This is a genomic window from Streptomyces zaehneri, from assembly GCF_032248645.1.
GTDB lineage: Bacteria > Actinomycetota > Actinomycetes > Streptomycetales > Streptomycetaceae > Streptomyces > Streptomyces coriariae.
In genome coordinates this window covers 1-56483 of record NZ_JASTTJ010000002.1, presented here as the reverse complement: position 1 = coordinate 56483, position 56483 = coordinate 1, and the positions used below count along the sequence as shown (strand labels likewise).

The 56483-nt window shown below is 72.7% G+C and carries 51 protein-coding genes and 4 pseudogenes (1 of these 55 running past the window's edge); 34 read left to right on the top strand and 21 right to left on the bottom strand.

What is annotated here, in order from left to right; all coding sequences use genetic code 11:
- Together QQM72_RS03090 and QQM72_RS03085 are read right to left on the bottom strand one after the other, a co-directional pair.
- Positions 1–387: the 5' portion of a carbohydrate ABC transporter permease gene (locus QQM72_RS03090; RefSeq protein WP_314219212.1), read on the bottom strand. It extends 600 nt beyond the left edge of the window; only the first 387 of its 987 coding nucleotides appear in the window; it begins with the start codon at positions 385–387; its stop codon lies beyond the left edge, outside the window.
- Complete coding sequence (locus tag QQM72_RS03085; RefSeq protein ID WP_314219211.1) at positions 384–1712, bottom strand: ABC transporter substrate-binding protein; 1329 nt, start codon at positions 1710–1712, stop codon at positions 384–386. The genes QQM72_RS03090 and QQM72_RS03085 overlap by 4 nt, the downstream gene beginning before the upstream one ends.
- A gap of 228 nt (positions 1713–1940) precedes the next feature.
- Between QQM72_RS03085 and QQM72_RS03080 the strand changes: the two genes are divergently transcribed.
- The 15 genes and pseudogenes from QQM72_RS03080 (at position 1941) to QQM72_RS03010 (ending at position 18707) form a co-directional block, all read left to right on the top strand.
- Positions 1941–3962 (top strand): beta-galactosidase, encoded by a 2022-nt coding sequence (locus QQM72_RS03080; RefSeq protein ID WP_314219210.1) that lies wholly within the window; start codon positions 1941–1943, stop codon positions 3960–3962.
- A gap of 104 nt (positions 3963–4066) precedes the next feature.
- A complete protein-coding gene (locus QQM72_RS03075; protein ID WP_314219209.1) occupies positions 4067–5635 on the top strand; it encodes a glycoside hydrolase family 53 protein in 1569 nt (522 codons plus the stop codon).
- Between the two features lie 212 nt (positions 5636–5847).
- Positions 5848–6135, top strand: coding sequence for an ArsR family transcriptional regulator (locus QQM72_RS03070; RefSeq protein WP_314219208.1), 288 nt, complete (start codon positions 5848–5850; stop codon positions 6133–6135).
- A gap of 133 nt (positions 6136–6268) precedes the next feature.
- A complete protein-coding gene (locus QQM72_RS03065) occupies positions 6269–7237 on the top strand; it encodes an SMP-30/gluconolactonase/LRE family protein (RefSeq protein WP_314219207.1) in 969 nt (322 codons plus the stop codon).
- Positions 7238–7315: 78 nt separating this feature from the next.
- Positions 7316–7786 carry a fluoride efflux transporter CrcB gene (gene crcB, locus QQM72_RS03060; protein WP_314219206.1) on the top strand — a complete coding sequence of 157 codons (471 nt, stop codon included), beginning with the start codon at positions 7316–7318 and terminating at the stop codon, positions 7784–7786.
- The gene (locus QQM72_RS03055; RefSeq protein WP_314219205.1) at positions 7783–8175 is read left to right on the top strand and encodes a DUF190 domain-containing protein; all 393 of its coding nucleotides are present in this window, start codon (positions 7783–7785) and stop codon (positions 8173–8175) included. Before crcB (QQM72_RS03060) ends, QQM72_RS03055 begins: the two co-directional genes overlap by 4 nt.
- A complete protein-coding gene (gene crcB / locus QQM72_RS03050) occupies positions 8172–8537 on the top strand; it encodes a fluoride efflux transporter CrcB (RefSeq protein WP_314219204.1) in 366 nt (121 codons plus the stop codon). Before QQM72_RS03055 ends, crcB (QQM72_RS03050) begins: the two co-directional genes overlap by 4 nt.
- A 94-nt stretch (positions 8538–8631) precedes the next feature.
- Positions 8632–9468 (top strand): undecaprenyl-diphosphate phosphatase, encoded by an 837-nt coding sequence (locus QQM72_RS03045; RefSeq protein WP_314219203.1) that lies wholly within the window; start codon positions 8632–8634, stop codon positions 9466–9468.
- 197 nt (positions 9469–9665) lie between these two features.
- The gene (locus QQM72_RS03040; protein ID WP_020126059.1) at positions 9666–10343 is read left to right on the top strand and encodes a FadR/GntR family transcriptional regulator; all 678 of its coding nucleotides are present in this window, start codon (positions 9666–9668) and stop codon (positions 10341–10343) included.
- The gene (locus tag QQM72_RS03035) at positions 10340–11779 is read left to right on the top strand and encodes an amino acid permease (protein ID WP_314219202.1); all 1440 of its coding nucleotides are present in this window, start codon (positions 10340–10342) and stop codon (positions 11777–11779) included. Before QQM72_RS03040 ends, QQM72_RS03035 begins: the two co-directional genes overlap by 4 nt.
- 44 nt (positions 11780–11823) lie before the next feature.
- Positions 11824–12840, top strand: coding sequence for an asparaginase (locus tag QQM72_RS03030; RefSeq protein ID WP_314219639.1), 1017 nt, complete (start codon positions 11824–11826; stop codon positions 12838–12840).
- Positions 12841–13195: 355 nt separating this feature from the next.
- On the top strand, positions 13196–14608 hold the full coding sequence (aspA, locus tag QQM72_RS03025; protein WP_314219201.1) for an aspartate ammonia-lyase: 1413 nt from the start codon (positions 13196–13198) through the stop codon (positions 14606–14608).
- Between the two features lie 68 nt (positions 14609–14676).
- Entirely contained in the window at positions 14677–15606 is a 930-nt protein-coding gene (locus QQM72_RS03020) for a glutaminase (protein WP_314219200.1), read from the top strand.
- Positions 15607–15741: 135 nt separating this feature from the next.
- Positions 15742–17268 (top strand): annotated as a pseudogene (gene mptB / locus QQM72_RS03015) (polyprenol phosphomannose-dependent alpha 1,6 mannosyltransferase MptB); the annotation flags it as partial.
- Between the two features lie 20 nt (positions 17269–17288).
- Positions 17289–18707: a glycosyltransferase 87 family protein gene (locus tag QQM72_RS03010; RefSeq protein WP_314219199.1), complete on the top strand. Its 1419-nt coding sequence runs from the start codon at positions 17289–17291 to the stop codon at positions 18705–18707.
- Positions 18708–18742: 35 nt separating this feature from the next.
- On the opposite strand, the pseudogene QQM72_RS03005 reads toward QQM72_RS03010, so the two are convergent.
- Together QQM72_RS03005 and rho are read right to left on the bottom strand one after the other, a co-directional pair.
- Positions 18743–19645: pseudogene (locus QQM72_RS03005) on the bottom strand (D-alanyl-D-alanine carboxypeptidase family protein); the annotation flags it as partial.
- 88 nt (positions 19646–19733) lie between these two features.
- Positions 19734–20876, bottom strand: a complete 1143-nt coding sequence (gene rho, locus QQM72_RS03000) for a transcription termination factor Rho (protein ID WP_314219198.1) — start codon at positions 20874–20876, stop codon at positions 19734–19736.
- Positions 20877–21447: 571 nt separating this feature from the next.
- Between rho and QQM72_RS02995 the strand changes: the two genes are divergently transcribed.
- Complete coding sequence (locus QQM72_RS02995) at positions 21448–22347, top strand: hypothetical protein (protein ID WP_314219197.1); 900 nt, start codon at positions 21448–21450, stop codon at positions 22345–22347.
- A 227-nt stretch (positions 22348–22574) separates the two neighbouring features.
- On the opposite strand, the gene QQM72_RS02990 is transcribed toward QQM72_RS02995, so the two are convergent.
- Complete coding sequence (locus QQM72_RS02990; protein ID WP_314219196.1) at positions 22575–22982, bottom strand: nuclear transport factor 2 family protein; 408 nt, start codon at positions 22980–22982, stop codon at positions 22575–22577.
- Positions 22983–23061: 79 nt separating this feature from the next.
- Between QQM72_RS02990 and QQM72_RS02985 the strand changes: the two genes are divergently transcribed.
- On the top strand, positions 23062–23625 hold the full coding sequence (locus QQM72_RS02985) for a PadR family transcriptional regulator (RefSeq protein WP_314219195.1): 564 nt from the start codon (positions 23062–23064) through the stop codon (positions 23623–23625).
- Between the two features lie 5 nt (positions 23626–23630).
- Positions 23631–24359 (top strand): class I SAM-dependent methyltransferase, encoded by a 729-nt coding sequence (locus tag QQM72_RS02980; RefSeq protein ID WP_314219194.1) that lies wholly within the window; start codon positions 23631–23633, stop codon positions 24357–24359.
- 29 nt (positions 24360–24388) lie between these two features.
- Here QQM72_RS02980 and QQM72_RS02975 read toward each other — a convergent pair whose 3' ends face one another.
- The 7 genes from QQM72_RS02975 to QQM72_RS02945 all read right to left on the bottom strand — a co-directional run bounded on the left by QQM72_RS02975 (position 24389) and on the right by QQM72_RS02945 (position 30159).
- On the bottom strand, positions 24389–25147 hold the full coding sequence (locus QQM72_RS02975; RefSeq protein ID WP_314219193.1) for a GntR family transcriptional regulator: 759 nt from the start codon (positions 25145–25147) through the stop codon (positions 24389–24391).
- 155 nt (positions 25148–25302) lie between these two features.
- On the bottom strand, positions 25303–26469 hold the full coding sequence (locus QQM72_RS02970; protein ID WP_314219192.1) for a serine hydrolase domain-containing protein: 1167 nt from the start codon (positions 26467–26469) through the stop codon (positions 25303–25305).
- Between the two features lie 121 nt (positions 26470–26590).
- Complete coding sequence (locus tag QQM72_RS02965) at positions 26591–26995, bottom strand: nuclear transport factor 2 family protein (RefSeq protein WP_314219191.1); 405 nt, start codon at positions 26993–26995, stop codon at positions 26591–26593.
- Between the two features lie 10 nt (positions 26996–27005).
- Complete coding sequence (locus QQM72_RS02960) at positions 27006–27974, bottom strand: acetylxylan esterase (protein WP_314219190.1); 969 nt, start codon at positions 27972–27974, stop codon at positions 27006–27008.
- 87 nt (positions 27975–28061) lie between these two features.
- On the bottom strand, positions 28062–28649 hold the full coding sequence (locus QQM72_RS02955; RefSeq protein WP_314219638.1) for an Rv1733c family protein: 588 nt from the start codon (positions 28647–28649) through the stop codon (positions 28062–28064).
- A 156-nt stretch (positions 28650–28805) separates the two neighbouring features.
- Positions 28806–29561: a ferredoxin reductase gene (locus tag QQM72_RS02950; protein WP_314219189.1), complete on the bottom strand. Its 756-nt coding sequence runs from the start codon at positions 29559–29561 to the stop codon at positions 28806–28808.
- Positions 29554–30159: a sulfite oxidase-like oxidoreductase gene (locus tag QQM72_RS02945; protein ID WP_054240756.1), complete on the bottom strand. Its 606-nt coding sequence runs from the start codon at positions 30157–30159 to the stop codon at positions 29554–29556. Before QQM72_RS02945 ends, QQM72_RS02950 begins: the two co-directional genes overlap by 8 nt.
- Before the next feature lie 208 nt (positions 30160–30367).
- Between QQM72_RS02945 and QQM72_RS02940 the strand changes: the two genes are divergently transcribed.
- Both QQM72_RS02940 and QQM72_RS02935 read left to right on the top strand, forming a co-directional pair.
- Positions 30368–31300, top strand: coding sequence for an NADP-dependent oxidoreductase (locus tag QQM72_RS02940; RefSeq protein WP_314219188.1), 933 nt, complete (start codon positions 30368–30370; stop codon positions 31298–31300).
- Positions 31297–32025, top strand: a complete 729-nt coding sequence (locus QQM72_RS02935) for a GNAT family N-acetyltransferase (RefSeq protein WP_314219187.1) — start codon at positions 31297–31299, stop codon at positions 32023–32025. The genes QQM72_RS02940 and QQM72_RS02935 overlap by 4 nt, the downstream gene beginning before the upstream one ends.
- Positions 32026–32040: 15 nt before the next feature.
- On the opposite strand, the gene QQM72_RS02930 is transcribed toward QQM72_RS02935, so the two are convergent.
- Positions 32041–32502 carry a MarR family winged helix-turn-helix transcriptional regulator gene (locus tag QQM72_RS02930; protein ID WP_314219186.1) on the bottom strand — a complete coding sequence of 154 codons (462 nt, stop codon included), beginning with the start codon at positions 32500–32502 and terminating at the stop codon, positions 32041–32043.
- Between the two features lie 209 nt (positions 32503–32711).
- Between QQM72_RS02930 and QQM72_RS02925 the strand changes: the two genes are divergently transcribed.
- On the top strand, positions 32712–32885 hold the full coding sequence (locus QQM72_RS02925) for a hypothetical protein (protein WP_314219661.1): 174 nt from the start codon (positions 32712–32714) through the stop codon (positions 32883–32885).
- Between the two features lie 4 nt (positions 32886–32889).
- A complete protein-coding gene (locus tag QQM72_RS02920) occupies positions 32890–33645 on the top strand; it encodes a putative protein N(5)-glutamine methyltransferase (protein ID WP_314219637.1) in 756 nt (251 codons plus the stop codon).
- Here QQM72_RS02920 and QQM72_RS02915 read toward each other — a convergent pair.
- A complete protein-coding gene (locus QQM72_RS02915) occupies positions 33638–34342 on the bottom strand; it encodes a hypothetical protein (protein WP_314219185.1) in 705 nt (234 codons plus the stop codon). The two genes, QQM72_RS02920 and QQM72_RS02915, sit on opposite strands and share 8 nt — an antisense overlap.
- Positions 34343–34518: 176 nt before the next feature.
- Entirely contained in the window at positions 34519–36585 is a 2067-nt protein-coding gene (locus QQM72_RS02910) for a SpoIIE family protein phosphatase (protein ID WP_314219184.1), read from the bottom strand.
- A gap of 243 nt (positions 36586–36828) precedes the next feature.
- On the opposite strand from QQM72_RS02910, the gene QQM72_RS02905 reads away from it, so the two are divergent.
- From QQM72_RS02905 to QQM72_RS02890, 4 genes are all read left to right on the top strand, one after another.
- Positions 36829–37734 (top strand): hypothetical protein, encoded by a 906-nt coding sequence (locus tag QQM72_RS02905; protein ID WP_314219183.1) that lies wholly within the window; start codon positions 36829–36831, stop codon positions 37732–37734.
- 134 nt (positions 37735–37868) lie between these two features.
- Positions 37869–38237: a hypothetical protein gene (locus QQM72_RS02900; protein WP_314219182.1), complete on the top strand. Its 369-nt coding sequence runs from the start codon at positions 37869–37871 to the stop codon at positions 38235–38237.
- 116 nt (positions 38238–38353) lie between these two features.
- On the top strand, positions 38354–40369 hold the full coding sequence (locus QQM72_RS02895; RefSeq protein WP_314219181.1) for an NADPH-dependent 2,4-dienoyl-CoA reductase: 2016 nt from the start codon (positions 38354–38356) through the stop codon (positions 40367–40369).
- A gap of 31 nt (positions 40370–40400) precedes the next feature.
- Entirely contained in the window at positions 40401–40946 is a 546-nt protein-coding gene (locus QQM72_RS02890; RefSeq protein WP_314219180.1) for a PadR family transcriptional regulator, read from the top strand.
- On the opposite strand, the gene QQM72_RS02885 is transcribed toward QQM72_RS02890, so the two are convergent.
- Both QQM72_RS02885 and QQM72_RS02880 read right to left on the bottom strand, forming a co-directional pair.
- Positions 40943–41488, bottom strand: a complete 546-nt coding sequence (locus tag QQM72_RS02885; protein WP_314219179.1) for a hypothetical protein — start codon at positions 41486–41488, stop codon at positions 40943–40945. The genes QQM72_RS02890 and QQM72_RS02885 overlap by 4 nt on opposite strands.
- 291 nt (positions 41489–41779) lie before the next feature.
- On the bottom strand, positions 41780–42760 hold the full coding sequence (locus QQM72_RS02880) for a fibronectin type III domain-containing protein (protein WP_399075744.1): 981 nt from the start codon (positions 42758–42760) through the stop codon (positions 41780–41782).
- 393 nt (positions 42761–43153) lie between these two features.
- On the opposite strand from QQM72_RS02880, the pseudogene QQM72_RS02875 reads away from it, so the two are divergent.
- Positions 43154–43849 (top strand): annotated as a pseudogene (locus QQM72_RS02875) (glycoside hydrolase family 75 protein); the annotation flags it as partial.
- Between the two features lie 719 nt (positions 43850–44568).
- Here the strand turns inward: QQM72_RS02875 and QQM72_RS02870 are convergent.
- The 3 genes from QQM72_RS02870 to dhaK are packed head-to-tail and all read right to left on the bottom strand — an operon-like array spanning position 44569 to position 46643.
- Positions 44569–44979: a PTS sugar transporter subunit IIA domain-containing protein gene (locus tag QQM72_RS02870; protein WP_314219178.1), complete on the bottom strand. Its 411-nt coding sequence runs from the start codon at positions 44977–44979 to the stop codon at positions 44569–44571.
- Positions 44980–44986: 7 nt separating this feature from the next.
- A complete protein-coding gene (dhaL, locus tag QQM72_RS02865) occupies positions 44987–45598 on the bottom strand; it encodes a dihydroxyacetone kinase subunit DhaL (protein WP_314219177.1) in 612 nt (203 codons plus the stop codon).
- Positions 45599–45650: 52 nt separating this feature from the next.
- Positions 45651–46643, bottom strand: coding sequence for a dihydroxyacetone kinase subunit DhaK (dhaK, locus tag QQM72_RS02860; RefSeq protein WP_314219176.1), 993 nt, complete (start codon positions 46641–46643; stop codon positions 45651–45653).
- 269 nt (positions 46644–46912) lie between these two features.
- On the opposite strand from dhaK, the gene QQM72_RS02855 reads away from it, so the two are divergent.
- The 6 genes and pseudogenes from QQM72_RS02855 to QQM72_RS02835 all read left to right on the top strand — a co-directional run bounded on the left by QQM72_RS02855 (position 46913) and on the right by QQM72_RS02835 (position 51837).
- Positions 46913–47332, top strand: coding sequence for a YciI family protein (locus QQM72_RS02855; protein WP_314219175.1), 420 nt, complete (start codon positions 46913–46915; stop codon positions 47330–47332).
- The gene (locus QQM72_RS02850; RefSeq protein WP_314219635.1) at positions 47329–48474 is read left to right on the top strand and encodes an RNA polymerase sigma factor; all 1146 of its coding nucleotides are present in this window, start codon (positions 47329–47331) and stop codon (positions 48472–48474) included. Before QQM72_RS02855 ends, QQM72_RS02850 begins: the two co-directional genes overlap by 4 nt.
- A gap of 215 nt (positions 48475–48689) precedes the next feature.
- The gene (locus tag QQM72_RS02845; protein WP_314219174.1) at positions 48690–49478 is read left to right on the top strand and encodes a YqjF family protein; all 789 of its coding nucleotides are present in this window, start codon (positions 48690–48692) and stop codon (positions 49476–49478) included.
- A 373-nt stretch (positions 49479–49851) separates the two neighbouring features.
- Positions 49852–50304 (top strand): RpiB/LacA/LacB family sugar-phosphate isomerase, encoded by a 453-nt coding sequence (locus QQM72_RS02840; protein ID WP_314219173.1) that lies wholly within the window; start codon positions 49852–49854, stop codon positions 50302–50304.
- A gap of 2 nt (positions 50305–50306) precedes the next feature.
- Positions 50307–50449, top strand: a pseudogene (locus QQM72_RS40830) (phosphoketolase family protein); the annotation flags it as partial.
- A gap of 410 nt (positions 50450–50859) precedes the next feature.
- Positions 50860–51837: an ATP-grasp domain-containing protein gene (locus QQM72_RS02835; RefSeq protein ID WP_314219172.1), complete on the top strand. Its 978-nt coding sequence runs from the start codon at positions 50860–50862 to the stop codon at positions 51835–51837.
- On the opposite strand, the gene QQM72_RS02830 is transcribed toward QQM72_RS02835, so the two are convergent.
- Positions 51821–53836 (bottom strand): PAS domain S-box protein, encoded by a 2016-nt coding sequence (locus QQM72_RS02830; protein ID WP_399075737.1) that lies wholly within the window; start codon positions 53834–53836, stop codon positions 51821–51823. The genes QQM72_RS02835 and QQM72_RS02830 overlap by 17 nt on opposite strands.
- A 216-nt stretch (positions 53837–54052) precedes the next feature.
- On the opposite strand from QQM72_RS02830, the gene QQM72_RS02825 reads away from it, so the two are divergent.
- Entirely contained in the window at positions 54053–56437 is a 2385-nt protein-coding gene (locus tag QQM72_RS02825; protein WP_314219171.1) for an excinuclease ABC subunit UvrA, read from the top strand.
- Positions 56438–56483 lie beyond the last annotated feature (46 nt).

Genomic DNA, 56483 nt, shown 5'->3' with positions numbered 1-56483 from the left:
GAGCCGCACCTTGTCGGAGTCGAGCATCAGCGCGAACAGCAGCGCCAGGCCCAGCATCACCGGGACGACGATGCAGCCGTAACCGAGGACCCGCAGCGCGCCGTCGAGCAGTTCGCTGTCGGTGAAGGCGTCGGTGTAGTTCTCGAGGCCGGCCCACACCTCCTTGCGCGCACCCGAGCCCAGGCCGAGGCCGGAGACGTGCACCTTGCGGAAGCTGAGCCACACCGCGTACCCGATGGGCAGCGCGAAGAACAGGGCGAAGAGGATCGTCGCCGGGACGAGGAAGAAGTAGGGGGCGCTTCGCGCTCGTTTGAGGGTGGTGGTGGGAGACGGGTGGGCGTACGGGGCCCCCTTGGCCCCGTACGACCTCCGGCGTGCCATGGTCACTCGGAGACCTCGAAGCCCTGCTTCTCGAGGTCGGCGACCGTGTCCGCCTGCATCTTGGCCAGGGCGGCGGAGAAGTCCGACTTGTCCTTCGCGGCGGCGCCGAACGCGTCCTTGAAGGTCGTGTAGGCGACGTTCACGTTCGGGCCCCAGGCCGACGGCGCCGTGGTCTTCGCGATCTTGGCGGCCGTGGTGTAGAAGTCCGCCTGGTTCGAGAAGTAGTCCGGCGGGGTGGTGAAGGCGCCGCTGAGCTGGGCGGAGGTGGAGGCCGGGTAGATGCCGCTCTCCTTGGCCAGCGCGTTGAGGGCGTCGCCGTCGGTGTTCAGCCAGGCGGCGAACTTCGCGGCGGCCTCCTTGTGCTTCGAGTCCGTCGTCACGGCGGTGGAGGATCCGCCCCAGCTGCCGGTGACGTTCTCGCTGTTCGACCACTGGGGGAGCGGGGCCATGGCCCACTTGCCCTTGGTGTCGGGCGCGGCGGTGGTCAGGGTGCCCGGGGCCCACACGGCGGAGACCCAGGCGATCTGCTTGCCGGTGTTGAGCGCCTTGTTCCAGGCCGGCGTGTACATCGGCTGGTTGTCGATGGCGCCCTCCTTGACGAGGCCGCCCCAGAAGTCGGCGACCTTCTTGGTGGCCGCGTCGTCGATGCCGACCTTCCACTTGTCGCCGGAGGTGGTCCACCACTTGGCGCCGGCCTGCTGGGCGAGGCCCGCGAAGAGGCCGGAGTCGTTGGCGGAGAAGGTGGTGAGGTCCGTGTCCGGAGCCTTCTCCTTCAGTGTCCGGGCGGTCGCGGCGAACTGCTCCCAGGTCGTCGGGACCGTCAGGCCGTACTTCTTGAACAGGTCCGCGCGGTAGTAGAACATCATCGGGCCGATGTCCTGCGGCACCGCGTAGACGGCGTCCGTGCCCAGCGTCGTCTGCTGCCAGACACCGTCGGCGAACTTGGCCTTCGCGTCGCCGACGTTCTTCGCTATGTCCGCCAGCGCGTCATTGCTGACCAGCGTCGGCAGTGCCTGGTACTCGGCCTGGACCAGGTCGGGGGCCTTGCCGGCCTTGTGCGCGGTGAGGATCTTGGTGACCAGCGTGTCGCCGGACGCCTGCTTCTTCACCGTGACGCTGATCTGGTCCTTCTTGCCCTGGCCCTTGTTCCACAGGTCCACGACCTTGTCCATGCCGGGCGTCCACGTCCAGTACGTGAGCGAGACCGGACCGGACTCGGCGCTGTCCTCGTCGGACGAGCCGCAGGCGGTGAGTGCGGTGGCGCCGAGGGTGACGGCGATGGCGGCAGCCGCACCTCTGACAAAGAGCCGCCGGCGCTTCGTGTTGGGCATGGATCTCTCCCCTGACCTGGGTTCTCGCCCGGTGCGAAAACCTGCCATGCGATCGCATGAGCGGGCTCCCCGCCCGTCGCGAGAAGCTGCTCTGCTGTCTGTGAGCGTTCACAGTAGAGAAACATCCCGGACACTTGTCAATGGTTGTTGCTGTGCGGTTATGTTGGGATCCGAACGCCGCAACCATGTGTGCACGTTCCCAAATGATCGATTAAACGGGAGAGATCCATGCCGGAGACCAGCCCCAAGGGCCTCACCAGGCTCGCCTTCGGTGGGGACTACAACCCCGAGCAGTGGCCGGAAAGCGTCTGGCAGGACGACGTCCGGCTGATGCGCGAGGCCGGTGTCACCATGGTGAGCGTCGGGATCTTCTCCTGGGCCCTGCTGGAGCCGTCACCCGGGGAGTACGACTTCGGCTGGCTGGACCGCGTCCTCGGCCTGCTGCACGACAACGGCATCCGCGTCGACCTGGGCACCCCCACCGTGGCGCCGCCGGTCTGGTTCTACCGCGACCATCCCGACGCCCTCCCCGTGACCCCCGAGGGCGTGCGCTACGAGTTCGGCTCGCGGGCCGCGATATGTCACAGCAACGCGGACTACCGCGCCGCCGCGGCGAACATCACCACCCGCCTCGCCGAGCGTTACGCGGACCACCCGGCGCTGGCCATGTGGCACGTGCACAACGAGTACGGCGTGCCCGTCTCCGCCTGCTACTGCGACTCCTGCGCCGCCCACTTCCGCCGCTGGCTGGAGACGACGTACGGCACGGTCGAGGCGGTCAACAAGGCCTGGGGCACCGCCTTCTGGGGCCAGCGCTACGCGAGCCTCGAGGACGTCAACCCGCCGCGCGCCACCCCGACCGTCGGCAACCCGGGGCAGGCCCTCGACTACAAGCGGTTCGCCGACGCCACCATGCGTGAGAACTTCGTCATGGAGCGGGACATCCTGCACCGCCTCGCGCCCGGTCTCCCGGTGACGACCAACTTCATGACCGCCCTCAGCCAGTGCGACTCGGTCGACTACTGGGCCTGGGGCCGTGAGGTCGACATCGTCACCAACGACCACTACCTGATCACCGACGGCCGCCGCACCCACGTCAACCTCGCGATGGCCGCCGACCTCACCCGCTCCGTCGCCGCCGGCGCCCCCTGGATCCTCCTGGAGCACTCCACCTCGGGCGTCAACTGGCAGCCGCGCAACCCCGCCAAGGCACCCGGCCAGATGGCCCGCAACTCCCTCGGCCACGTGGCCCGCGGTTCCGAGGGCGCCATGTTCTTCCAGTGGCGGCAGTCCCGGCGCGGCGCCGAGAAGTTCCACTCGGCGATGGTCCCGCACGGCGGCACCGACACCCGCGTGTGGCGCGAGGTCGTCGAACTCGGCGCCTCCCTCGACTCGCTGGGCACGATCCGCGGCACCCGCACCGAGGCCGACGTGGCGGTCCTGTGGGACTGGCACTCCTGGTGGGCGCAGAACCTCGGCTGGCGGCCCAGCGAGGACGCCGACCCCCGCGAGCGCGCCGACGCCTTCTACGAGGCCCTCTACGACCGCCACCTCACCGTCGACTTCGCCCACCCCGAGGCCGACCTCTCCCGGTACCCGCTGGTCGTGGTGCCCGCCCTGTACCTGATGACGGAGGCGGCCGGGAACAACCTCAAGGAGTACGTCGCGAACGGCGGAACCCTGGTCGTGTCGTACTTCTCCGGCATCGTCGACGAGCACGACGCCGTCCACGAGGGCGCCTACCCCGGCGCGCTCCGCGACGTACTGGGCCTGACGGTCGAGGAGTTCTCGCCGCTGCTCCAGGGCGGGAGCGTGCGCCTGGCCGGCCCCGAGGGCAGAGAGCTCGCCGGCGACGTGTGGACGGAGTTCGTGGTACCGCGCGGCGCCGAGACCGTCTGGACCTACGCCGACGGCCTCACCGCCGGCCACCCCGCCGTCACCCGCCACCGGCTCGGCGAGGGCACCGCCTGGTACGTCTCCACCCGCCTCGGCCACGAGGGACTGGACACGCTGCTCGGCCGGGCCGCCGAGGACGCGGCGATCGCCCCGCGCGCCGACCTGCCGCACGACGTGGAGGTCGTGCGCCGCTCCGGCGGGACGGGCAGCTACCTCTTCGCGATCAACCACACCGCCACCGACGCCAAGGTGCCGCTGGACACCCCCGGCACCGAACTGCTGACGGGCGAACGAGCCGCCGGCCGCCTCGCGGTCCCGGCGGGAGCCGTACGGGTCGTGCGACTCGACGGCTGAGCCGACTCCCCCTTCGCCCGTGGAGCCGCGAGCCGCGGGCGGAGGGGGTCCCTCACCGCACGAGGGAATCCCCATCCATCACGTCGAAGGGACGACGGACGACGATGTTCCATCCCAGACGCACGCTCAGAACCCTGCTGCTGCCGCTCGCCGCAGGACTCGCTCTCACCGTCCTGCCCGCGCAGACCGCGCAGGCGGCCACCACGCTCACCAACGGCGGCTTCGAGACCGACGGCGCCGGCACCGCGACCCCGTCCGGCTGGTCGACGTACTCGGCGGCCGGCCAGAACTCCGCCTCCTTCACCGAGTCCGGGGGCCACGCGGGCAGTTACCGCCTCTCGCACTACTCGGCCTCCGCCTACAAGGTCGAGACGTACCAGTACCTGTCCGGGCTGACCAACGGGAACTACAAGCTCACCGCCTGGGTGCGCTCCGGCGGCGGCCAGAACTCCGCGTACATCGCGCTGAAGAACTGCGGCAGCGCGGAGCAGCGCACCGCCATCCCGGTCTCCTCCAGCGGCTGGATCCGCATCGTCACCTCCATCGCGGTGACGAACAACCAGTGCACCATCAGCGTCAACTCCGACGCCAACGCCGGGAACTGGATCAACGTCGACGACCTGACCTTCGCGTCGGGCTCCACCGGCCTGTCCATCAAGGGCTCGGACGTGTCGTCGCTCATCAAGAGCGAAGCACTCGGCGGCGTCTACAAGAACAGCTCCGGCACCACCCAGGACGCGCTCGCCGTCCTGAAGAACGCCGGACAGAACTACGCGCGCCTGAAGGTCTGGGTGAACCCCGCCGACGGCTACAACAACAAGGCGCGGGTCCTGGCGGCGGCCAAACGTATCAAGGCGCAGGGCACGAAGCTCCTGGTGGACTTCCACTACTCGGACACCTGGGCCGACCCGGGGGCGCAGACCGTGCCCGCCGCGTGGGCCGGGCACTCCTACAGCCAGCTGAAGACGGACGTCTACAACCACACCTACGACGTCCTCAACGCCCTCAAGGCCCAGGGCACCACCGCGGACATGGTGCAGGTCGGCAACGAGATCAACGGCGGCATGCTGTGGTCCACGGGCTCCACCGACAACTGGTCGCAGCTCGCCGGACTGCTCAACTCCGGCTACGACGCGGTCAAGGCGGTCAACTCCGGGACGACGGTGGCGCTGCACCTCGCCAAGGGCGGTGACCTGGCCGGCACCCGCTGGTGGTTCGACAGCGCCGTCTCCAATGGCGTGAAGTTCGACGTCATCGGCCTGTCGTACTACGGGTACTGGCACGGCACGCTCGCCGACTTCCAGACCACCCTCGACGACGCGGCCTCCCGCTACGCCAAGCCGGTCTACGTCGCCGAGACGGCGTACCCCTTCCGGCTGGACAGCGAGGACTCGACCGAGAACATCATCGACCTCGCCGGCGAGCTGGTGTCCGGCTACCCGGCGACCGTCGCCGGCCAGACCCGGTGGATGAACGACGTGGCGAGCATCGTGGAGGCCGTCCCGAACGGCCGCGGACTCGGCGTCTTCTACTGGGAGTCCACCTGGACCGCCGTCACCGGCAACGGCTGGGACCCGACCGACGCCGCCTCCGGCAACGGCTGGGAGAACCAGGCCCTGTTCGGCTACGACGACAAGGCCCTGTCCTCCATGTCGTGGTTCAGCCACCGCTGATCCGCCCTTCCCTCCCGGAGCGGGGGCCCGGCCGCACCGCGCGGCCGGGCCCCCGTCCGTCTTCCGGCAGTTCATCCGAACACCCTTGTGCGGCAAGGGTGTTCGATCCCGGCCAACGCTCGCGGAGTGCGGGACACGACGGCCCCGGCTGCGGAACAGTGGGACGACGCGGTACCGGGGGAGCCCCGACCGCAGGGACGGAGGGGACGACGATGCTGAGGACTCCCGTGAGTGAGAGGCGACTGGAGATCCTGGAGTGGCTGAAGGAGCCGGCCCGGCACTTCCCGCCGCAGCGCCACGGCGACCTCGTAGAGGACGGTGTCACGGCGGACCTCGTCGCGGCGAAGCTGGGCGTGCGCCGGCAGGTGGCCGGCACCCACCTCGGCCTGCTCGCCGGCATCGGCCTGCTGCGCGCCAAGCGGATCAGGCGCCGCACCTACTACCGGCGCGACGAGATGCGCATCGCCGAAGTGGCGCGGATGTTCGAGAAGGGCTGGTGAAGGACGTCGGGAAGGGGCGGTGGAGGAGGGAGGGTCCACCCTCCGGAAAGGCCCGGCAAAGACCACGGCCACGACCCGTCGACGCCTTGCCCGGCTGCGAGGATGGCCGCCTCCTCAAGGAAGGGCGGCCCCTATGGACCGTCGGACGCCTCTCGTCCCCCTCAGGTACCTCACTCTCCCCGGCCACGGACCCGAAGACGTCGTCGCCGACCCCAGAGGGCGGGTACTGACCGGGGTGGCGGACGGGCGGATCCTGCGTATCGACGGTCTGGACGACCCGCCCGCGGCCCGTGTCGAGCACATCGCCGAGATCGGCGGCCGGCCGCTCGGCCTCGAACTCCTCCCGGACGGCGACCTGTTGGTCTGCTGCGCCGAGGGCGCGCTGCTGCGCGTCGACCCCGACGGCGGCACCGGAAACGTCCGGGTCCTGACCGAGTCGGCGGCGGGGGAGCGGCTGCGCTTCTGCAGCAACGTCGTCGCGCTGCCCGACGGCACCGTCTACTTCACCGTGTCCAGCCAGGTCCACCCCCTGCGCGACTGGATGGGCGACCTCGTCGAACACACCGGCACCGGACGCCTGCTGCGCCTGGAACCCGGCGCCCGGGAGGCCGAAGTCGTCCTGGAGGGGCTCCAGTTCGCAGGCGGCCTGGCGCGCGGCGCCGACGACTCCTTCCTGATCGTCGCCGAGACCGGAGCCCGCCGCCTCACCCGCTACCAGCTCACCGGCCCCCGGGCCGGCCGGGCCGAGCCGCTCGTCGAGCGGCTGCCGGGGTTCCCGGACAACCTGTGGCGCGGCGCGCCCGACGGCCCGGTCTGGGTTGCGCTGGCCGGCCCGCGCGTCCCCCCGCTCGACCTCCTGCACCGCGCCGGCCCCGCCGTACGCCGCCGAGCCGCCCGCCTCGCCGTGAACGCGCCGTACCGTCCGTCGGGCACGACGGGGGTGCTGGCGGTCGACGACGACGGCCGGATCGTCCACCACCTCACCCACCGCCGCTCCGGGTTCCGCATGGTCACCAGCGTCTGCGAGACCGGCGGCCGGCTGGTCCTGGGCAGCCTCTGGGAGCGCGGCATCGCGGTCTGCGAGGCGCCCGTGACCAAGTGAGACGGCGTTACGCTGGTGCCCGGTCGTGATCACTCCGATGAGGCGGGACGGTCCCGGTCCGGGCAGGAGACGTACGACATGACAGCTCCGGAGGCCGAGAGCCTCCGTACCGGCGCGGCGCGCGGGACCACCGGGACGGGTCAGCTCCCGGTGGTCGCCGTCGTGGCCGTGGGCGGCGGGATCGGTGCCGCCGCCCGCTACACGGCCTCCCTGTGGTGGCCCACGCAGACCGGCGGGTTCCCGTGGACGACCTTCTGGGTGAACGTCGTCGGCTGCGCGGTGATCGGTGTCTTCCTGGTGGTGATCACCGAGGCGGTCACCGCCCACCGGCTCGTGCGGCCGTTCTTCGGCACCGGTGTGCTGGGCGGATTCACCACCTTCTCGACGTACGCCGTTGACATCCGCAAGCTCTTCGACGAGGACCGTCCCGGCACGGCCCTGGCCTACCTCGCCGCGACCCTGTTCGCGGCGCTTGTCGCGGTCCGGCTGGCAGCCACGGCCACCCGCCGCGTTCTCCTGTGGAGGCAGCGATCGTGGAGGCGGCGATGACGAGACCGAACGGCACTGCCCTGCGGCTGACCGTCTTCGTCGGCGAGAGCGACACCTGGCACCGCAAGCCCCTCTACACGGAGATCGTGCACCGCGCCCGCGCGGCCGGTCTCGCGGGAGCCAGCGTCTTCCGCGGGATCGAGGGCTTCGGCGCCTCCTCGCTGATCCACACCTCCCGGCTGCTGTCGCTCAGCGAGGACCTGCCGGTCGCGGTCGTCGTCGTGGACACCGAGGAGCGGGTGCGGGCCTTCCTGCCCGAGCTCGACGAGCTGGTCAAGGAGGGCCTGGTGACCCTCGACCCCTGCGAGGTCATCCGGTACGTCGGCCGGGGCGGGGACCGGGCAGAGAACCAGGGCGATCCGGACATGAAGGGTAAGAAGTCGTTGTGAACTGGCTGGTGGTCGTCGTCGGCGGCATGATCGGCGCCCCGCTCCGCTACCTGACCGACCGCGCGGTACAGGCCCGGCACGACTCGCTCTTCCCCTGGGGCACCTTCGTCGTCAACATCGGCGGCTGTCTGATCCTGGGCGTGCTCACCGGCGCCGCCACCGTCGGTCCCGACCTGCGACTGTTCCTGGGGACGGGTTTCTGCGGAGCGCTGACGACGTACTCGACGTTCTCGTACGAGACGCTGCGGCTGACCGAGACCGGCGCGGGCCTCTACGCCACCGTCAACGCCGTCGCGAGCGTGGCGGTGGGTCTCGGGGCCGCGTTCGCCGGGGTCGCGATAGGCCGGTGGGCTTGGTCGTAGGCGGTCCGGCCGGCTCCACGCCTGGTAGGACTGTGTACGACACCGGAGCGTCCACAACGCCGTCGACCGATTCGTCTCCTCAGAACTGGATTCCATGAGCGCCATCTCCGTCGGCCAAGCCGTCGTCCTCGGAGCCGTCGAGGGAGTGACCGAGTTCCTCCCCGTCTCCTCAACCGGCCATCTGAAGATCACCGAGGGCCTGATGGGCATCAAGGTCGACGACGACGCCGTCGTCGGGTTCTCGGCCGTCATCCAGGTCGGGGCGATCGCCGCCGTGCTCGTGTACTTCCGCAAGGACATCGTGCGGATCGTCACCGCCTGGTTCCGCGGGCTGCGCAGCCGCGAGGAGCGGTACCACCACGACTACAAGTTCGCCTGGTGGGTGATCTACGCGACGATCCCGATCGTCGTCGTGGGCCTCGCCGCCAAGCCGCTCATCGAGGGCCCGCTGGCCTCGCTCCGGGTGGTCGCGGGTTCGCTGATCGTCGGCAGCGGCGTGATGTGGGCGGCCGACCAGATGGGCCGCCACAAGCGCGGCGAGGACGACACCTCGTTCAAGGACGCGATGCTGGTCGGCAGCTCCCAGATCCTCGCGCTGCTCTTCCCCGGCTTCTCCCGCTCCGGCGCCACCATGTCCACCGCGCTCATGCTCGACCTGGACCGGGTGGCCGCCACCCGGCTGTCGTTCTTCCTCGGCATCCCCGCCCTGACCGGCGCCGGCATCTACGAGCTGAAGGACGCCCTGGGCACGGGGGCCGGCGCGGCGCCCCTGGCCGTCGGCACGGCGGTGTCGTTCGTGGTCGCCTACGCCTCCATCGCGTGGCTGCTGAAGTTCGTCGCCAAGCACTCCTTCAACGCGTTCGTCATCTACCGGCTCGTCGTCGGCGTGGCGCTGTTCGGGCTGCTGGCCGCCGGGGTCCTCGACAGCTGACCGGGCCCGGCGGCCGGTCGGGGAATCCCCTCGTCATCCCCCTCAGGGGGCGGGAAGGTGCCTTTCAGGCTCCCCGCCCCCTGAATTTTCTGTTTCAGGGCACGTCTTGACAGCGGCGGCAGCGCACCCGGAGTATCACTCCCGTGAACCTGTCAGACAGCCAGACAGGTGGAGCGGGGCCGCGGCGCGTCAGCGCGATGGAAGCGGTCCTCACCCACCTCCGCGGCGCCATCGAACGCGGCCGCTACGCCATCGGTGACAAGCTCCCTTCCGAGGCGGAGCTCTGCCGCACCCTCGAGGTGTCCCGGCCCGTCCTGCGGGAAGCCCTGCGCGCCCTGCAGACGATGGGCCTGACCGTCGCCAAGACGGGCAAAGGCACCTTTGTGATCGCGAACACCGTGGAGGACCCCACCTTCGGCGACTACGCGGCCAGCGACCTGCTCGAGGTGCGCCGGCACGTCGAGGTCCCGGTCGCCGGGTACGCGGCGCTGCGCCGCACCCCGGAGAACCTGGACCACCTGGCGCATCTGCTCGACCGCATGGAGCGGGAGACGGACACCACCGCGTGGGTCGCGATGGACACCCTCTTCCACCTGGCCGTCGCCGAGGCCGCCCAGAACCCGGTGTTCCGCCGGGTCATCGAGGAGATCCGGGACGCACTGGCGCGTCAGTCGGCCTTCCTCAACGAGCTGGGCGGACGGCGCGAGCAGTCCAACCGCGAGCACCGGGCGATCGTCGAGGCGCTGATCGACGGTTCCGAGCCCGACGCGGTGGAGGCCATGAGCCACCACCTCGACCGCGTCGAGACGACCCTCACCGACATCGTGCGCGCCCCGCGCACGGACACCCCTCTGGAAGGCGGACCCGCGGCGTGAGCGACCAGCACCTCAAAGACGAGACGCGCCCCTCGACCCGTCACGTCGACGCCGGAGACGAGGGCTACAGCAAGTCGCTGAAGTCCCGCCACGTCAACATGATCGCCATCGGCGGCGCCATCGGCACCGGCCTCTTCCTCGGCGCCGGCGGGCGGCTCGCCGACGCCGGCCCGTCCCTCTTCATCGCCTACGCGGTCTGCGGAATCTTCGCCTTCCTCGTGGTGCGCGCCCTCGGCGAACTCGTGCTGTACCGGCCCTCCTCCGGCGCCTTCGTGTCCTACGCCCGCGAGTTCATGGGCGAGAAGGGCGCGTACACGGCCGGCTGGATGTACTTCCTGAACTGGGCCACCACCGGCATCGCCGACATCACGGCGGTGGCCACCTACACCCACTACTGGGGCATGTTCTCCGACATACCCCAGTGGGTGATCGCGCTCATCGCCCTGGCCGTGGTCCTCACCGTGAACCTGATCTCGGTGAAGATCTTCGGCGAACTGGAGTTCTGGTTCGCCATCGTCAAGGTCAGCGCACTGGTGATCTTCATGTGTATCGGCATCTTCCTGCTGGTCACGCAGCACCCGGTGGACGGCGCGACCCCCGGCCCTTCCCTCATCACCGACAACGGCGGCATCTTCCCCAGCGGTCTGCTGCCCATGCTGCTGATCATCCAGGGCGTCGTCTTCGCCTACGCCTCCGTCGAGCTGGTCGGCGTCGCCGCCGGTGAGACCGAGAACCCCGAGAAGATCATGCCGAAGGCGATCAACTCGATCATGTGGCGCGTGGGTCTGTTCTACGTCGGCTCGGTGGTCCTGCTGTCGATGCTGCTGCCGTGGAACAAGTACACGTCCGGCGAGAGCCCCTTCGTGACGGTCCTCTCCAACATCGGCATCCCCGCGGCGGGCGGGGTGATGAACCTCGTCGTCCTCACCGCGGCCATGTCCTCGCTCAACTCCGGCCTGTACTCCACCGGCCGCATCCTGCGCTCCATGGCGATGTCCGGCTCCGCGCCGAAGTTCACCGGCGTGATGAGCCGCAGCCATGTCCCGTACGGCGGCATCCTGCTCACCAGCGGTATCTGTGTGCTGGGCGTCGGCCTCAACTTCGTGGTCCCGGCGGACGCCTTCGAGATCGTGCTCAACTTCGCGGCGATCGGCATCCTCTCCACCTGGGGCATGATCATGATCTGTCACCTGCTCTTCTGGCAGAAGACCCAGAAGGGCGAACTGACCCGGCCCCACTACCGGCTGCCGGGCTCCCCCTGGACCGAACTCGTGACGCTGTTCTTCCTCGCCTCGGTCCTGGTCCTCATGTACGCCGACGGCGGCGCCGGACGCACCACCGTGCTGTGCCTGCCGCTGATCGTCGCCGCGCTGGTCGCCGGGTGGTACGCCATCCGCCGCAACCTCGCGCGCACCTCAGCCAAGGCCGACGCGTGACCCCGTCGCCGGCCGCCGACCACCCACCAGTGATGCAGGCAGTGATGTACAGCAGTTCCCTCGCCGACGCCCCCGCGATCCGCGAACCCCTCCACGCCCCCGTCGCCCACCTCGTCCGCGGCGGGGTGACCGAGGGCATCCACTACGGCTCCGTCGTCGTCCTCGGCGCGGGCGGCGAGATCGAGCTCCAGCTCGGCGACGTCGAGGCCGCCTTCTATCCGCGTTCGGCGCTCAAGCCCGTCCAGGCCGTCGCCATGGTCCGGGCCGGGCTGCCGCTCGACGGCGAACTGCTCTCGCTCGCCGCCGCCAGTCACTCCGGCGAGGAACGCCACCTCGCCGGGACCCGGCGGATCCTCGAGCTGGCGGGCGTCTCGGAGGACGACCTGCGCAACGTCACGGACCTGCCGTACGACCCGGCGGTCCGCGACGGGTGGATACGGGAGGGCCGCGCGCCCTCCCGACTGGCCCAGAACTGCTCCGGCAAGCACGCGGCCATGCTGTACACCTGCAGGCTCAACGGCTGGCCCCTGGACGACTACCTCGACCCGAAGCACCCGCTCCAGCAGGCGATCGCCGAGATCGTCGAGGACCTCACCGGACAGCGGATCGCACGGGTCACCGTCGACGGCTGCGGCGCCCCCCTGTTCTCGGTCTCCCTGCACGGTCTCGCCCGGGCCGCCGCCCGCGTCACCGCCTCCGCGCCCGGCACTCCCGAGGCGCGGGTGGCCGACGCGATGCGCGAGCACGCCGAGATGGCGTCCGGCTCCGGCCGGGACGTGGCCGCGCTGATGCGGGCCGTCCCCGGCCTGCTGGCGAAGGACGGTTTCGAGGGCGTCGAGGTCGCCGCGCTCCCGGACGGCCGAGCCGTCGCCGTCAAGATCTCCGACGGCGCGAACCGTGCCCGCGTCCCGGTCACCGCGGCCGCCCTCGTCCGCGCCGGTGTGGACCCCGCCCTGCTCACCGGGTTCGCGGGCGAACCCCTCCTCGGCGGCGGCGAACCGGTCGGCTGCGTCCGCCCGGTCCGCGCGCTGGACCCGGTCACCGTGCGCGCCTGCGCCTGACGGACACGGACGACCGAGGCGGCCGCGCCCGGCCCCTGCGGGCACCCGACCGGCCCCCGGGCCGCGTTCGGCTCCGCCGCGCCCGGCGCGTCCGTCACGTGCCGGGCCACCGGTACGCCGTTCGCCGGGCGTCGTTCGTCGGCACGCCGTGCGTCTTCGTGCGCTGTGGTCGGGCGACGCGTCGGAACCCGGTCGCCTCGCGCGGCCGGCCCTGAACCACCGGTCCGGTCACCGCCGGGCGGGTGCATCGACCGGCTCGGGCGGGCGTCACCCCGTACCGCCCGAGCCGGCCGCCTTCCCACCGGACGACCCCCGCTCCACTCGACCCTCACCCTCGGAAAGAGGCAGCACCCTCATGACCGCCGCCGTCACCCGCAGCGAACACGACCTGCTCGGAGACCGGGACGTCCCGGCCGACGCGTACTGGGGCGTCCACACCCTGCGCGCCACGGAGAACTTCCCCATCACCGGGACGCGGATCTCCGCCTACCCGCACCTCGTCGACGCCCTCGCCGCCGTCAAGGAGGCCGCCGCCCTCGCCAACGAGGAGCTCGGCCTGCTCGCGCCGGACAAGGCGGCCGCCATCGTCGCCGCCTGCCGTGAGATCCGCGCGGGGAAGCTGCACGAGCAGTTCGTCGTCGACGTCATACAGGGCGGCGCGGGCACCTCGACCAACATGAACGCCAACGAGGTCGTCGCCAACCGCGCGCTGGAACTGCTCGGCCGTGCGAAGGGCGAATACCGGTACCTGCACCCCAACGAGGACGTCAACCTCGGCCAGTCGACGAACGACGTCTACCCCACCGCGGTCAAGGTCGCGACCGTCTTCGCCGTGCGCGGTCTGCTCAAGGCCATGGCCGTCCTCCAGGACGCCTTCGCCCGCAAGGCCGTCGAGTTCCGCGACGTGCTCAAGATGGGCCGTACGCAGTTGCAGGACGCGGTCCCGATGACGCTCGGTCAGGAGTTCTCGGCCTATGCCGTCATGATCGACGAGGACCGCAACCGTCTTGACGAGGCCGTCCAGTTGATCCATGAGATCAACCTGGGTGCCACGGCCATCGGCACCGGCCTCAACGCCCCCGCCGGATACGCCGAGGCCGCCCGCCGCCACCTCGCCGAGATCACCGGGCTGCCGCTGGTCACCGCGGCCAACCTGGTCGAAGCCACCCAGGACTGCGGCGCGTTCGTCCAGATGTCCGGCGTGCTCAAGCGGGTCGCGGTCAAGCTCTCCAAGAGCTGCAACGATCTGCGGCTGCTGTCCTCCGGGCCGCGGGCCGGCCTCGGCGAGATCAACCTGCCGCCCGTGCAGGCCGGTTCGTCCATCATGCCGGGCAAGGTCAACCCGGTGATCCCCGAGGTCGTCAACCAGGTCGCCTTCGAGGTGATCGGCAACGACGTCACCATCACCATGGCCGCCGAGGCCGGACAGCTCCAGCTCAACGCCTTCGAGCCGATCATCCTGCACTCCCTGTCGGAGTCCATCACCCACCTGCGCGCCGCCTGCCTCACCCTCGCCGAGCGCTGCGTGGACGGCATCACCGCCAACACCGAGGCGCTGCGCGCGAGCGTCGAGAACTCCATCGGCCTGGTCACCGCCCTCAACCCGCACATCGGGTACACGGCGGCCACCGACATCGCCAAGGAGGCCCTCGCCACCGGCCGCGGGGTCGCCGAACTCGTCCTGGAGAAGGGCCTGCTGCCCGCCGAGCGACTCGCCGACCTGCTGCGCCCCGAAATCCTGGCGGGCAGCGGCGCCCCCCTCGTCTGACCCCCCTCGCTGGACACCCGTCACCCGCGACGACGCGCCAGGACCGGCACGGAGGCACAATAGTGATCATGACAACGACGCCGTCCCGTGCCTTCCAGCCGGTCCTGGACCGCATCGCCGAGGAGATGGAACGCACCCCCGGGCGGGGCCGTCCGGCCGACTACATCCCGGCCCTCGCGGCCTGCGACCCGCGCCGCTTCGGCATGGCCGTCGCGGAGCCGGACGGCACGGTGTACGGCGTGGGGGACTGGCGGGAGCCGTTCTCCACGCAGTCCCTCACCAAGGTCTTCACCCTCGCCCTGGACCTGGCCCGCGAGGGCGACGAACTCTGGGAGCACGTGGGCCGCGAGCCCTCGGGCAACCCCTTCAACTCCCTGATCCAGCTGGAATACGAGAACGGCATCCCGCGCAATCCCTTCATCAACGCGGGCGCGCTGGTCGTCACCGACCGGCTCCAGACCCGCACGGGGGACGCCGCGGGCGAACTCCTCGGCTTCCTGCGTACGGAGAGCGGCAACCCCACGCTCGGTTTCGACGAGGAGGTGGCCGCCTCCGAGGCCGCGCACGGCGACCGCAACGCCGCCCTCGCCCACTTCATGGCGTCCTACGGCAACATCGACAACCCGGTACCGGTCCTCCTCGACCAGTACTTCCGGCAGTGTTCCCTCACCGCCTCCTGCGCCGACCTCGCCCTGGCCACCGGCTTCCTCGCCCGGCACGGCGTCCGCGCCGACGGCACCCGGCTGCTCACCGGCAGCCAGGCCAAGCAGGTCAACGCGGTGATGCTGACCTGCGGCACCTACGACGCGGCCGGCGACTTCGCCTACCGGGTCGGCCTGCCCGGCAAGAGCGGCGTGGGCGGCGGCATCATCGCCGTCGTACCGGGCCGCTGCACGCTGTGCGTGTGGAGCCCGGGTCTGGACGAACGGGGCAACTCGGTGGCGGGAGTCGCCGCCCTGGACCGGTTCACGACCCTGACCGGGGTGTCGGTGTTCTGAGCCCGCGGTTCGCACAGCGGGACCGTCCGGGCCCCGCGGCGCTCATCGCCACGGCGCCCGGCTCCCACGGCGCCCGGCTCCCGCGGCGCCCGGCTCCCGCGGCGTCCGACTCACACGGCGTCCGGCTCCCGCGGCGTCCGGCTCCCGCGGCGTCCGGCTCCCGCGGCGTCCGACTCACACGGCGGTCACGCGCAGGCCGCCGCCAGGCAGGCGCGATGTCGCTCCGCGGTCACCCGGGGCGGACACCATGACAGCATGCTGACCAAGGCCTTTCCCATCGATCTTTGGCGTTGCCAGGTTCTGGGCCTGGCCGGGACCGCCTGTCTCGCGCTCGGCGGCGAGACGGCCGGCGCGCTGCCCGCCCGGGAGCTCCTGGCCCCGTCCTCGGTGCACGCCGTGCTCGGCCTGGTCGGCGTGTACTTCGGGCTGGTGCTGCTGACCGCGGCCTGGATCCTGCTGGGCACGCTGGTGCGTGGCGCGGATCCGCCGACCCCCCGCGCCCTCGTCCTGGTCCTCGCCGTCTGGGCGGCGCCACTGCTGATCGCGCCGCCGCTGTTCAGCCGGGACGTGTACAGCTATCTGGCGCAGGGCGCCATGGTGGACGCGCACCTCGACGTGTACGCGCACGGTCCGGCGCGGCTCGGCGGTCCGCTCGCCGACGAGGTCGCCCCGCTGTGGCGGAACACCGCAGCCCCGTACGGCCCGGTCTTCCTCGCCGTCGCCGCCGCCCTGTCCGGACTGACCCGGGGTGCGCTGTCCGCCGGACTCCTCGGCATGCGGTGCGTCGCGCTGGCGGGCGTGGCGCTGATGACGGCCGCCCTGCCCCGCCTCGCCCGGCACAGCGGAGCCGACCCGGCCGCCGCGCTCTGGCTCGGCGTACTGAATCCGCTGGTGCTGCTGCATCTGGTGGCCGGCGCCCACAACGACGCGATCATGCTGGGCCTGCTCGGTGTCGGGCTGGTGGCCGCGCTCGGCCGGCGCCCGGTGCTCGGGGCCGTCCTGGTCACCCTGGCGGCCCTGGTCAAGGCGCCCGCCGCGCTGGGTCTCGTCGCGATCGTGGTCCTGTCGCTGCGGGCGGGCCGGCGCCCGGTCAGGACCCTGCTGGGCACGGGGGCCGCGGCCGCCGCCACCACGGTCGTGGCGACCGCCCTCGCGGGCACCGGCTACGGCTGGACAGCCGCCCTGGACACACCCGTCTCCGCGCAGAACTGGGCGCTCACCAGCCTGCTGGGCCGGGCCACCCGTGCTCTCCTGGAGGGCCTGGGCAGCGACCTCGCGCCCTGGGCGGTGCCCGTCTGGCACGCCCTGGGTCTCGCGGTCACCGCCGTCGCCCTCGTCGTCATCTGGTGGCGGCTGCGTCGGCGCCCGGTGTACGCGCTCGGCCTGAGTCTCGCCACGGTGGCCGCGTTCGGCCCGGCGATCCGCCCCTGGTACGCGCTGTGGGGTCTGTTCCTCATCGCCGCGGCGGCCCCGGACACCCTGATACGCCACCGGACGGCGGCCGTCGCGGGCGTCCTCGCCCTCGCCGTCCTGCCCGACGGAGGGCCCGCCGACACGGGCCGCCTCGTCCTGGCCGTGTGCGGTGGCGCGCTGGCCGTGGTCGTCCTGTGGCAGGCCCACCTCGCGGCTCAGGCGCGGACCGCCCTGGGGCGTACGGCGTGAGACCTCGTCAGTTCCGTGGGGTGAGACCGCCCCGCACCGACCGCGGCCGCCTCCTGTTGCTCCTCGCGCTCGTCGCCGTCGTCACCGTCTTCACCGCGACGGTGCCGCTGCTGCGCGACTGGTTCGACCTGCGCGTCTACCACGGCACCGTCAACAGCTGGATCCACGACGGCGGCCGGGTCTACGACTACCGGGTACCGGGCACGCCGTACGGCTTCACCTATCCCCCGTTCGCGGCCGTCGTCATGCTGCCGATGGCGCTGGTCGGGCTGCGCACCGCGATCGTGACCGCCCTGCTGCTCAATCTTGCGGCGCTGGCGTTCGCGGTACGGGTGTGCGTCGGCCCCCGGTGGCGGCGGTACGGCTGGTACGGAGCCGGTCTCGCCGCCTGCGCTCTCGCGCTCTTCGAACCGCTGCGCGACACCCTCAGCTTCGGCCAGGTCAACCTGCTGCTGCTCGCCCTGGTGCTGGCCGACGCCGGGCTGCTCGCGTCCGGGCGGACCCGCTGGGCCGGGGCCGGCATCGGCCTGGCGGCGGCCGTCAAGCTCACGCCCGCGCTCTTCATCGCACTGCTGCTGGTCGCCCGGCGGTGGCGGACGGCCGCGGTGGCCACGACCGTGGCGGCGGCCGCCACCGCGCTCGCGGCCCTGGTCGCCCCGGACGCCTCGCGCTTCTACTGGACGCGGGCCCTGTGGGACACGAGCCGGGTGGGCCGGCTCGACTACGTCTCCAACCAGTCGCTCCAGGGCGTCCTGGCACGGCTGGGCGTGGAGAGCCGGGCGGTCTGGGCGGTGCTGGTACTGGCCGCCCTGGGCTGGTGGGCGTGGCGGGCCCGGAGGGCGGTCGCCGCGCGGGACTGGCAGGCGGCCTTCGCCCTGACCGGCCTCACCGCCTGTCTGGTCAGCCCCGTGACGTGGGTGCACCACCTGGTGTGGCTGCTGCCGTCCTTCGTGGTGCTGATCCGCGCGGGGCGCCCACGGGTCGCGGGCGCCCTGTACGCCGTGCTGTGCACCAGCGTGGTGTGGCTGTGGTTCGACGACGCGTCCGGTGTCGGCGGTTTCCTCGGCAGCAACGTCTACACCTGGATCACGCTCGGCCTGCTGCTGTGGCTGCCCGTCGGTCATCCTCCCGAAGGGCGGCGGCCGGCGAGCCGCAGCACGAGCGCCACGGCTGCCCCGCCCAGCGCGGCGGCGCCCGCGATCAGGGCCGCCTCCGGCCAGCCGGGAGGGTCGGCGGCAGCGACGGCCACGGCGACCGTGGCTCCGGCCGGGGGAGAGGCGGAGGCGGAGGCCGAGGCGGGCACCCGTTCGGCCTCCGGGCCCGGCCCCGGTACCGGCCGCGGCCGGAGGGGGGCCGCCAGCGCGTCCAGCGAGCCCACCGGATCCACCCGCCCGGCGGCCGCGAACCCCCAGTCCAGCAACGCGCGCGCCTCTTCGTAGACCTCGAACCCGCCGCCCGCCTGAGGGTTCATCACCGTCACGACGAGGGTGCGTCCGCCCTGACGGGCGGCCGCGACCAGGGTGTTGCCGGCGTTGCTGGTGTAGCCGTTCTTGATCCCGATCAGCCCCGGGTACGGCTCGACACCGTCCGCCCCGGTCAGCAGCCGGTTGGTGTTGGCGATCCCGTAGGACCAGTCCCCGTCCCCGGGGAAGCTCGCCTCCGCGGTGCCGCAGTACCGCGCGAAGTCCGCGTTGCGCAGCCCCGCCCGCCCGAACACCGCCAGGTCGTACGCGGAGGACACCTGGCCCGGGGTGTCGTAGCCGTCGGGCGACAGCACATGGGTGTCCAGGGCGCCCAGGGAGCGCGCCTTGGCCTGCATCCGGGTGGCCGTGGCGTGCCAGCCGCCGCTGAGGGCGGCCAGCACGTGCACGGCGTCGTTGCCGGAGTTGAGGAACACTCCGCGCCACAGGTCGGCGACCCGGTACGTGTGTCCCGCGGCGACTCCGACGAGGCTGCTGCCGGGCCCTACGCCGCTGAGCTCCTCCTCGCTCACCCGGTGCCGGATCTCGCCGGGCAGGACCGGCAGCACCGTGAGGGCGAACAGGGTCTTGAGGGTGCTTGCCGGGGGCAGTCTGCGGTGCGCGTTCGACGCGGCGAGCACCTCACCCGTCTGCGCGTCGGAGACCAGCCAGGACAGCGCCGAGACGTCGGGGACCTCGGGGGCGCCACGGCGGGGTCTGACCTGCGTCCCGGAGCGGTAGAGGACGGACGGCCGGGGCGCCGTCGCCTGGGGGCCGCCCGGCCCACCCGGTCCCCCCGGCGTTCCGGGGTCCGCGCCGGCCGGGTCGGCGGCCGCGGCGGGGCCGAGGGCGAGGACGCCCGCCACACAGAACGCGCACGCCGTCGCAACGGCCCGGGAGGAGAATCCGATCGTCATACGATCAACGTAGGAATGAACCCGGCATTCCCCGCGCTGCCCGTGCCGGACACGGGGGTGCGTGCACTCGGATGCCGCACGCCGCGCCCTATGCGGCGGGCAGGGTCGGCTGGATGCGGCGCAGAAAGGCCATGTTGTCCGGCGTCTCGCGCATCCGCTCCAGGAGCGTCTCCAGGTTCGCCTGGCCGTCCCGGGTCTGCAGGGCCCGGCGCAGACCGCGTACGGCGGTCAACTCGCCCGGGGAGTAGAGGAGTTCCTCGCGCCGGGTGCCGGAGCCGTTGATGTCGACGGCCGGGAAGACCCGGCGGGAGGCCGGTTCGCGGTCGAGGCGGAGCTCCATGTTGCCGGTGCTCTTCAGTTCCTCGAAGTAGAAGTCGTCGGCGCGGGAGCCCGTTTCGACGAGGGCGGTGGCGAGGACGGTGAGCGAGCCGCCCTCCTCGGCCGCCCGTGCGGCGCCGAAGAACCGCTTGGGGCCGATCAGCGCGGTCGCGTCCACACCGCCGCTGAGGGTGCGGCCCCCGGCGGCGGCCGCGTTGTTGTGGGCCCGGCACAGCCGGGTGAGCGAGTCGAGGAGGATCACGACGTCCTCTCCCGCCTCGACGAGCCGCTTGGCCCGCTCGATGACGAGTTCGGCCAGCGCGATGTGCTGCCTGGGCGCCCGGTCGAACGTCGAGGCGTACACCTCGCCGCGCACGGAGCGCCGCATGTCGGTGACCTCCTCGGGCCGCTCGTCGAGCAGGACGACCATCAGCCGCGCCCCGGGATGGTTCCCGGCGACGGCGGCGGCGATCTGCTGGAGCAGCACGGTCTTGCCCGTCTTCGGCGGGGCGACGATCAGTCCGCGCTGGCCCTTGCCGATCGGCGCGACGAGATCCGTGACCCGCCCGGCGAGGCCGGCCGCCGGATGTTCCAGGCGGAGCCGCTCGTGCGGGTGGACGGGTGTGAGGTCGCGGAAGTGACGACGGGTGCGCAGTTCCTCGGGCTCACGGCCGTTGACGCGGGCGACCTCGGTGAGGGCGCGCTGGGTACCGCGCACCCCTTCGACGAGGTCGCCCCTGCGCAGTCCGTGACGGCGGATCAGCGCGGCCGGGACCTGGAGGTCGGCGGATGTGGGCAGGCAGTCGACGGGGCGCAGGTGCCCCTTCCCGCCGGCGTCGATGTCGAGGACACCGGCGGCGACCCGGGCCGGGGGCTGCTGCTGTACAGGGGGGTGTTCGAGAGTGGTGGTCATGGTGGTCGGTCCTTTCGAGGACGCAAGGCATGAGACATGCGAAGAGGGGGGAGCAGCCGCGAAGGGAGGGCGCACGGCGCGCCTCGGGCGGCGGGAACAGCACCTCGGCCACGGCGGTACACAACCGTCGGTGAGGTGGTGCGGGAAAGCCGCTGTACCGGTCGGAAACGACGGGTGATGCGGCGAACTGCGGATAACTCGCACCGGCGCCCACAAGCGGGGCGTACACAAGTGCTACCGGCACTCTAGCACGCCGGTCGGTCCCGATGGCGTCAACGCGCCCATGGCGACGGTTGTTCCCCATGGCGCGGCAACCTCCCGCAGGGCGACGTGGAGGTGCTGTGCGGCCCCGTGGCGAGCATGTCGTCCGGCGCCGCCGGCCTGGCCGGTGGCGCGACCGGCCTGGTGCGTGCGTTCGGCTGGTCCGCAGGGGGAGCCGGACCGACGGCGCGAACAGGAGGGGCCGGGTGAAAGTCCCGGCCTCATCCGGGTTCCATCGCAGATGTCCCCGGAGGGTAACGATCCGTAACAGTAGGGGACTTGACCTCTATTTCTGCATTATCTTCACGTCATGTCCACGCCGCCTCAGCCCCCGCAGCAGCCGGAGCAGCCGTCCGACGCGCCGGCCCAGCCGAGCGCGTACCCCTATCCGCATCCGCAGTCGCCGGCCCCCGGCGGGCCGTTGGGTTTCCCGCCGGCGGCGCCCGCGACCCAGGCCGGCCGGCCGAGCGTCTATGCCCAGCCGACCCTGGTCGGGCAGCCCGCGCAGCCCCAGCCGGTCAATCCGTACCTCCAGCAGGGTCCGTACCCCGTGGTCGGCCCGCCGCCGGGAAGCGGCGGCGGTGGCGGTGGCGCGGGGAAAGCCGTCCTGTGGGGCGCCGTCGGAGCGGTGCTGGCGTCCGCGGCCTGGGCGGCCGGCGTCTTCCTGATCGGCGCCGAGGACGACCCGGACCTGCGCGGATACTCGGCGCCCTCGAACCTGTGCAACTCCACGGACTACTCGTCCTTCAAGGAGGAGTACCCGGACAACGACACCTCCCCGACGCACAACAGCCTCAAGGACGACGCCCTCGACGAGGGCCTGTGCAGCATCAGCCTGAAGAAGACCACGTCCAGCTACGCGGACGCCTACCTCTACTCCCAGCTGGACCTGCACAAGAAGACCGATCCCGGACCGGAGTTCACCGCGGCCTGGAAGAACTACGCGGACAGCCACACGGGTTACGACGTGGAAGCCGTCACGGGCATAGGCGACGAGGCCTATCTCGTCAGCAACGACACCACGTCCGGGTCGTCGAGCGGATCCCTCTACGCCACGCTCGCCGTGCGGGACGGCTGGGTGACGTACACGATGAGTTACAGCGCCTACTACTCCTCGTACGACGACGACAAGGACCCGCCGACGCTCGAAGAGGTCACCGGCTACCTGAAGACGGACACCAGGACGACCCTGGAGGATCTCGGGGGCTGAGGCCCGGCCAGGGCAGGTCGCACCGCACGGCGGCCGGCACGCGGGCATGCGCCTCAGCGGCCGGCCTCCGGCGCGTCCAGCGCGTACACACCGGGTTCGCGGCCGCCATCGGCGGGTCTCGAAGGCGCTGCGCGGCAGGAGGGTGCCCTGGCCGTCGGCGGGCCGCCGACGGCCCTCACGGCGGGTGCGGCCTGTGCGGGAGCCCTCCCCCTCGCGGTGGCCTGACGTCAGGAGGCGGAGGCCGACCGGGCCTCCGCCTCCTTCAGGATCTGGTCGAACCGGGCCCCCATCGCCGCCGCGAGAGCCTGGGCGCCCGACAACGGGCGGACCATGACCGTGAGTTCGTCGATGAGCCCCTCCTCGTTCAGGTGGATGAAGTCGCAGCCGGTCAGCTCACGCTCGCCCACCCGGGCCCGGAACACCAGCGCGTGGTCACGCCCGTCGCCCCCGTCGAGCTCCCGCTCGTAGCGGAAGTCCTCGAAGACCCGCGTCACCGCCCGCAGGATCGACGCGGTGATCGCCTTGCCCGGGTACGGCTTGAACACGACCGGGCTGGTGAACACCACGTCCTCGGCCAGCAGCGCCTCGACGGCGTCGAGATCGCCGGCCTCGACCGCCTCGCGGAACGCGCGCATCGGATCACCTCATCGCGTGATTGGTAAATTTGTTGAGTAGGTGTCGATGACAATAATCGCCTCCTGCTACCGTGTCCATATGTCCCTCAAGTACGCCGTCCTGGCCGCCCTCCTGGAAGGCGAGGCCTCGGGCTACGAACTGTCGAAGGTCTTCGACGTCTCCCTCGCGAACTTCTGGCCCTCCACCCCGCAGCAGCTCTACCGCGAACTGGAGCGCCTCGCGCGGGACGGCCTGATCGAGGCACGCGTGGTGCAGCAGGAACGCCGGCCGAACAAGAGGATGTTCACCCTCACCGACGCGGGCCGCGCGGACCTGGACGCCTTCGCCGCCACCCCGCCGCGGCGGCCCACCGCCGTCCGCGACGAACTCCTCATCAGGATCCAGGCGATGGACGGCGTGGACCCCGAGGTGACCCGCGCGCTGGTCGAGGAGCGCAGGAGCTGGTCCCGCGCCAAACTCGACCGCTACCTGCGGGTGCGTGACCGCCTCCTGGACGGACGCACCGAGGACGCGTACCTGACCGAGGCCGACCGGATCGGCCCCTATCTGACGTTGATGGCCGGCATCGGCTTCGAGGAGACGAACCTGGCCTGGTGCGAACGCGCTCTGCTGCTCCTGAAGCGGCGGACGGCCGTAGGCTGACGCGGATGTTCAGTCCCGAAGGCCCCACCCTGCGCGAACTCGCCGTCCAGGCCCTGTCGTCCGTCGAGCACGGCTACGACCTCCTCGCGCCGAAGTTCGACCACACGCCCTTCCGCACCCCGGACGCCGTCCTGGACGCGGTCGCCTCGGCCCTGAAGGACTCCGGCCCGTACGAGGACGGCCTCGACCTGTGCTGTGGCACGGGCGCGGGGGCCGAGGTCCTGGCGTCGGTGTGCCGGGGGAGTGTGACGGGCGTCGACTTCAGCGCCGGCATGCTGGCACAGGCGCGCCGGCGCACCCGTCAGGCGGGCCCCCGGGTGTCCTGGGTGCGCGCGGACGCCCGCGCCCTGCCGTTCGACGCCGCCTTCGACCTCGTCGTCAGCTTCGGCGCGTTCGGGCACTTCCTGCCCCGCGAGCTGCCGGGCCTGTTCGCCGGGGTGCGGACCGCGCTGCGCCCTGGGGGATGCTTCGCGTTCCCCGTCCTGGCCCCGCCGAGGCGCTCCTCACCGGCTTTCTGGATGCTCCTCGGCTTCGACGCCGTGATGCGGGTCCGCAACGCCCTGTGGCGGCCGCCGTTCGTGATGTACTACCGCGCCTTCCGGCTCGCTGACGTGCGGCGCGAACTGGAGCGCGCCGGGTTCCGGGTGGACCTCCGCGCCCTGCCCGAGTTCGGGACGAGGGGCGACGGAAGCCCACGGGTGCGCATGGTCGAGGCGCGCCGGACGGACCGCTGAGACGGTACGCGGAGCCGGTCCGGACGGGATCAGCCTGCCGCGGGCAGCGTGAAGGCGTAGACCAGCGCCTCCCGCCGGGTGTCCACCACCAGGTCGGTGATCTCCAGGGGACGCGCGTACTGGTCGTGCACGCGCCGGGTGACCCGCATCGACGGGTCGTCGTCGAGATGCGTGATGCAGTCCCGGTGGTGCAGCGTCAGTCCGGCCCGCCGCATCCAGTCGTAGGCCCGCCGGAGCTCGGGGGAGGCGCTCGAGTCGGCGCGGTCGCGGTAACGGGCCAGTTCCTCCACCTCCGCCAGGGCGACCGCGGAGAAGGACGTGACGGCCGTACGCAGACCGCGTCCGTCGGCGCGGGCGGACTCGTAGCGGTGCACCAGCGTCGGCCGGTGCGGGGCGAGTCCGAGCGCCTCGGCGTGTGCGGGCGGGGGCGTCTCCCAGCTGACGGCGGCGCGGGCCACCGCCGACGCGTCGTCCGCGGGCCGCGCGCCCACGGGAAAGGCGAGGAACGACGGGGTGCCGAGCGACCCGGCCGGCAGGGCTGCGTGACTGCCCCGCCGGTCGGTCTCGACCAGCCCGTCGCTCCGCAGGACCTCCAGGGCCTGCCGTACGGTCTGCCTGCTGACGCCGAAGTGTCCGGCCAACTGCCTTTCGGCAGGCAGCCGTTCGCCGGGCGCGATGGTGCCCTCGCGCAGCTCGCCGAGCAGCCGCGTGGCGATCCGCCGGTACAGCGGCCCTTCGTCGGGGTGTGGGTGGACATGAGGGGTGGTGGGGGTGGTGCTGCGGGCCATGCCGCGCGCCTCCTGTGGGTGACGTGCCGTGGTCGTGCGGACTCGGTGCGCCACCAGATCTAGCATTGGTCTAAACCAGCAGGGAAGGGCGGGCCGCCCGATCGGCCGAAACCGGACCGCCCCGCGTCTTCCGGGCGCTCGTGCCGCGCCGCCGCTCAGAGCGCGCTGTACAGGGCGTCCACCAACGCCGTCTTCCGCGGGTCGTCGGCTATGTGCGGCCCCATGCGGTTCATCACGTACCCCAGCGACACCCCCGCCTCCGGGTCCGCGAGCCCGCACGAGCCGCCGAAGCCGTCGTGTCCGAAAGCGCGCGGGTTCGGTCCGTACGACCCGTTCGGACCGCTGAGCCACAGCCCGAGCCCGATCTCCGTCTCGTGCGCGAACCCCGCCCCCAGCACCAGGTCCCGGCAGGCGCCCTGTCCCTCGCGCACCCGCTCGGCGGCCTCGGGGGAGAGGACGCGACGCCCGCCGTACGCGCCCCGGCCCGCGAAGATCCCGTAGAGCGCGGCCACCGCCCGCGCCGTGCCGTGGCCGTTCGCCGCCGGGATCTCCGCTGCCCGCCAGCGCGGCGAGTTGGCCTCGCTCGCGCCCGCCACCGGATTGGTCAGGGCGGCGACGGCCGCCGGTGTCAACTGGCTGAAGATCGCGGCCTGTTCGCTGGCCGAGGCGACCGGCGGATGCACCAGCTCGGCCGCCCGCCCGGCTTCCTTCTCCGGCAGCCCGATCGTGAAGTCGACGCCCAGCGGACCGGTCACCTCCCGCTCGAGGAAGGCCCCCGGCAGCAGCCCCGACACCCGTCGCACCACCTCCCCGACCAGGAAGCCATAGGTGAGCGCGTGATAGCCGGACCGGGTGCCCGGCTCCCACCAGGGCTCCGTGGCCGCGAGGCGGGCGGTGGTGAGCTCCCAGTCGTAGAGCTGATCGAGGGAGTGCGGCTCGCGCAGCCCGGACAGACCCGCCCGGTGGGACAGCAGATGCCGGACCAGGACACGCTCCTTGCCCGCCGCGCCGAACTCCGGCCAGTACGCGGCCACTGGAGCGTCGAGGTCGAGCAGCCCCCGGTCGGCGAGGATGTGCGCGCACAGCGCGGTCGGGCCCTTCGACGTGGACCACACGTTGACCACGGTGTCCCGCTCCCACGCGCGCGTGCCGGCCGCGTCGGCCAGGCCGCCCCACAGGTCGGCCACCACCGCGCCGTCGACCGTGACGCTCACCGCGGCGCCCAGCTCGCCCCGGTCCCGGAAGTTCTCCTCGAAGGCCGCGCGGACCGCCGCGAACCGTGGGTCGCAGTGGCCGTGGATCTGTGGCACGTGCTCGGACATGAGGCCTCCGTGGTCCGCCGGAACCCCGGGCCGCTACGGCGCGACCCGGGCTCCCCGAACGTACCGACTGGTCGGACTGGAGGGAAGTGCGCCCGAACAGGTCCTGGATCACAGTCCTGGATCACAGCAGAAAGGTGCGTCCCGTCGGCTCCTGGTGGCCCTCCGCCGTGTGCCAGTAGTCCCGTGACTCGACCACCAGCCCGGCCTCGTCGAACCGGACGAAGACACAGCCGGCCAGCGTGCCGGCCGCCCCGTCCTCCTCGGCCAGCACCCGGAACTCCGTCACCGCGACCCGGTCCGCGCCCACGAGCGGGGGCGAGAACCGCACGTCGGTCACCCGTTCCGCCGCGAACGACCAGCGCAGATAGGCCTCCAGCTCGGCCCGCCCCCGGTGCGGCGCGCGGAACGGCATCGACCGGTGGACGCACGTCTCGGCGTACAGCTCCAGCAGTGCCGCCACGTCGTGCGACGCCCAGGCCCGCTCCCACACCCTCGTGAACCGCCCGGCGGCGGCATGTGTGTCCATACGCCGGCCGTCAGGCGTACGACCGCAGCCAGCGCAGCTTGGCCGCCTCCTGGTAAGGGCCGCCGCCCTCATGGTCGTTGAAGTCGTACACCTCGATCTCCTTCTCCTCGTGCGCCCAGGCGTTGAAGGCGGCGAACACCGTCGACGGCGGGCAGGTCTGGTCCTCCAGGGCCGCCGAGAACAGCGCGGGAGCCGAACCCCGCGACGCGAAGTGCACCCCGTCGAAGTACGCCAGGGTGCTCAGGACGTCCTTCGAGCGGCCACGGTGCGTCTTGAGGAACAGGCCTATCTCGCGGTACGGGTGACGGTCCGTCAGGACCGCCGCGCGAGGGAAGTCGCACAGGAACGGCACGTCCGGGGCGATGCCCGCGAGATCCGGTACCAGGCCGCCCACGGCGATCGTGATGCCGCCGCCCTGGCTCCCGCCGATCGCCACGGTCCGTGCCGCGTCGGTCAGCGGGTGGGAGCGGGCCGCCTCGACCGCGCGCACCGCGTCCGTGAACACCCGGCGGTAGTAGTAGTTCTCCGGTGCGTCGATGCCCCGCGTCATGAAACCGGGGTACGAGGGAGCACCGCCGACCGGGTCCGCGGTGCCGCCGCCACCGCCCCAGGCGCTGCCCTGGCCGCGGGTGTCCATGATGAAGTGCGCGCGGCCCGTCGACGCCCACAGCAGATGCTCGTGCGGCAGCCCGCGTCCACCGCCGTAGCCGACGAACTCCACGACCAGCGGCAGCGGTTCCTGCGTCCCGGCGGGCAGCGTCAGCCAGCCCTTGACGGGGTGCCCGCCGAACCCGGCGAAGGTCACGTCGTACACCTGCACCGTGGTCAGGCCCGTGTCGACCGGCTCGAAGCGGGCGTCCAGGTCGTGCTCGCGGGCCTCCTGGAGGGTCTTGGACCAGAACGCGTCGAAGTCCTCGGGCTCGGTGGACGCGCTGCGGTAGCTGCGGAGCTCGTCGTCGGCCAGGTCGAACAGGGGCATGAAGGACCGCCTTTTGTTAAGTGCCCATACGAATGATCACACCGTACGTGGGCACCGTGAGGCCTCGCCAGACCCTGGTCAGGAGCTTCAGGCGGGCCTGCGGCGGGTCCACTGGGGTTCCGTGCGGGCCCACTCCCGCTCCCACTCGCCCAGCCGGTGCCGCATCGCCACCCGGCGGATCACCGCGTGCCCGAACAGCACCACCACGGCCGCACCTCCGGCCGCGCACGCGCCCATGGTGAGGGTGTGCTGCCACACCATGGTGTCGTTCGGCGGCGGTGCGACGTTGCGGCCCCGCGTGTCGAACCAGACGTCCACCATCTCGCCCGCGCGCGTGCCCGCCGGAACCCGTGCGGTGGCCGTCCGCGCGGGCTCACCCGGCGGATTCCACCGCACGGCCACCGTGGACATCTGCTGTCGGACGCCCTCCACCGAGGGCAGGACCTCGGGAGGGTGGCCGACGACCTCGGCCCGGACCCGGTGGCGTTCGGCCCGCAGCCGGTCCGCGACCGCCTGGGCATCGGCATGGCCCCACTGGCCGGCCAGCGCCCCGGCCAGCGGCACGGCGACCAGCAACAGCACGGCGACGAACAGCGCCGTCCACGCCTCCACCACGTCGGACCGGCGTCGCAGCGGGTTCTCCCGCCGGCGCCAGCCACGCACCCGGTCTCGCATGTCGACCTCCTCGCCGTCACGCGTACGAGTGCCCACATGAGCGTCATACCCCGTTCGGAGTACATCGTTTCACGCATCGTTCACGTCGGCCCCTCGGCAGCCGGGGAAGAGGGGGACGAGCGGGGCGGGAGCGGCCCGGTGGGGCGGCCGGGCGGGTCAGCCGAAGCGTTCGATCCGGATGCGGTCGACCGGCTGCCCCGCCTGGACCAGCAGCCGCGAGGCATGCTCGGCGAACGCGTTGGAGCCGCACACGTACGCCTCCCAGCCGCCCGCCGGCTCCTCGGCGAGCAGCGGGGCGAGGTGACGTGCCGAGAGCCGCCCCACGGGCATGCCCTCCGGCGCGCCGCGCGTGAACACGGGCGTCGTCTCGGCGCCGTACTCCCGCGCGTAGATCAGCTCTTCGGGCCCGCGCGCGGACACCAGCAGCCGCAGCGGTACGTCGAGGCCGCGCAGCCGGTGGTGGCGGACCATCGACATCAGCGGGACGACCCCGGAACCGGCGCCGATCAGCAGCGCGGGCCGGTCGCCCGGCCAGGCGAAGAAGCCGCTGAGCGGACCCCGCACCTGGACCTCGTCACCCGGCTCCGCCCTGGTGTGGAACCAGCCCGAGACCTCGCCGCCGTCCACATGGTCCAGGGTCAGCTCGACGTGCCCGTCGTCGTCGGGCGCCGAGGCGATCGAATAGTGGCGCTGGGCGGTGTAGCCGTCGTCGGCGGTCAGCCGCAGCATCAGGTGCTGGCCGGGCAGGTGCCCCGCCCAGGCCGGCACCGCGAACCGGAAGGTGGCCGCGTGCGGGGTCTCACGGCGGACCTCGGTCAGCGTCGCCGTCTGCCACAGGGCCGCGGCCCGGTTGCTCACGGCGATCCGGCCCGGCACCGCGAACCGGGTCGGGGGAGTGAAGGTCTCAGTCACCGGCGTACCTCTGCTCCTCCCACGGGTTGCCCCGCGCGTGATAGCCGTTCTGCTCCCAGAAGCCCGGCTCGTCGTGGTCGAGGAGCCGCAGGCCCGCGATCCACTTGGCGCTCTTCCAGAAGTACAGGTGCGGCACCAGCAGCCGCGCCGGACCGCCGTGCTCGGCCGCGAGGGGCTTCCCGTCGTACTCCCAGGCGATCCACGCCCGGCCGCCGGTCAGGTCGGACAGGGGCAGGTTGGTGGTGTAGCCGGTGTGCGAGTACGCGACGGCGTGGGTCGCGGACGCGTCGGGCCGGACGGCCGCCAGGAACGCGTCCAGGGACACGCCCCCGAACCGCACCCCGAACTTGGACCAGCTGGTCACACAGTGGATGTCACCCTCGTACGCGGACTCCGGCAGCGCGTGCGCCTCGTCCCAGTCCCAGGTGCGGGGCGCCGCCACCAGCCCGTCGACACGGAAGGTCCACTCCGCGGGCGCGAGGTCGGGCGTGACCTCGGCGGACAGCACGGGCCAGTCGTCGCCCGCGTCGTACTGGCCGGGAGGCAGCCCCGGACGGTGGGCACGGGGGCGGCCGGTGAAGCCTCGGGTGACGTTCATGCGGTTCCAGCGGGACGACGGCGGATGTTCACGCAGTCAACCGTACGTGCATGTCAGCCGTGCTCCGCACCCGGTCCGCCCACCGATCATTAAGCCCGTATGAACAGTCCCGCCAGGGGGGAATAGCCGCCTGGCCCCGGCTCTTGCACGTGTCGTTCCGGATCCAGCGGTCCAGCGGTCCGGTGCCAGCGAAGGAGAGTGGGAGCAGATGCCGAAGGCGTACGTCTTCACCCGGTACGGCGGCCCGGAGACCGAGGCCCTCGTCGACCTGGACCGCCCCCGGCCCGGGCCCGGCGAGGTGCTCGTCGAGGTGCGCGCGGCGGGTGTGAACCCCGTCGACTGGAAACAGCGCACGGGGTACCGGCGCCCCGGCGAGAGCGGCGAGCGCGTGTTCCCCGCGGTCCTGGGCAACGAGGTGGCCGGCGTCGTCGTGGAGAGCGGCGAGTCGGTCATCGGGTTCGCGCCCGGCGACGAGGTGTTCGGCACCGCGGTCGCGGGCGGCTACGCCGAGTACGCGCTGCTGGCCGCCGGCATCACCGCGCACAAGCCCGCCGGGCTGTCGTTCACCGACGCCGCGACCCTTCCCGTGGCCGCGGCGACCGCGTACGACGGTGTGCGTCAGCTCGACCTGCCGGCCGGGGCGACCCTGCTGGTCACCGGCGCGGGCGGCGGCGTCGGCGTCGCCGTCGCGCAGATCGCCCGCGCCCGCGGGCTGCGTGTCGTGGGCGTCGCGAGCGAGGGCAAGAAGGACCTCCTCGAGTCGCTGGGCGCCGTGCACGTGCCGTCCGGCCCGGGCTGGGCGGCAGCGGTGCGCCTGACCGCGCCGGACGGTGTCGACGGCGTCTACGACCTCGTCGGCGGCGAGGTGCTGCACGAGGCGGCCGGCCTGGTGCGCGACCGCACCCGGCTGATCACCGCCGGAGCCCCGGCCGAGGAGGTCGAGCGGCTGGGCGGCGCCCGGGTGGCCCGCGCCCGCGACACGGCCGTGCTGCGGGCGGTGGCGGACCTGGTCGTGCGCGGCGAACTGAACCCGCATGTCACCCTGACGTTCCCGCTGGAGCGGGCGGGCGAGGCACTGCGCGAGGTCGAGAACGGCCACGCCCGGGGCAAGGTCGTCCTGGAGATCGGAGCGGACGCATGAGCGCCGTCGAGCCCCCGCACGTCCTCGACAACCCCGCCCTCGCCTCCCTCACCGGCCCGCACGCCCACTTCGCCGAGCGCCGGGGCCGGGTGCTGCGCTACCCCGTCGACGTGTCGCCCTGGCTGGCGCTGCCGGACGAGCCGGACGCGGCCGACTGGGCGGATCTCGCGGCGCTCGCCGGTCCCGGCGCGGAGGTCCCGCTGCCGGGGTTCCGCGGGGAGCTCCCGGCCGGGTGGGAGCTCACCCTCCAGATCGAGGGCGTGCAGTTCGTCGACGACGGGCTGGCCGCCGCACCCGAACCCGAGGCGGTCCGGCTCGGTCCCGCCGACGTGCCCGAGATCCTCGACCTGATCGCCCGCACCCAGCCGGGGCCGTTCGAGGCCCGGACCATCGAACTCGGCACCTACCTGGGCATACGACGGGACGGAGCGCTGATCGCGCTGGCCGGTGAGCGCCTGCATCCACCGGGCTGGACCGAGATCAGCGCGGTCTGCACCGACCCCGCCTTCCGGGGCGAGGGCCTGGCGACCCGGTTGATCCTGGCCGTCGCCCACGGCATCCGCGAACGTGGTGAGACGCCCTTCCTGCACACCAGCGCCGGCAACACGAACGCCATCCGCCTCTACGAGTCCCTGGGCTTCCGGCTGCGCCGCAGAACGGCGTTCCTGGCGGCACGGGTGCCGGAGCGGCTGGGGGAGGGGCGTGAGCCGGTCCCGGCGGCGTAGCGGGCCGGCCGGGGGTCACGGGGCCGCCGGGGGAGGCAGGTCGCTCCCGGCGGCGGGCCCGCGCCACGCGTTGTAGCGCACCAGGTACTCCGCGAACCGCTCCAGGTCCGCCTCCGGCCACTGCGCCAGCCTTTCCCGGAAGGCCGTACGGCGGCTCTCGGTGACCTGGGCGAGGATGCGGCGGCCCGTGTCGGTGAGGTGCAGGACCTGCACGCGGTGGTCCTCGGGGTCCCGGCGCCGCTCGATCAGGGCGGCGCGCTCCAGGACGCCCACCTGGCGGCTGACCGTGGACTTGTCCAGGGCGTAGTGCGCGGCGAGGTCGGTGGCCCGGCAGCCGCCGCTCTCCTCCAGGTGGCCGAGGAGCGTGTAGGACACCAGCGACAGTTCGGGGTGCAGCCGGCCCGCCGAGGCACGGGCCCGCCGGGCGAAGCTCGTCATCTCCCGCTGGATGGTCTCCACGGCCTCGGGTACTTCCACCGGTCCTCCCTCGCTCACCTTGTTGCATAGTACAACTCAGGTGGCGGGGGCTCCCGTGCCCGCAACGTCGTCCGATCTCTGGGGTAGGGTGGTCGTCCGGCTGCGGAGGTTCCCAGTCGCGCGTGACCGAGGAGGTGAGACCCATTACCGCAGTGTCAGGTCGGGTGCTCTCCTCCCGTGACAGCGTGGATCGCCGCCGGTAGGCGACCGTGAGAGCGCCCTTCGGCTTCCGAAAGGCTTCTCGGCTTCATGCCCCCTCGTTCTCCCGCCTCTTCGTCCTCGCCCGCTTCTCCCCCTCCGCGTTCTTCTCGGACTTCTGGTTCCGCTCCTTCCTCTCCCGCCGGTTCCTCGCCTTCCCCGGCCTCCCCTTCGGCGTCGCGTGACGTCCTGGTGGCCGTGCTGCGGGGTGCCGGGTGCGTGTTCGCCGAGGACGAGGCGGAGTTGATCCTCACCGCGGCCCGCACGCCCGACGAGGCCTCGGCCATGGCGGCCCGCCGCGCGGCGGGCCTGCCCCTCGAACACGTCGTCGGCTGGGCCGAGTTCCACGGTCTGCGGATCACCGTCGAGCCGGGCGTCTTCGTGCCCCGCCGCCGCACCGAGTTCCTCGTCGACCAGGCCCTCGCCGCGGTGCCGCACGCCCGCGTCGTCGTCGACCTGTGCTGCGGCTCGGGCGCGGTCGGCGCCGCCCTCGCCGCCTCCCTCGGACAAGTCGAGCTGCACGCCGCGGACATCGACGCGGCGGCGGTGAGCTGCGCCCGGCGCAACCTCGCCGGGCACGGCGGACACGCTTACGTCGGCGACCTGTTCGCGGCGCTTCCCGGACAACTGCGCGGCCGCATAGACATCCTGGCCGCGAACGTGCCCTACGTCCCCACCGGCGAGGTCCCTCTGCTGCCCGCGGAGGCCCGCGACCACGAGCCGCTCACCGCCCTCGACGGCGGCGGTGACGGGCTGGACGTGCTGCGCAGGGTCGCCGCCGAGGCGCCGCTGTGGCTCGCCCCCGGCGGCTGTCTCCTCGTCGAGACCAGCGAGCGCCAGGCCCCGGCCGCCGTCGAGGCGTTCACCCGCAGCGGTCTGACGGTGCGTCTGGCCGAGGACGAGGAGCTGTACGCCCACGTGGTCGTCGGCACCAGGGTCAGGTAGCGGCTCCGCTGCCCGTGGGGCCGGGGGAGCGGTCGTCCCCGCGGTTCCACGGGCCGTGCCCCGGGGAGTCGTCGTGCCGGTCGCCGGGGCCGTGCGCGCCCGGGCCGCGTTCGTCGAGTGTGCCGGACAGGACGCGGTCGGCGGTGTCGGTGTCACCGGAACGGGAGCCGACGACGAGGACGGTGTCGCCCTTCTTCAACGCGTCGGCCCCGGAGCCGGAGGCGCCGTCGGCGGACACGGTCGTGTCCGCACCCACCGTCCACGTCCACGAGACGCCGTCCTCGCTCCTGACGGTGACCCGGTCGTCGGCCACCTTCGTCACGGTGCCCCGCTGCCAGACACGGACGACCCGGTCACCGGTGTCGTGGTCCTTGACGGTCGCCTCCCCGTGCGCGGCGTCCCCGCCCAGGCCGAACCACGGGCCGCCGTGGCCGTGCCGTCCACCGGGCCCCTCGGAGGAGGACGCGGACGGAGCCGCGGACGGCGAGCCGCCACCGGAGTCTCCCGAGGCCGCCGCGTACGCGACGGTGCCGCCGAGCGCCAGGACGGCGACGGTGGTCGCCGCGATCACCGCCCGGCCGCGGGCCGACCGGCGCCGCCACAACGCGCGCAGGTCCGTACGGTCCCGTTCCCCGTCGACCGGTCCCGAGAGCAGTTCGGCCTCTTGCGGCCCTTCGGGCCTGTCCGGCTCCTGCATCACGGCTCACTCTCCTCAAGTCGTGTCCGCAAAGTCCTGCCCTGCGGGCAGACGGCGCTACTGTGCGGACCCGACCGGCCACGACGGCGGCACCACTGCCACGCCTCACTGTGATTGTCCGAGGTGTCCGGTAAGGAAGCGATAACGAAAGCCTGTGAATCGGACGGCGGCGCCGCTCACTCCCCGCCCCGCGCCCGCGCCACCAGCAGAGCCACGTCGTCGTGGTTGTCGGGGTGGTGCAACGAGCTCAGCAGCAGGTCGCACACCTCCTCCAGCGGCCGCGCGGGATCGTCGAGCAGGGCCAGCAGCGCCTCCAGACGTTCGTCGAGGGAGTGCGTGCGGGTCTCGACCAGGCCGTCGGTGTACAGCACGAGCTGGTCACCGGGGGCGAAGTCGACGTCGGTCGTGGAGAACGGCACCCCGCCCACGCCCAGCGGCGCGCCCGTGGGCAGGTCGAGCAGCTCCGGCGGACGGCTCGGGCGGATGTGCACCGGCGGCAGATGGCCGGCGTTGGCGATCCGGCATCTCCCCAGCCGGGGATCGTGGACGGCGTACACGCAGGTGGCGATGGAGTGGTCCAGGCCCTGGGTGATCCGGTCCAGGTGTTCCAGGAGGACCGCCGGGTCGAGGTCGAGGGAGGCCAGCGTGGTCGTCGCGGTGCGCAGCCGGCCCATCGTGGCGGCGGCGTCGATACCGCTGCCCATCACGTCACCGACGACGAGCGCCGTCTTGCCGTCCGGGAGCGGGATGACGTCGAACCAGTCGCCGCCGACCTCGGTGGTGGCGCCCGCGGGCTGGTAGCGGGAGGCGACCTCGAGGCCGCCCGTGACGGGTGGATGGCTCGGCAGCAGGCTGCGCTGGAGGGTGAGCGCGGTGGTGCGGGCGCTCTGGTACCAGCGGGCGTTGTCGATCTGGACGGCCGCCCGGGCCGCCAGCTCGCGCGCGAGCAGCAGGTCGTCGTTGTCGAACGGCAGGGGGTTGCGGGTCCGTTTGAGGTCGAGGGCGCCCAGTACCTCGCCCCGCGCGATGAGCGGCACGGCCAGATAGGAGTGCACACCGGCCCGCGCCAGCAGGGCGGCCGCCTCGGGGGAGTGGGCGATGCGCCCGAGGTCCTCGTCCTTGACCTGGGCCACCATGACCGGTCGCCCGGAGCGTACGCACTCGGTGACGAGCCGGTCGGGCGCGTAGCGGGCCACCTGACCGGGCTGGTCGGCGGCCCGCAGGGCGTCGGGCTCGTCGGCGCCGCACACCGCGAGGGCGCGGATGACGGCCGACTCGGCGGGCCCGAGGCTGGTGCGGCGGCCCTTCATCACCGCGTCGAGCAGATCCACCGCGGCCACGTCCGCCAGTTCCGGCACGGCCACGTCGGCCAGTTCGAAGGCGGTGCGCTCCAGGTCCAGGGTGGTGCCGATGCGGGCGGAGGCGTCCGCGATCAGCGCCAGCCGGCGGCGGGCCGCCTCGGCCTCGACGGCGGCCCGGTGCCGGTCGGTGACGTCGACGACCGAGACGGCCACGCCCAGCACGGTGCCGCGGGCGTCCTCCAGGCGGTAAAGGGAGAGCGACCAGACGTGGTCCTCGTCCGGATCGGCGGGGGTGCGGCCGACCGTGGACCGGTCGACGAGCGGCTTCCCGGTCCGCAGCACCTGGCGCGCCGCCCCCTCCAGCGCCTCCGCGTCCAGCCGGGGCAGCACCTCGTGCACGGTCCGGCCGAGGTGGTCCGCGGCGGGAACGCCGTTGATCCGCTCCAGCGCCGGGTTGACCGAGACGTACCGCAGTTCGGTGTCCAGGACGGCGAGGCCGTTGGGGGACTGCGCGACCATCCGCGTCGACAGCGCCAGGTCCCGTTCCAGCCGGCGCACCGTCGTCCGGTCGGTGGCGAGACCCAGGGCGTAGACGTCGCCCCGGTCGTCCATGAGGCGCATGTTGCGGAACTCCACCAACCGGGTGGTGCCGTCCTTGCGCCGGATCGGGAACGCCCCCGCCCAGCTCTCGCCGGTGGCCATGACGTCGGCGAACAGCTGCACGACCAGGTCGACGTGCCGTTCGTGGACCATCACGTGGGCCGCGTACCGCCCCAGCGCCTCATGGGCCGAGTACCCGAACAACTCCTCGGCCTGGGGGCTCCACAGGGCGATGCGCCCCTGGGTGTCGAGCACCACAGAGGCCACGTTGAGCACGTCCAGCAGGCCGCTGGGCCCGGTCGGGCCACCGCCCTCAGCCGCGGACGATCCGGCTCCGTTCATGCCCCGCACCGCCTCCGCATGTCGACGCGGCACGCCGTCCCCCGTGCCGACTCCCCTGTTCTACCGTGCTCAACCCTTTTCTCCCACGCCGTGGGCGCCGTTCTTCATGCTCCTCCAGTACGGCATCGCGCGCCGTTCTCCTCAAGGCCCGCACGTGTCCATGGAATTGGTCTGTACATGACCATCCTGCCGGGCCAGACTGTCCGCCGAGCGCGCCCCACCCCCCACTCGACGAGGAGTCCCATGCCCCTGCGTCCTGCCCGCCGCCGTCGCACCACGACCGGCACCGCCCGCACCGCCGCCCGCACCGCGTCCCTGGCGCTGGCCGTGGCGACGGCCGCCGTCCTCTCCGCGGCCCCGCCCGCCGCGGCCGCCGACACCTGGACCGAGGTCGGCTCCGACCGGGCCGACCCGCTGACCGAGAGCCAGGGCCTGGCGTCGGTCGAGGTCCCGGCGGGCAGCGCCAACCGCTACACCGGCATCGGCACCATCCCCTTCTCCGTCTCCACCCGGGGCTGGAACCACGTCGGCGACCCCGACGCCTCCTACGACGGCTACTACGTCGAGCCGTACCAGAGCGACTCGAACAACGCGAAGATGTACCGCGTGCAGGCGCCGGGCGGCGGCTGGTCGGAGTACGTCCACGCACTCGGCTCCGGTGAGGCCCTGAACAACTCCTGGGCGGCGATCACCCCCGACAGCCGGTGGATGCTGTCCGGCGAGTGGGGCACCATGACCCGGTTCCTCGTCTTCCCGACCCCGGGCGCCAACCCCGCCACCTCGCCCTCCGCGAACCTGCCGCAGGTGTCGACAGTCCGCCTCGACCATGCGGTGCGCGATGTCCAGGGCTGCGACTTCACCGGCCCGACCACCCTGCTGTGCGCCTCGGACGACCCGGCGGGCACCCTCTTCGGCATCACCAAGCCCCTCCTCCAGATCGACCTGTCCGCCGAACCGAACGGCACCTCCGACGTCACCGGCCATGTCACCGCCCTGCGTCAGCTTCCGCTGCGCAGCTCCTGCTCGGGCACGTTCGAGGCCGAGGGCATCGACTACGACCGCCGTTCCGGCACCCTGCGGGTGATCGTGGTCTCGCCCGGGTTCTGCGTGCTGACCGACAGCAAGACCTACCGCTTCACCCGGAGCTGACCGGGGTCCGGCCGGGGCTCCGGCGCCCCTCCTGTCGCTGGTCCCACTCGGAAAGTGGTGCTTTTCTGGGGATGTGGCGCGGTTCGCGGGGAACCCGCACCTCCGCGTCACATCCCACGAGAGGAGCGATCACGATGGATCGCGAACGACCGCACGAGGAGTCCGTCTCCGTCGAGATCAGCGGATGCAGCAAGGAGGACGCCCGGATCGTGTTCGACATGCTCGGCGAGTGCTTCGAGTCGGACCGCGGCAGCGACGAGGTGCCGCAACAGCTGCACGAGACCCGTCCGATGGTGTGGCTCGGCACCTTCGAGGTGACCGAGGCGCACGACTGCGCCCGGCCGGCCCGGCTCTCGTCCTCCGTGGAGGCCGACGCGCAGGGCAGTTACTGGGCGATCGAGCGGCTCCGCTCGACGCTGGACTCGGTCTTCGCGGTGCGCGACCTCTCCTCGGCCTCCGGGGACCAGGAGCGCGAGCTGCACGTCCTGCTGGAGAGCCGGTGAGACGGCGACGGCGGTGACCTGCGGCACATGATGCCGATCCCGTTGTGCAACTAGTTGCACAACCCGTGCGCGGTCCTCTAGAACTGTGGGGAAGACACCGCGCACGGAAGGCTGTCATGAGCCGTTACCCGCACCTGCTGAGCCCGCTCGACCTGGGCTTCACCACGCTGCCCAACCGCGTCCTGATGGGCTCGATGCACGTCGGCCTCGAGGAGGCCGAGCGCGGCTTCGAGCGCATGGCCGCGTTCTACGCCGCCCGGGCACGCGGCGGAGTGGGCCTCATCGTCACCGGCGGCATCGCCCCCAACGACGAGGGCCGGCCCTACGAGGGGGGCGCGAAGCTCACCACGCAGGCGGAGGCCGAGCAGCACCGGGCGATCACCGAGGCCGTGCACCGCGAGGGCGGCCGCATCGCGATGCAGATCCTGCACTTCGGCCGGTACGCCTATCACCAGGACCTGGTCGCCCCCAGCCCGCTCCAGGCGCCGATCAGCCCCTTCCCGCCCCGCGAGCTGACCGACGCCGATGTCGAGCGCACGATCGACGACTACGTCCGCGCCGCGCGCCTCGCCCGGCAGGCCGGTTACGACGGCGTCGAGATCATGGGCTCCGAGGGCTACCTCATCAACGAGTTCATCGCCGCCCCGACCAACCACCGCACCGACCGCTGGGGCGGCTCGTACGAGAACCGGATGCGCTTCCCCGTCGAGATCGTGCGGCGGGTGCGCGAGGCGGTCGGCGAGGACTTCATCGTCGTCTACCGGCTGTCCATGCTGGACCTGGTGCCCGGCGGCTCGACCCTGGACGAGGTCGTCACCCTCGCGAAGGCCGTCGAGGCGGCCGGCGCCACCATCATCAACACCGGCATCGGCTGGCACGAGGCACGCATTCCCACCATCGCCACCTCCGTGCCGCGCGGCGCCTACACCTGGGTGACGAAGAAGCTCATGGGCGCGGTCTCCGTCCCGCTCGTCACCACCAACCGCATCAACACCCCCGAACTCGCCGAGGAACTGCTCGCCGACGGCTGCGCGGACATGGTGTCGATGGCCCGCCCGATGCTCGCCGACCCCGAGTTCGTGGCCAAGGCCGCGGCCGGCCGCCCCGAGGCCATCAACACCTGCATCGGCTGCAACCAGGCCTGCCTCGACCACACCTTCGGCGGAAAGATCACCTCCTGCCTGGTCAATCCGCGCGCCTGCCACGAGACCGAGCTGATCCTCGCCCCGACCCGGCTGCGCAAGCGGGTCGCGGTGGTGGGCGCCGGCCCGGCGGGCCTGGCCTGCGCCGTGAGCGCCGCCGAACGCGGCCATGACGTCACCCTCTTCGACGCGGCGAGCGAGATCGGCGGCCAGCTCAACGTGGCCCGCAAGGTCCCCGGCAAGCAGGAGTTCGACGAGACGCTGCGCTACTTCCGCCACCAGCTCGACGCGCACGGCGTGGACGTACGGCTCGACACACACGTCGGCGCGGAGGACCTGGCCGACTACGACGAGGTCGTCGTCGCCACCGGCGTCAGCCCCCGCACCCCCGACATCCCCGGCGTCGACCACCCGAGCGTCGTCGGCTATCTCGACGTCCTGCGCGACGGCGCCCCCGTCGGCGACCGCGTCGCGATCCTCGGCGCGGGCGGCATCGGTTTCGACGTCGCCGAGTTCCTCACCGACGGCGGCGACAAGGCGAGCGAGGACCCGGCGGTCTACTTCCGCCAGTGGGGCGTCGACATGGACTACCAGGGCCCCGGCGGTCTCACCGCCCCCGAGCGTCCGGCCCCGCCGCGCACCGTCCACCTCCTCCAGCGCAAGACCGGCAAGGTCGGCGCGGGCCTCGGCAAGACGACCGGCTGGATCCACCGCACCGAGCTCAAGCACCGGGGCGTCACGATGGTTCCCGGGGTGCGCTACGACCGGATCGACGACGCCGGGCTGCACCTCACCGTCGGCGAGCGGAGCACGCTCCTGGAGGTCGACACCATCGTGCTGTGCACGGGGCAGGACCCGCGCCGGGACCTGTACGAGGCGCTGGTCGCCGACGGCGTGAAGGCGCATCTCATCGGGGGCGCCGACGTCGCCGCCGAACTGGACGCCAAGCGCGCCGTCCAGCAGGGCACGGAACTGGCGGCGGCGCTGTAGGACCTGGCCGGCGCCTCCCTAGGATGACCGCATGTCACTCCCGCACGCGATCCTCACCGCCCTGCTCGAGAGGCCCTCGTCGGGGCTGGATCTGACCCGCCGGTTCGACCGGTCGATCGGATACTTCTGGTCGGCCACGCACCAGCAGATCTATCGCGAGCTGGGAAAACTGGAGTCCGAGGGGCGCATCAGGGCCCTGCCGGCCCAGGCGCCGGCCCGCGGGCAGAAGAAGGCCTACGAGGTGCTGCCCGCGGGACGCGCCGAACTCGCCCGGTGGACGGCGGCCGCCCAGGACCCGAAGCCGCACCGCGACGCCATGCTGCTGCGGCTGCGCGCCGCGGCGGTCGTCGGCACCGCGGGCCTCGAGGCCGACCTGCGCCGCCATCTCGAACTGCACCGGCGCCAGTTGGCCGAGTACGAGGAGATCGAGAAGCGCGACTTCCCGCCCGGCGACGACAGCGCGCAGGCCAGGCTCCAGCACCTGGTCCTGCGCGCGGGCATCGAACTGGAGACCTTCTGGACGCAGTGGCTCACCGAGGCCGTCGAGGAACTGCCGGTGGTGGGGGAGGAGCCCTAGAGCCGGTACGGCTTCGAGCGGCGGCGCAGGAACCAGGCCGCCGCGATGATGCCCGTCCCCACCAGCGCCCCGCCCACCCCCATGGCGACGGGGCCGAAGTCGCGGGCCGCGCCGCCGAGGCCTCCCATCACGCCCCGCGAGGGCGTGGGCGTCACCGTGACCCTCGGCGAGGCCGTGGCCGGGGACGAGACGATCACCGACTGGGTGCCCGCGGTGCTGCCGTTGGAGCACATGACGACCACGGTGTACGTGCCCGGGGAGACGCCGGACCAGGCCGCGGACTGGCCGGCGGCCGTCCCGGACAGGGCGACCTGGCGCCCCTGGGCGAAACTCGCCTGGGCGCTGCCGAGCAGCGCCGCCGTGCCCCAGCTGCCGTTGATCTGGGTGCAGGCGCTGGTCACGACCGACACCGTGGAGCCGGTCGTGCTCACGGAGATGCCCGAAGCGCGGGCCACGGCCGGCTGGGCGGTGAGGGCGAGCGGCAGAGCGGCGGCGGCTGCGACGGTCAGCCCTGAGCGGACGAGGAAACGGGAAGTGCGCATCGGATGTCCTCCGGCGGCGGCACGGTTGGCGGTACATCCCTTGCGCCGCCGAAGGTCGGGTACGCCCGTGCTGCCTCACGGGAAGCCAACGCGCCCCGGTCCCGCCCCGCATGCGGACGGCCACCGCCCAGGTGACGGATTCCCTCGGACGGCCCATGCGGACCGCTCTCCCGGCACGGTGGCGACCGGAGGCCCGAGGGTGCCCCGACGCTTCCCCGGCCGATGCCTGTCGTGGCGCGACCCGCGGCGCGGCGGTCCGCCCGACGGGCGGCGTACCGCCGGTCCGGCCGTTCACCGCCGCGCGCCCGTCGTCACCGTCCGCTCCGCCGAGAACGCGCCCCATGTGCCGTCCGGCAGTCGGGCCCGCAGCCGCACCCGGTGTCCGGCCCCTGCCTCCCGCCCCACGTAGAAGCTGTACGTCGCCCTTCCCTTCGGCGGGGTCCCGCCCCACACCAGAGAGGTGGCCGGCCGCCCGTCGAGCTGGATCTGGTACTCCGTGACCACCCCGTCCACCCGGGGCGGCACCCATGACAGGTCGAGGTAGTACGACCCGTCGGCGAGGTGGGCGCTCGCCCGGAAGCCGGCCGGCGCGGTCTCCGCCCCCTCGTCGTCACCCGGCGCGGTGGTCAGGCGTAGGGGCGCACCGGCGGGCGAGACGTTGTCGGCCGCGTCCCGGGCCCGGACGGTGAACGAGTAGCCCGCGCCGGGGCGCAGTCCCGTGACGACCGTCGCCGTCTGGCCCCCGCCGACGCTGTGGATCCGCACGCCGCCCTGGTAGACGTCGTAGGACACCACCTTCCGGTCGTCCGTGGCCGGCGTCCAGGACAGCTGGACGGCCCGGCTTCCGGCCGCCCGGCCGGTCACCGCGCCGGGCGGGGTCGGGGGCGAGCGGTCCGCGGCGGTGGCCGCCGGTGTGGTGGCGCGCACCTCCCGGCTGCGCGGACCGAGCCGTCCGTCGCCGTCGCGGGCCCGCACGGTGAAGACGTACGTGGTCGACGGCGCGAGGCGGACGACGTCCAGCATGTGCGCGGAGCCGGGCACCTCCCGGATCTTCTCGGAACCGCGGTACACCTCGTAGGCGCTGACCGCGGGGTCCGCGGCGACGGCGTTCCACATGACGTGCACGCTCGTCGCGCTCCCGGCCTGCGCGGTGACCCCGGTCGGGGCGCCCGGCGCCCGCCCGTCGTTCCGGCCCCCGCCCCCGCCCGCGCACCCGCAGCACAGGGCCGTCACCAGGCCGCACTCCACGACCCACAGCACAACGCGTCGCACGGCTTCGCCTCCCGGCCCGGCACGGCGGCAATGGTCCGGACCAATATGGCGCGGTGGTGCGCACACATCAAGAGGGCGGATCGACGGCGCCGCCGTCGGCGACCGCTTCCGGAGGTTACGTATGCTGAAGTTCCTCCCGGCGTGAACTCACTCTGCGCGCTCATGAGTTCAAGCCGGTGGCGCGGACCGCTGTCGTCGCTGATCCCGCGCCGGCGAAGTGGCCCGGGGCCCGGAGCGGAAACGGTGTCCGGGCCCCCGGCCCTCTGTCGCCCCGTCGGACTGCCCGAGGATGCTCCTCGTGCTCCGTACGGCCCCCTCGGGTTGGCCCCGGGGCGCGATCGACACCAGATTGTTCCGGGTGTCCGTCAATGCCCCCACGAGAGGCTCCGTATCGTGCGCGTCCAGTCGCTGACGCTGGCCGCGGCCGGCCTTGCCCTGCTGGCCCCGACCACCTCACCCGTCGCCCCGCATCCGTCCTCGGGCGCCCCCGGGGCCTCGGCGCCCCGGCGGGAAGGCGCGATCCGCGCCGCCGACCTGCTGGCCCGGGTCCACGACTGCGCCCCCGTCTCGCGCGGCCGCTACCGCCCGGACGAGGGCGCGCCGGCCACCGTCGCGGTCTGCGGCACCGACGAGGCGGTGTTCTGGACGGCCGACATGGACATCGACTGCGACGGCCGCCCGGGCCCCGAGTGCAACAGCCGCACCGACCCGCTGTTCTCCGACACGACGGCCTATCAGCAGTCCGACGGCCGCTATCTGAGCGCCGAGACACTGCCCTACATCGTGGTGCCCGGGGTGAGCGCCCTCTGGGACCACCGTGACCACGGGGTGCGCGGGGGCTCGGTCGCGGCCGTCGTCTACAAGGACCGGGTCCAGTACGCGGTCGTCGGCGACACGGGACCGAGCGGGATCATCGGCGAGGCGTCCTACGCCACCGCCAAGGCGCTGGGCATCCGCCCCGACCCGCGCGGCGGCGGCACCCCCTCCGGCGTCACGTACATCGTCTTCAAGGACTCCCGGGCGACCCCCATCGAGAACCACGCTGCGGCGGTGGAGGTGGGGGAGCGGCTGGCACGGCTCTTCGTACGCGCCACGAAGGAACAGCCCCGTCCGCCCGAGGGGGAAACGGACGAATGGGCTCCGGGCGGCCTCACGGAGCCGTCGCAGGGCGAGGGCGGCGTGGCGTGGCGCAGCGGCGCCGGCAGCGAGGGCCGCGCGGCCGTGAAGGGCGACGGCGGGGCCACCACCGAAGAGCCGCGGAACCGGGAGCACCTCGCTGCGCCGGAGGAGGCCGAGGCTCCAGAGGCATCGTCGGACGACACGGACGACACCGGTGACTCGGAGGCTCGGGAGGCCCTGAACGCCGAGACGGGCGAGAGGGGCGGCACGGACGAGGCGGGCGGGACGGACGAGGGCGACGGGGGCGAAGGCGAAGAGGAGGCCGCGTAAGCGAAGGCCGGCCCGGCCGTGCGGGCGGGGTCATGCGGGCGGGGCCACGGGGGCCGTGCCACCTCCCGAAGGGCCGTCGGCCCGGCACGACGGGGCTCCAGACCTACGACGAGGCCGAACCGGCGTTCGCCCGTGCCCTCGCCGACCGCGCCGGACTTCCGGCCGGTGACTTCCGGCCGTCCGGGCGGCGATGCCCGACGCGGCAGCGCGCCGCCGTGAAGCACCACGCGTGGCACGGCGCCGACACCGGCACGGACCCCGCGACGGGACGGGCCGAACCGGCGGAGGCCCTGCGCCCGGCCCTCGCGGTGGCGTCGGAGGGACCGACCTGCCACCACGTCACACGCCGGCCGAGCGCCTCACACCTTCCGGTAGCCGTACGCCTCCACGGCCGCCGCCTCCACCGAGTCCAGGTCGGCGCCGGTCGCCGCCGTCACCACCGCGGCCACCGCGCCCTCGACGAACGGGGCGTCCACCAGCCGTGCGGTGTCGGGCAGTTCGTCGCCCTCCGCGAGCATGGCCTTGACCGTGAGGACGGCGCTGCCCAGATCGACGAGGACCGCGACCCCGGCGCCCCGGTCCACCGAGGCGGCAGCGGCGCTGATCAGCTCGGCGCTCGTGCCCAGCCCGCCGCCCTCCGTACCGCCCGCCGCGGCGACCGGCACCACCGGACCGCCGCCGACCAGGCCCAGCGCCAGCCCGGCGACCGCCGACGCGACCTCCGCGCTGTGCGACACCAGCACCACGCCCACCAGCTTCTCGTCGCTCATCGGTGCCTCACTCCCCGCCCGCGCCGGCGCCGGTCTCGGCGAGGGCGGCGACGAGCAGCGCGGACGAGGTGGCGCCCGGATCCTGGTGCCCGATGCTGCGCTCGCCGAGATAGCTGGCCCGGCCCTTGCGGGCCTGGAGCGGCGTCGTCGCCTCGGCGCCCTGCTCGGCCGCGGCCCGGGCGGCGCCGAAACCCTCGGGGAGGGCGTCGACGGCCGGCACCAGCGCGTCGATCATGGTCTTGTCGCCGGGCACGGCACCGCCGAGCTGCATCACCGCGTCCACCCCGGCGCGCAGCGCCTCGGCGAACCGCTTCTCGTCCACCTCGGCCGCGTCCCCGAGCGCCTTGCCGGTCCGGCGCAGCAGCGTGCCGTACAGGGGCCCCGAGGCCCCGCCGACCGTCGAGATCAGCTGGCGTCCCGCGAGCACCAGCACGGCGCCCGGCGTCTCGGGGGCCTCCTTCTCCAGCGCCGCGCTCACCGCGGTGAAGCCACGCCGGAGGTTGCTGCCGTGATCCGCGTCCCCGATGGGTGAGTCGAGGGCCGTGAGCCGGTCCGCCTCGCGGTCGACGGACGCGGCGGTCACGGTCATCCAACGGCGGAAGAAATCGGCGTCGAGCACGGGGTCTCCTTGCATGGTCGGTACGGTCGGAGCGGCTGTCCCTGTCCCTGCCTCACACGCCCCAGCGCAGCCCGGCTGTCTTCACCGGCGCGTCCCACAGCCGCAGCAGCTCCTCGTCCACCTGGCACAGGGTCACCGAGGCGCCGGCCATGTCGAGAGACGTCACGTAATTGCCCACGAGCGTACGGGCGACCACCACCCCGCGCTGGGCCAGCAGGCGGTGCACCTCGGCGTTGAAGCCGTACAGCTCCAGCAGGGGCGTCGCGCCCATGCCGTTGACCAGGAGGAGCACGGGATTGCGGGGCGTCATGTCGTCCAGGATCGCGTGGATCGCGAAGTCGGCGATCTCGCCGGACGTCATCATCGCCCGCCGCTCGCGCCCGGGCTCCCCGTGGATGCCGACGCCCAGCTCCAGCTCGCCGGCCGGCAGATCGAAGGTCGGGCTGCCCTTGGCCGGTGTGGTGCACGCGCTGAGCGCCACGCCGAAGCTGCGGGAGTTCTCGTTGACCTGCCGGGCGAGCGCCTCGACCCGCTCCAGCGGCTGCTCCTCCTCGGCGGCCGCCCCCGCGATCTTCTCCACGAACAGGGTCGCGCCCGTGCCGCGCCGCCCGGCCGTGTAGAGGCTGTCGGTCACGGCGACGTCGTCGTCGACCAGGACCTTCGCGATCTGGATGCCCTCGTCCTCGGCCAGCTCGGCGGCCATGTCGAAGTTGAGCACATCGCCCGTGTAGTTCTTGACGACGAACAGCACACCCGCCCCGCTGTCGACGGCCGCCGCGGCACGCACCATCTGATCCGGCACCGGCGAGGTGAACACCTCACCCGGGCAGGCCGCCGAGAGCATTCCCGGCCCGACGAACCCACCGTGCAGCGGCTCGTGCCCCGAGCCGCCGCCGGACACCAGCGCCACCCTGCCCGCCACCGGAGCGTCCCGCCGCACGACCACCCGGTTCTCGACGTCGACGGTCAGCTCGGGATGGGCGGCCGCCATTCCACGCAGCGCGTCCGCGACCACGGTCTCCGCAACGTTGATCAGCATCTTCATGGGTACCTCCTGATGAGACTGGCAAAGGAGCCTCTGACCCTCGCTTCCTCAGGTCAGTGTCTCGATCCCAGGATCGGGCGTGTTCCTCCCTTCGAGCATCCCCGATATCCCGGGCGGCTACCAGATGCCGGCGGCGGGGCCGGTCCCCGCCGGGGTCGTCCACCGGAGCCGGAAAGACCTCCGCCGACGATGTCGAGAACGCGTGGCCGGCTCCGTCCCCGTGGTGAAAGCGACCACAATGGGCCGCACTCCAACCGAGGAGAACGACGATGGCAAAGTACTTGCTGCTCAAGCACTACCGCGGCGCCCCGGCTTCGGTCAACGACGTGCCGATGGACCAGTGGACGCCGCAGGAGATCTCGGCCCACGTGCAGTACATGAACGACTTCGCGGCCCGGCTGGAGGAGACAGGCGAGTTCGTCGACAGCCAGGCGCTGGCCTTCGAGGGGTCGTTCGTCCGGTACGACGGCGAAGGCCGCCCGCCGGTCACCGACGGCCCGTTCGCCGAGACCAAGGACCTCATCGCGGGCTGGATGGTGATCGATGTCGACAGCTACGAGCGCGCCGTCGAGCTGGCAGGGGAACTGTCGGCCGCGCCAGGCAAGGGCGGGGAGCCGATCCACGAGTGGCTCGAGCTGCGTCCGTTCCTGGGCGCGCACCCCACGGTCACGGAGTGCACTCTGAAGTGAACGAGATCCTGCTCCGGAGCCTCACGCCCAGCGTGCTCGGGATCCTCGTCCGCCGCGGAGCCGACTTCGCGGCGGCCGAGGACGCCGTGCAGGACGCGCTGGTCGAGGCGGTCCGCGTCTGGCCGGCCGACCCGCCGCGGGACCCGAAGGGCTGGCTGATCACCGTGGCCTGGCGCCGCTTCCTCGACGCGACCCGGGCGGACACCGCCCGCCGCCGGCGCGAGGACCTCCTCGACGAGGAGCCGGCCCCGGGGCCCGCGCCCGCGGTGGACGACACACTCCAGCTCTACTTCCTGTGCGCCCACCCGTCGCTGACGCCGTCGTCCGCGGTCGCGCTCACGCTGCGCGCTGTCGGCGGGCTGACCACCCGGCAGATCGCGCAGGCCTACCTGGTGCCCGAGGCGACCATGGCGCAGCGCATCAGCCGGGCCAAGCGCACCGTCTCCGGCGTGCGGTTCGACCGGCCCGGCGACGTCGCCACCGTGCTGCGCGTCCTCTACCTGGTCTTCAACGAGGGCTACTCCGGCGACGTCGACCTCGCCGCCGAGGCCATCCGGCTCACCCGGCAGCTCGCGGCGGCCATCGACCACCCCGAGGTGGCGGGTCTGCTGGCCCTCATGCTGCTCCACCATGCCCGGCGCGCTGCCCGTACCGCGTCCGACGGCAGCCTGGTGTCGCTCGCCGAGCAGGACCGCGGCCGATGGGACACCCGGGCGATCGCCGAGGGCGTCGCGATCCTCCAGGCGGCGCTCGCCCGCGACCGGCCGGGCGAGTTCCAGGCCCAGGCCGCGATCGCCGCGCTGCACGCCGACGCGCCCACCGCCGAGGAGACCGACTGGGTGCAGATCGTCGAGTGGTACGACGAGCTGGCAGGCCTGACCGACAACCCGGTCGTACGGCTCAACCGCGCCGTGGCCGTCGGTGAGGCCGACGGGCCGCGCGCCGGGCTGGCGGCGCTCGCGGCGCTGGACGACTCGCTGCCCCGCCACACCGCGGTGGCGGCGTATCTCCACGAACGCGACGGCGACCTGCCGACGGCGGCGCGGCTGTACGTCGAGGCGGCCCGGAAGGCACCCAACCTCGCCGAGCGCGACCACCTGACCCGCCAGGCCGCCCGGCTGAACGCCCGCCTGTCCCGCTGACGGGGCGCCTCGGCCCCGGCACGGGACGAGGGCGGGCCGCTCACAGTGGGGGGCGGTCGGCCGAGCCGGGCCCGACGGCGTGCCGTGTCGATCCGCCGATGCCGGACACTCCGGGCGTGACGGCTCCGGTCCGCAGCCGTCGCAACGGGCTCGAGGCGGAGGGTCATGGGGCAGGCTCGTGAAGCCCGATGCCGGGCCTCTGTGATACTGGCGCCGTGCCGTCGACACCGCAGCCGCAGGCCCTGGTCCCCCCGCACCCGATATCACCCGACGCGCCGGACGCGATAGCGCGGCCCTTTCTCACCCAGTCCTGGCTCGACCTCACCTTTGTGCACTGGGCCGCGGACCCGGCCGACGTGGCCGGGCTGCTGCCGCCGGGGACCGTCCCGGACACGCTGGACGGTGTGACCTACGTCGGGCTGGTCGCGTTCCGGATGCATCGCGTCGGCTGGTTGCGTCTCCCGGGCGTTCCCTACCTGGGGTCCTTTCCCGAGACGAACGTCCGCCTCTACTCGGTGGACGCGCACGGCCGCCGGGGCGTGGTCTTCCGGTCGCTGGACGCCTCCCGGCTGCTGCCGGTCGCGGTGGGCCGGATCGGGTTCCGGATGCCCTACGTGTGGTCCCGTATGGCGATCGATGCCGACGCCGACACCGTCACGTACACCAGCCGCCGCCGCTGGCCCGGCCCGCGCGGGGTGAGCAGCCGGCTCACCGTCCGGGTGGGTGAACGCATCGGGGAACCCACCGCGTTGGAGCACTTCCTGACCGCGCGCTGGGGCATGCACAGCGCTTTCTTCGGCCGGTCGATGTACCTGCCGAACGCCCATCCGCGCTGGCCGCTGCACCGGGCCGGGCTCGTGGAGTGCGAGGAGGACCTGGTGACGGCGGCGGGCCTGCCGGAGCCGGTGGGGGACCCGGTGAGCGTCCTGTACTCCCCGGGCGTCCCGGCCCGCTTCGACCGTCCGGCCCGTCCCCACCGCCCGGCGGGCATCCCGACCCCCTGACCGCACCGGGTCCGCCGCAGGGCCCGTACGCCGCGTTTCAGACGAACGTCACCGACACCGCGCCGAGTCCTCCGCAGCGAGCCTGGACGTGCCGGCCGGCCTCGACGAAGGGAGCCCGGTCATCGTGCCGGGCAGGACCAGGAGGCCACGATCGAACCCCCCACCGTGGGGGCCGACGACGGCGTAGCGGCGCACGGTCCGGCGCGGTGGGGGGTTCGATCGCACGGCGGATTCGCCGCGTGTCCGGTTGTCCGGTGGCTCGGCGCTCGCCGCCGCGAGGGCGCCCCCTTGCTCGCCGGGTGCGGGCGTGCCGTCCGGGGGCAGGTGGACGCAGGCCGTGCCCCCGGGCCGGTTCCTCAGTAGGCTCTCCGGCATGCGGATCTCCGTTTCCTCGGACATGGACGAACCAGTGGCCCGCGCCCTCGTCGCGGAGTTGCGCGGCCGAGGCCACGACGTGGTGCCGCACGGCGCGCTGCGGCCCGGCGACGACCCCCGGTGGGCGGTGTGCTCGGCGGCTGCGGCCCGGGACGTGGCCGACGGAACGTCGGAGCAGGCGGTGGTGTGCTGCTGGACCGGCACCGGCGCGTCGATCGCCGCGAACAAGGTGCCCGGCGTCCGGGCCGCCCTGTGCGCCGACGCCTACACCGCCGACGGCGCCCGCCGCTGGAACGACGCCAACGTCCTCGCCCTCAGCCTCCGCCTGACCTCCGAGCCGCTGCTCAAGGAGATCCTCGACGCCTGGTTCGCCGCCGAGTCCGGCGGGGACGCCGAGGACCGGTGGAACGTGGCGCACGTCGACGGCCTCGACGCCGCCCGGGCGCGCTAGGTGTCCACTGCGCGCGCGGCGCCGGGACCGGGCCGGTACCGGGAACGGCACCCGTGAACCCGACGTGGTGCTCGCCCGTGCGGGCGTCGTCCCCACCCAGGAGGTGCTGGCCGCCGCCCGGCCGCTGCGCCGCGAACTGCCGGATCCGCGTCCACGGCACCGACCTTCCCGAGGTCGCCGACTGGACCTGGGACGGGTGAGACGGCGGGCCGGCGCGGTGGCCAGGGCGCACGGACCGGGGCGGACGGCGCAGGGGGAGGGGCAGCGGGCGGGCCGTCGTGCGCCCTGGTACGGCCTCCCGCCCGGTGCTTACAGTGGTCGGCCAGCCCTGCACGCGGATCCGGCGGGGCGAGTCCCACCCCCGTGGTCGACCGTCGTCCTCGTCCCCGCCCGGCACGAGTCCGGGCCCGGGTGCGGCTCCGCGCACCGGAGCGGCTCCGAAGGGCGACGGGCGCGACGACGACCCGCGCGACAGACACCATCCGTGACACCGCTCGTGCCGTGCGAGGGCCCGTCCGCGGTACGAGCGCGCGTCGACAGCCGCTGGAGGCCGCTGTGTCCCGACCGTGCATCGCCCTGATCGCCGACCCCACCTCGCCCGAGGGCTGCCGTGAGTATCTCGCCGACGCCGTGGAACTGCTCACCGGCGCCCCGCCCGTCCGGGTCGACTCCCGGCACTTCGCGACCGGCGGAACCGGCCGTGGCGTCCGTGACGGAGGCCGGTTACGCCTCCGGGTTCCCGAGGAGCGGCTGGACTTCGTGCCCGACGTCGTACTGCTCTACGAGATCCCGCCGCACCACCGGCAGGCCCTCGCGGGCTTCCAGGAGCTGCTGGAGAGCCACGACGTGGTGACCCTGGCCGCCGGACCCGACGCCTGGCGGACCGCGACCGAGAAGAACCTCACCGTCGAACGCTTCGTCCGGGACGGTGTCGCCCAGATGGAGACCGCCGTGCTGTCCCGGCCCTCCCCGCGGGAGGCGGCCGACACGTTCGACCGGCTCGGCCGCGACACCTGGGCCCGGCCCGTCGTCGGCACCGGCGGCAACGACACCTTCCACGTCACCACCCCCGCCCAACTGGAGCTCGCCGCCGCCTACTACGCCGAGCGCGGCACCGACTGGCTGCTCTCCCGGGACGCGGGCAACTTCACCGCCGACGGCCGGCGCCACCAGTTCCGTGTCTTCGTGCTGGGCGACCGTGTCGTGCACGCCCGTGAGCACCTCCAGCCGGAGACCGACACCCCGTGCAACACCTGCCAGGGCGCCACCGCCGTGCACATCGCCCCGCAGGACCTCCAGCCCCGGCTCGCCGAACTGGCGGTCGCGGCCACCGCCTCGATCGGGCTCCCCTTCGCCGGTGTCGACCTGGCCGCGGAGAACGGCGGGGTCGTCTTCGAGGTCAACGTCCAGCCCGCCTTCGTCGACGGCGAGCTGGAACTCCGGGCGGTGGCCGTGCCGTACGTCCAGGCACACCTGGACGCCTTCGCGCTCGCCTGCGGCGGCCCGTCCCGGGGGCTCACAGCCTCAGCGTGAACCAGGTCGTCTTGCCCTCGTCCGTCGGACGCACCCCCCAGCCGGTGGAGAGGGCACGGACCAGGATCAGGCCGCGGCCCGACTCCGCCTCCTCGACGGCCACTCGCGGCTGGGGGAGCTGCGGGCTGGGGTCGCTGACCTCGACCGTGAGGTCGGTGGCGGTGCGGTGCAGATGCAGGCCGATCGGGCCCTCGGAGTGCTGCACCGCGTTCGTCAGCGTCTCCGACAGCAGCAGGAGCGCGTCGTCCACCCGTTCCGTACAGTTCCACGAGGTCAGCGCCTTGTGCAGAAAGGCCCGTCCTTCCGGTACGGAGGCCGGGGCGGCCGGGAAGTGGGTGGTGACGGCGGCCAGGGGCGCGGCCGGCAGCTGCGCGATCAGCAGGGTCACGTCGTCGTTGTGGCCGTCGGCGTCCGGCAGCAGACCCGCGAGGACATGGTCGGCCGCTGCCTCCAGACATGGTGTGCCGACGAACAACTCCTTCAGGAGGAGGGCCAGTTCGTCGATCCGTACCTCGATGTCGCTGCCCGGGGTCTCGATCAGGCCGTCCGTGTAGAGCACCAGTGTGGCTCCGGGCGCTATCTCCGAACTGGACTGCTCGTACAGGATGTCGCCCACGCCGAGCGGAGCGTTGACCGGACAGGGCAGGGCGTTGACGCCTTGGTCCACCCCGGCGACCAGCACCGGCAGATGTCCCGCCGAGCACACCGTCACCGTGCCCGCGTCCGGGGCGATCACCAGATAGCAGCAGGTGACGAGCTGGTCGGGCACGTCGAGATCGGCGACGCAGGTGTCCAGCGCCTGCATCAGCTGCCGGGGCTGCATACCGGTCTTGGCCAGCGCGTGTGCGGCGGACCGCAACTGGCCCATCACCGCGGCCGCTTCCAGCCCGCGGCCCATCACGTCGCCTATCAGCACCCCCACCCGGTCGGCGCCCAGCGGGATCAGGTCGAACCAGTCGCCGCCCACACCGGCGCCCTGGGTGGCGGGCCGGTAGCGGCTCGCCGTGGCCAGACCCGGCAGGGCCGGCGGCGTGCCCATCAGACTGCGCTGGAGCGTCAGGGCGATGTGCCGCTGCTGTTCGTACAGGGCCGTGAGCTCGGCCTCCGCGCGCTTGCGGTCGCTGATGTCCCGCACGATGGCGCACGCCCCGATCACGGCGCCGTGGGTGTCCCGGGTCGGCCACAGCGTGACGTCCACGTCGCGCAGGACTCCGGTACTGGTCATCCGCAGCGTCTCGTAGTGCTCGACCTTCTCGGCGTCCCGCAGCCGCTGGAGCAGCTCGCGGATCTCGCCCCGCAGCTCCGGCGGGGCCAGCAGCGAGACGTGCCGGCCGATGGCCTCCTCGGCCGTGTAGCCGTACAGGCGCTGCGCGGCCGCGTTCCAGTAGGTGATGTACCCGTCGAGGGTGTGGGCGAGGATGGCGTCCTGCGACGACTCCACGAGCGCGGCGAGCTCGTTGATGCGCGCCTCGGCCGCCTTGCGGTCGCTGACGTCGCGCACGGCCGCCGACACCAGGAGCCCGTCCGCCGTCTCCAGCGGGCTGAGGCTGATCTCGACGGGGAACTCCGTGCCGTCCTTGCGCAGCCCGTGCAGTTCGAGCCCGGCGCCCATCGGACGCACCTGGCGGTTGGCCGTGTACCCGCTCCGGTGCGCGGTGTGCTGGCCGTGGAACCGGTGCGGGATGAGCAGCTCGACCGGCTGGCCGAGCAGCTCCTCGCGGCCGTGCCCGAACAGGGCCTCGGTCTGGGCGTTGACGAGCCTGATGATGCCGGAGTCGTCGACGATGACCATGGCGTCCGGCGCCGCCTCCAACAGCCCCCGGAACCTTTCCTCGGCCCCGCCGACCGCACCCTCCGACGGGGACGCTCCGCAGCCGCACCGTTTCTGCCGGGCCTTCTGCTTCGCGCTCCGTTTCGCGGTGCCCGCTCCCGGGCCTGCCCCCGTGTCCGCGCGCCGCGCTGGTTCAGCCCGCATCACGTCGGCCATCTTCCACCTCATCCCGCACGACGAATCACGCCATTCCAGTGCCTCCGGCCCGTCCGCGAGGTGCGTTGTCGCTTACTGTCCGCCCCCTGTCCGAACCTGAACGCGACCGAACCGATCAGTATTCGAGAAGCGCCGGTCATCGGGTCACGGCTAGCGTGGCGTCGGTCAGATCGAGCCAGGCGACGCCCCAGCCCGCGAAGGCGGCCGCGAGCAGCAGATGGAGAGACGATGAGCATGGCCAGGAAGACGGACGCGCCGCCTGCGCAGCACATCGCCGACAGCCACGGTCTGATCCGTGTGCACGGCGCCCGCGAGAACAATCTCAAGGACGTCAGCATCGAGATCCCCAAGCGCCGGCTGACGGTGTTCACCGGCGTCTCCGGCTCGGGCAAGAGCTCACTGGTGTTCGACACGATCGCCGCGGAGTCGCAGCGGCTGATCAACGAGACCTACAGCGCGTTCGTCCAGGGCTTCATGCCCACGCTGGCCCGGCCCGAGGTCGACGTGCTCGAAGGGCTGACGACGGCGATCATCGTCGACCAGCAGCGGATGGGATCCGATCCCCGCTCCACCGTCGGCACCGCCACCGACGCCAACGCGATGCTGCGCATCCTCTTCAGCAGGCTCGGTCGCCCGCACATCGGCCCGCCCACCGCCTACTCCTTCAACACCGCGTCGGTCCGGGCGAGCGGCGGGATCACCGTCGAGCGCGGCACCCAGAAGACGGTGAAGGCGACCTACTCCCGTACCGGCGGCATGTGTGTCCGCTGCGAGGGCCGCGGCACGGTCTCCGACATCGACCTCACCCAGCTCTACGACGACGGCAAGTCGCTCAACGAGGGCGCGCTCACCATCCCCGGCTACAGCATGGACGGCTGGTACGGCCGTATCTTCGGCGGCTGCGGATTCTTCGACCCGGACAAGCCGATCCGCAGGTTCACGAAGCGGGAGCTGCACGACCTCCTGCACAAGGAGCCGACGAAGATCAAGGTCGACGGCATCAACCTGACGTACGAGGGGCTGATCCCGAAGATCCAGAAGTCGATGCTCGCCAAGGACATCGACGCGCTCCAGCCGCACATCCGGGCGTTCGTGGAGCGGGCCATGACGTTCACCGTCTGTCCGGAGTGCGACGGCACCCGGCTCAGCGAGGGCGCCCGGTCGTCGAAGATCGGGAAGGTCGGCATCGCCGACGCCTGTGCGATGCAGATCAGCGACCTGGCCGTATGGGTGCGCGGCCTGGACGAGCCGTCGGTGGCGCCGCTGCTCACCGCGCTCCGGCACACTCTCGAGTCCTTCGTGGAGATCGGCCTCGGCTACCTCTCGCTCGACCGGCCGTCGGGCACGCTCTCCGGCGGCGAGGCGCAGCGCGTCAAGATGATCCGCCACCTCGGTTCCTCGCTCACCGATGTCACCTACGTCTTCGACGAGCCCACCACGGGCCTGCACCCGCACGACATCAGCCGGATGAACGACCTGCTGCTGCGGCTGCGGGACAAGGGCAACACGGTGCTCGTCGTGGAGCACAAGCCGCAGACCATCGCGATCGCCGACCACGTCGTCGATCTCGGCCCCGGAGCCGGCACGGCGGGCGGCACCGTCTGTTTCGAGGGCACGGTCGAGGGGCTGCGGTCCGGCGACACCATCACCGGCCGCCATCTCGACGACCGGGCCGCCGTCAAGGAGACCGTGCGCAAGCCCACCGGCACGCTGGAGGTCCGCGGTGCGACGGCGCACAACCTGCGCAATGTGGACGTCGGCATCCCGCTCGGGGTGCTCTGTGTGGTCACCGGTGTGGCGGGCTCCGGCAAGAGCTCGCTCGTGCACGGGTCGATCCCGGCCGGCGAGGGCGTGGTGTCGGTCGACCAGGGCGCCATCCGCGGCTCCCGGCGCAGCAACCCGGCGACGTACACCGGCCTGCTCGATCCGATCCGCAAGGCGTTCGCGAAGGTCAACGGCGTGAAGCCGGCGCTGTTCAGCGCCAACTCCGAGGGCGCCTGCCCGACGTGCAACGGCGCCGGCGTCGTCTACACCGACCTGGCGATGATGGCGGGCGTGGCCACCACCTGCGAGGAGTGCGAGGGGAAGCGGTACCAGGCCGCGGTCCTCGAGTACCACCTCGGCGGCCGTGACATCAGCGAGGTGCTCGCGATGTCGGTGAGCGAGGCCGAGGAGTTCTTCGGCGCCGGTGAGGCGAGCACACCGGCCGCGCACCGCGTCCTGGGCCGGCTCGCCGACGTCGGGCTCGGCTACCTCAGCCTCGGCCAGCCGCTCACCACGCTGTCCGGCGGCGAGCGGCAGCGGCTGAAGCTGGCCACCCACCTGGGCGAGAAGGGCGGTGTCTACGTACTCGACGAGCCGACCACCGGCCTGCACCTCGCCGACGTCGAGCAGTTGCTCGGCCTGCTCGACCGGCTCGTCGACGCCGGCAAGTCGGTCATCGTCGTCGAGCACCACCCGGCGGTGATGGCGCACGCCGACTGGATCATCGACCTCGGTCCCGGAGCGGGGCACGACGGCGGGCGGATCGTCTTCGAGGGCACCCCCGCCGAGCTCGTCGCCGCCCGGCCCACCCTCACCGGCGAACACCTCGCGGACTACGTCGGCGCCTGACCCGGGCATCCGGGGGCGCGGCGGGGCGGGCCGTCACGACCGTGAC

Bases quoted from the DNA above. Each gene is read 5' to 3' on its own strand.
- QQM72_RS02905 (WP_314219183.1), top strand. From the start codon at position 36,829: ATGCCCCTGCGTCCTGCCCGCCGCCGTCGCACCACGACCGGCACCGCC.
- rho (WP_314219198.1), bottom strand. From the start codon at position 20,876: ATGACCACCACTCTCGAACACCCCCCTGTACAGCAGCAGCCCCCGGCC.
- QQM72_RS03080 (WP_314219210.1), top strand. From the start codon at position 1,941: ATGCCGGAGACCAGCCCCAAGGGCCTCACCAGGCTCGCCTTCGGTGGG.
- QQM72_RS02980 (WP_314219194.1), top strand. From the start codon at position 23,631: ATGTTCAGTCCCGAAGGCCCCACCCTGCGCGAACTCGCCGTCCAGGCC.
- QQM72_RS03075 (WP_314219209.1), top strand. From the start codon at position 4,067: ATGTTCCATCCCAGACGCACGCTCAGAACCCTGCTGCTGCCGCTCGCC.
- QQM72_RS02945 (WP_054240756.1), bottom strand. From the start codon at position 30,159: ATGAACGTCACCCGAGGCTTCACCGGCCGCCCCCGTGCCCACCGTCCG.
- QQM72_RS02900 (WP_314219182.1), top strand. From the start codon at position 37,869: ATGGATCGCGAACGACCGCACGAGGAGTCCGTCTCCGTCGAGATCAGC.
- dhaK (WP_314219176.1), bottom strand. From the start codon at position 46,643: ATGAAGATGCTGATCAACGTTGCGGAGACCGTGGTCGCGGACGCGCTG.
- QQM72_RS03070 (WP_314219208.1), top strand. From the start codon at position 5,848: ATGCTGAGGACTCCCGTGAGTGAGAGGCGACTGGAGATCCTGGAGTGG.
- QQM72_RS03045 (WP_314219203.1), top strand. From the start codon at position 8,632: ATGAGCGCCATCTCCGTCGGCCAAGCCGTCGTCCTCGGAGCCGTCGAG.
- QQM72_RS02885 (WP_314219179.1), bottom strand. From the start codon at position 41,488: ATGCGCACTTCCCGTTTCCTCGTCCGCTCAGGGCTGACCGTCGCAGCC.
- QQM72_RS02890 (WP_314219180.1), top strand. From the start codon at position 40,401: ATGTCACTCCCGCACGCGATCCTCACCGCCCTGCTCGAGAGGCCCTCG.
- QQM72_RS02965 (WP_314219191.1), bottom strand. From the start codon at position 26,995: ATGGACACACATGCCGCCGCCGGGCGGTTCACGAGGGTGTGGGAGCGG.
- QQM72_RS02940 (WP_314219188.1), top strand. From the start codon at position 30,368: ATGCCGAAGGCGTACGTCTTCACCCGGTACGGCGGCCCGGAGACCGAG.
- QQM72_RS03085 (WP_314219211.1), bottom strand. From the start codon at position 1,712: ATGCCCAACACGAAGCGCCGGCGGCTCTTTGTCAGAGGTGCGGCTGCC.
- QQM72_RS02855 (WP_314219175.1), top strand. From the start codon at position 46,913: ATGGCAAAGTACTTGCTGCTCAAGCACTACCGCGGCGCCCCGGCTTCG.
- QQM72_RS03065 (WP_314219207.1), top strand. From the start codon at position 6,269: ATGGACCGTCGGACGCCTCTCGTCCCCCTCAGGTACCTCACTCTCCCC.
- QQM72_RS02840 (WP_314219173.1), top strand. From the start codon at position 49,852: ATGCGGATCTCCGTTTCCTCGGACATGGACGAACCAGTGGCCCGCGCC.
- QQM72_RS02895 (WP_314219181.1), top strand. From the start codon at position 38,354: ATGAGCCGTTACCCGCACCTGCTGAGCCCGCTCGACCTGGGCTTCACC.
- QQM72_RS02935 (WP_314219187.1), top strand. From the start codon at position 31,297: ATGAGCGCCGTCGAGCCCCCGCACGTCCTCGACAACCCCGCCCTCGCC.
- QQM72_RS02830 (WP_399075737.1), bottom strand. From the start codon at position 53,836: ATGAGGTGGAAGATGGCCGACGTGATGCGGGCTGAACCAGCGCGGCGC.
- QQM72_RS02960 (WP_314219190.1), bottom strand. From the start codon at position 27,974: ATGCCCCTGTTCGACCTGGCCGACGACGAGCTCCGCAGCTACCGCAGC.
- aspA (WP_314219201.1), top strand. From the start codon at position 13,196: ATGACCGCCGCCGTCACCCGCAGCGAACACGACCTGCTCGGAGACCGG.
- QQM72_RS02970 (WP_314219192.1), bottom strand. From the start codon at position 26,469: ATGTCCGAGCACGTGCCACAGATCCACGGCCACTGCGACCCACGGTTC.
- QQM72_RS03030 (WP_314219639.1), top strand. From the start codon at position 11,824: ATGTACAGCAGTTCCCTCGCCGACGCCCCCGCGATCCGCGAACCCCTC.
- QQM72_RS03020 (WP_314219200.1), top strand. From the start codon at position 14,677: ATGACAACGACGCCGTCCCGTGCCTTCCAGCCGGTCCTGGACCGCATC.
- QQM72_RS02955 (WP_314219638.1), bottom strand. From the start codon at position 28,649: ATGCGAGACCGGGTGCGTGGCTGGCGCCGGCGGGAGAACCCGCTGCGA.
- QQM72_RS02915 (WP_314219185.1), bottom strand. From the start codon at position 34,342: ATGCAGGAGCCGGACAGGCCCGAAGGGCCGCAAGAGGCCGAACTGCTC.
- QQM72_RS03040 (WP_020126059.1), top strand. From the start codon at position 9,666: ATGGAAGCGGTCCTCACCCACCTCCGCGGCGCCATCGAACGCGGCCGC.
- QQM72_RS02870 (WP_314219178.1), bottom strand. From the start codon at position 44,979: ATGAGCGACGAGAAGCTGGTGGGCGTGGTGCTGGTGTCGCACAGCGCG.
- QQM72_RS02975 (WP_314219193.1), bottom strand. From the start codon at position 25,147: ATGGCCCGCAGCACCACCCCCACCACCCCTCATGTCCACCCACACCCC.
- crcB (WP_314219206.1), top strand. From the start codon at position 7,316: ATGACAGCTCCGGAGGCCGAGAGCCTCCGTACCGGCGCGGCGCGCGGG.
- QQM72_RS03055 (WP_314219205.1), top strand. From the start codon at position 7,783: ATGACGAGACCGAACGGCACTGCCCTGCGGCTGACCGTCTTCGTCGGC.
- QQM72_RS02995 (WP_314219197.1), top strand. From the start codon at position 21,448: ATGTCCACGCCGCCTCAGCCCCCGCAGCAGCCGGAGCAGCCGTCCGAC.
- QQM72_RS02985 (WP_314219195.1), top strand. From the start codon at position 23,062: ATGTCCCTCAAGTACGCCGTCCTGGCCGCCCTCCTGGAAGGCGAGGCC.
- QQM72_RS02990 (WP_314219196.1), bottom strand. From the start codon at position 22,982: ATGCGCGCGTTCCGCGAGGCGGTCGAGGCCGGCGATCTCGACGCCGTC.
- QQM72_RS02910 (WP_314219184.1), bottom strand. From the start codon at position 36,585: ATGAACGGAGCCGGATCGTCCGCGGCTGAGGGCGGTGGCCCGACCGGG.
- QQM72_RS02825 (WP_314219171.1), top strand. From the start codon at position 54,053: ATGAGCATGGCCAGGAAGACGGACGCGCCGCCTGCGCAGCACATCGCC.